At 63.8% G+C, this 54,427-nt stretch carries 60 protein-coding genes and 1 tRNA gene (1 of these 61 cut by a window edge); 35 read left to right on the forward strand and 26 right to left on the reverse strand.

Translation table 11 applies throughout. The annotated features are described in order from the left end of the window. Together RFM41_RS20770 and RFM41_RS20775 are read left to right on the forward strand one after the other, a co-directional pair. The coding region (locus tag RFM41_RS20770; protein WP_320319293.1) for a transposase at positions 1–402 on the forward strand (402 nt) is incomplete at its 5' end. A 174-nt stretch (positions 403–576) separates the two neighbouring features. After that, entirely contained in the window at positions 577–738 is a 162-nt protein-coding gene (locus RFM41_RS20775; RefSeq protein ID WP_320250624.1) for a hypothetical protein, read from the forward strand. 15 nt (positions 739–753) lie between these two features. Here RFM41_RS20775 and RFM41_RS20780 read toward each other — a convergent pair whose 3' ends face one another. The 7 genes from RFM41_RS20780 to tkt form a co-directional block, all read right to left on the reverse strand. Further along, complete coding sequence (locus RFM41_RS20780; protein WP_320250626.1) at positions 754–1,479, reverse strand: SGNH/GDSL hydrolase family protein; 726 nt, start codon at positions 1,477–1,479, stop codon at positions 754–756. Between the two features lie 65 nt (positions 1,480–1,544). Continuing rightward, complete coding sequence (locus RFM41_RS20785) at positions 1,545–2,279, reverse strand: DUF899 domain-containing protein (RefSeq protein WP_320250628.1); 735 nt, start codon at positions 2,277–2,279, stop codon at positions 1,545–1,547. 254 nt (positions 2,280–2,533) lie between these two features. Further along, positions 2,534–3,559, reverse strand: a complete 1,026-nt coding sequence (locus RFM41_RS20790) for a class I fructose-bisphosphate aldolase (RefSeq protein ID WP_320250630.1) — start codon at positions 3,557–3,559, stop codon at positions 2,534–2,536. Positions 3,560–3,777: 218 nt separating this feature from the next. Next, positions 3,778–4,974: a phosphoglycerate kinase gene (locus RFM41_RS20795; protein WP_320250632.1), complete on the reverse strand. Its 1,197-nt coding sequence runs from the start codon at positions 4,972–4,974 to the stop codon at positions 3,778–3,780. 104 nt (positions 4,975–5,078) lie between these two features. Next, the gene (locus tag RFM41_RS20800; protein ID WP_320250634.1) at positions 5,079–6,968 is read right to left on the reverse strand and encodes a potassium/proton antiporter; all 1,890 of its coding nucleotides are present in this window, start codon (positions 6,966–6,968) and stop codon (positions 5,079–5,081) included. A 161-nt stretch (positions 6,969–7,129) separates the two neighbouring features. Then, complete coding sequence (gap, locus tag RFM41_RS20805) at positions 7,130–8,140, reverse strand: type I glyceraldehyde-3-phosphate dehydrogenase (RefSeq protein WP_320250636.1); 1,011 nt, start codon at positions 8,138–8,140, stop codon at positions 7,130–7,132. A 165-nt stretch (positions 8,141–8,305) separates the two neighbouring features. Beyond that, positions 8,306–10,297, reverse strand: coding sequence for a transketolase (gene tkt, locus RFM41_RS20810; RefSeq protein WP_320250638.1), 1,992 nt, complete (start codon positions 10,295–10,297; stop codon positions 8,306–8,308). A gap of 260 nt (positions 10,298–10,557) precedes the next feature. Here tkt and RFM41_RS20815 point away from each other — a divergent pair, with 260 nt between their 5' ends. The 3 genes from RFM41_RS20815 to RFM41_RS20825 all read left to right on the forward strand — a co-directional run bounded on the left by RFM41_RS20815 (position 10,558) and on the right by RFM41_RS20825 (position 12,050). Further along, a complete protein-coding gene (locus RFM41_RS20815) occupies positions 10,558–10,830 on the forward strand; it encodes a DUF4164 domain-containing protein (RefSeq protein ID WP_023763725.1) in 273 nt (90 codons plus the stop codon). Positions 10,831–10,834: 4 nt separating this feature from the next. Continuing rightward, on the forward strand, positions 10,835–11,200 hold the full coding sequence (locus RFM41_RS20820) for a cell division protein ZapA (protein ID WP_320250640.1): 366 nt from the start codon (positions 10,835–10,837) through the stop codon (positions 11,198–11,200). Positions 11,201–11,390: 190 nt separating this feature from the next. Then, positions 11,391–12,050, forward strand: a complete 660-nt coding sequence (locus RFM41_RS20825) for a peroxiredoxin (RefSeq protein WP_320250642.1) — start codon at positions 11,391–11,393, stop codon at positions 12,048–12,050. Between the two features lie 502 nt (positions 12,051–12,552). On the opposite strand, the gene rpoH is transcribed toward RFM41_RS20825, so the two are convergent. Together rpoH and RFM41_RS20835 are read right to left on the reverse strand one after the other, a co-directional pair. Further along, positions 12,553–13,464, reverse strand: a complete 912-nt coding sequence (gene rpoH / locus RFM41_RS20830; protein WP_320250644.1) for an RNA polymerase sigma factor RpoH — start codon at positions 13,462–13,464, stop codon at positions 12,553–12,555. A gap of 214 nt (positions 13,465–13,678) precedes the next feature. Next, positions 13,679–14,743 (reverse strand): RluA family pseudouridine synthase, encoded by a 1,065-nt coding sequence (locus RFM41_RS20835; protein WP_320250646.1) that lies wholly within the window; start codon positions 14,741–14,743, stop codon positions 13,679–13,681. Positions 14,744–14,769: 26 nt separating this feature from the next. Here RFM41_RS20835 and RFM41_RS20840 point away from each other — a divergent pair, with 26 nt between their 5' ends. From RFM41_RS20840 to RFM41_RS20850, 3 genes are all read left to right on the forward strand, one after another. Beyond that, entirely contained in the window at positions 14,770–15,153 is a 384-nt protein-coding gene (locus RFM41_RS20840) for a fimbrial protein (RefSeq protein WP_320250649.1), read from the forward strand. Between the two features lie 11 nt (positions 15,154–15,164). Next, positions 15,165–15,578 carry a VOC family protein gene (locus RFM41_RS20845; RefSeq protein WP_320251039.1) on the forward strand — a complete coding sequence of 138 codons (414 nt, stop codon included), beginning with the start codon at positions 15,165–15,167 and terminating at the stop codon, positions 15,576–15,578. Between the two features lie 85 nt (positions 15,579–15,663). Further along, a tRNA-Glu gene (locus RFM41_RS20850) sits at positions 15,664–15,738 on the forward strand. 42 nt (positions 15,739–15,780) lie between these two features. On the opposite strand, the gene RFM41_RS20855 is transcribed toward RFM41_RS20850, so the two are convergent. The 4 genes from RFM41_RS20855 to RFM41_RS20870 form a co-directional block, all read right to left on the reverse strand. Beyond that, a complete protein-coding gene (locus tag RFM41_RS20855) occupies positions 15,781–16,035 on the reverse strand; it encodes a hypothetical protein (protein WP_320250650.1) in 255 nt (84 codons plus the stop codon). 86 nt (positions 16,036–16,121) lie between these two features. After that, positions 16,122–16,628, reverse strand: a complete 507-nt coding sequence (locus tag RFM41_RS20860) for a Rab family GTPase (protein WP_320250652.1) — start codon at positions 16,626–16,628, stop codon at positions 16,122–16,124. Further along, positions 16,628–18,223, reverse strand: coding sequence for an OmpA family protein (locus RFM41_RS20865; RefSeq protein WP_320250653.1), 1,596 nt, complete (start codon positions 18,221–18,223; stop codon positions 16,628–16,630). The genes RFM41_RS20860 and RFM41_RS20865 overlap by 1 nt, the downstream gene beginning before the upstream one ends. 274 nt (positions 18,224–18,497) lie before the next feature. Next, a complete protein-coding gene (locus RFM41_RS20870) occupies positions 18,498–18,857 on the reverse strand; it encodes a hypothetical protein (RefSeq protein WP_320250654.1) in 360 nt (119 codons plus the stop codon). A gap of 337 nt (positions 18,858–19,194) precedes the next feature. Between RFM41_RS20870 and RFM41_RS20875 the strand changes: the two genes are divergently transcribed. The 4 genes from RFM41_RS20875 to RFM41_RS20890 all read left to right on the forward strand — a co-directional run bounded on the left by RFM41_RS20875 (position 19,195) and on the right by RFM41_RS20890 (position 20,959). Further along, complete coding sequence (locus RFM41_RS20875; protein ID WP_320251040.1) at positions 19,195–19,587, forward strand: YidB family protein; 393 nt, start codon at positions 19,195–19,197, stop codon at positions 19,585–19,587. Positions 19,588–19,690: 103 nt separating this feature from the next. Then, a complete protein-coding gene (locus tag RFM41_RS20880) occupies positions 19,691–20,032 on the forward strand; it encodes a DUF2853 family protein (RefSeq protein WP_320250655.1) in 342 nt (113 codons plus the stop codon). 149 nt (positions 20,033–20,181) lie between these two features. After that, positions 20,182–20,604 (forward strand): large conductance mechanosensitive channel protein MscL, encoded by a 423-nt coding sequence (gene mscL, locus RFM41_RS20885; protein ID WP_320250656.1) that lies wholly within the window; start codon positions 20,182–20,184, stop codon positions 20,602–20,604. 154 nt (positions 20,605–20,758) lie between these two features. Next, a complete protein-coding gene (locus tag RFM41_RS20890; protein WP_320250658.1) occupies positions 20,759–20,959 on the forward strand; it encodes a hypothetical protein in 201 nt (66 codons plus the stop codon). 193 nt (positions 20,960–21,152) lie between these two features. Here RFM41_RS20890 and RFM41_RS20895 read toward each other — a convergent pair whose 3' ends face one another. Both RFM41_RS20895 and RFM41_RS20900 read right to left on the reverse strand, forming a co-directional pair. Beyond that, complete coding sequence (locus RFM41_RS20895) at positions 21,153–21,818, reverse strand: response regulator transcription factor (RefSeq protein ID WP_320250659.1); 666 nt, start codon at positions 21,816–21,818, stop codon at positions 21,153–21,155. 4 nt (positions 21,819–21,822) lie between these two features. After that, on the reverse strand, positions 21,823–22,896 hold the full coding sequence (locus RFM41_RS20900; RefSeq protein WP_320250661.1) for a sensor histidine kinase: 1,074 nt from the start codon (positions 22,894–22,896) through the stop codon (positions 21,823–21,825). A gap of 147 nt (positions 22,897–23,043) precedes the next feature. Between RFM41_RS20900 and RFM41_RS20905 the strand changes: the two genes are divergently transcribed. From RFM41_RS20905 to tolA, 5 genes are all read left to right on the forward strand, one after another. Then, positions 23,044–23,469 (forward strand): helix-turn-helix domain-containing protein, encoded by a 426-nt coding sequence (locus RFM41_RS20905; protein WP_320250662.1) that lies wholly within the window; start codon positions 23,044–23,046, stop codon positions 23,467–23,469. Between the two features lie 227 nt (positions 23,470–23,696). After that, positions 23,697–24,002 (forward strand): hypothetical protein, encoded by a 306-nt coding sequence (locus RFM41_RS20910; protein WP_320250663.1) that lies wholly within the window; start codon positions 23,697–23,699, stop codon positions 24,000–24,002. A gap of 197 nt (positions 24,003–24,199) precedes the next feature. Beyond that, a complete protein-coding gene (locus tag RFM41_RS20915) occupies positions 24,200–24,781 on the forward strand; it encodes a VOC family protein (protein WP_320250664.1) in 582 nt (193 codons plus the stop codon). Positions 24,782–24,803: 22 nt separating this feature from the next. After that, complete coding sequence (locus RFM41_RS20920; protein ID WP_320250666.1) at positions 24,804–25,697, forward strand: glutathione S-transferase family protein; 894 nt, start codon at positions 24,804–24,806, stop codon at positions 25,695–25,697. A 291-nt stretch (positions 25,698–25,988) separates the two neighbouring features. Continuing rightward, the gene (gene tolA, locus RFM41_RS20925; protein WP_320250667.1) at positions 25,989–26,354 is read left to right on the forward strand and encodes a cell envelope integrity protein TolA; all 366 of its coding nucleotides are present in this window, start codon (positions 25,989–25,991) and stop codon (positions 26,352–26,354) included. Positions 26,355–26,448: 94 nt separating this feature from the next. Here the strand turns inward: tolA and RFM41_RS20930 are convergent, their stop codons facing one another. Next, entirely contained in the window at positions 26,449–26,670 is a 222-nt protein-coding gene (locus RFM41_RS20930; protein WP_320250669.1) for a hypothetical protein, read from the reverse strand. A gap of 348 nt (positions 26,671–27,018) precedes the next feature. Between RFM41_RS20930 and RFM41_RS20935 the strand changes: the two genes are divergently transcribed. Continuing rightward, the gene (locus RFM41_RS20935) at positions 27,019–27,879 is read left to right on the forward strand and encodes a DUF2865 domain-containing protein (protein WP_320250670.1); all 861 of its coding nucleotides are present in this window, start codon (positions 27,019–27,021) and stop codon (positions 27,877–27,879) included. A gap of 185 nt (positions 27,880–28,064) precedes the next feature. Here RFM41_RS20935 and RFM41_RS20940 read toward each other — a convergent pair whose 3' ends face one another. Further along, entirely contained in the window at positions 28,065–28,412 is a 348-nt protein-coding gene (locus RFM41_RS20940; protein WP_320250671.1) for a hypothetical protein, read from the reverse strand. A gap of 198 nt (positions 28,413–28,610) precedes the next feature. Here RFM41_RS20940 and RFM41_RS20945 point away from each other — a divergent pair, with 198 nt between their 5' ends. The 7 genes from RFM41_RS20945 (at position 28,611) to phoB (ending at position 37,648) form a co-directional block, all read left to right on the forward strand. After that, entirely contained in the window at positions 28,611–31,952 is a 3,342-nt protein-coding gene (locus tag RFM41_RS20945; protein ID WP_320250672.1) for a response regulator, read from the forward strand. Between the two features lie 492 nt (positions 31,953–32,444). Continuing rightward, positions 32,445–33,503, forward strand: a complete 1,059-nt coding sequence (gene pstS, locus RFM41_RS20950) for a phosphate ABC transporter substrate-binding protein PstS (protein ID WP_320250674.1) — start codon at positions 32,445–32,447, stop codon at positions 33,501–33,503. A 69-nt stretch (positions 33,504–33,572) separates the two neighbouring features. After that, positions 33,573–34,559, forward strand: coding sequence for a phosphate ABC transporter permease subunit PstC (gene pstC, locus RFM41_RS20955; RefSeq protein ID WP_320250676.1), 987 nt, complete (start codon positions 33,573–33,575; stop codon positions 34,557–34,559). A gap of 3 nt (positions 34,560–34,562) precedes the next feature. Continuing rightward, complete coding sequence (pstA, locus tag RFM41_RS20960; protein WP_320250677.1) at positions 34,563–35,414, forward strand: phosphate ABC transporter permease PstA; 852 nt, start codon at positions 34,563–34,565, stop codon at positions 35,412–35,414. Beyond that, positions 35,411–36,214: a phosphate ABC transporter ATP-binding protein PstB gene (gene pstB / locus RFM41_RS20965; RefSeq protein WP_320250678.1), complete on the forward strand. Its 804-nt coding sequence runs from the start codon at positions 35,411–35,413 to the stop codon at positions 36,212–36,214. The genes pstA and pstB overlap by 4 nt, the downstream gene beginning before the upstream one ends. Positions 36,215–36,234: 20 nt before the next feature. Next, complete coding sequence (gene phoU / locus RFM41_RS20970) at positions 36,235–36,942, forward strand: phosphate signaling complex protein PhoU (RefSeq protein ID WP_320250679.1); 708 nt, start codon at positions 36,235–36,237, stop codon at positions 36,940–36,942. A gap of 16 nt (positions 36,943–36,958) precedes the next feature. Beyond that, complete coding sequence (gene phoB / locus RFM41_RS20975; RefSeq protein WP_010911896.1) at positions 36,959–37,648, forward strand: phosphate regulon transcriptional regulator PhoB; 690 nt, start codon at positions 36,959–36,961, stop codon at positions 37,646–37,648. A 415-nt stretch (positions 37,649–38,063) separates the two neighbouring features. On the opposite strand, the gene RFM41_RS20980 is transcribed toward phoB, so the two are convergent. Then, the gene (locus tag RFM41_RS20980) at positions 38,064–39,305 is read right to left on the reverse strand and encodes an ROK family protein (RefSeq protein WP_320250681.1); all 1,242 of its coding nucleotides are present in this window, start codon (positions 39,303–39,305) and stop codon (positions 38,064–38,066) included. Positions 39,306–39,573: 268 nt separating this feature from the next. Between RFM41_RS20980 and xylF the strand changes: the two genes are divergently transcribed. The 4 genes from xylF to RFM41_RS21000 all read left to right on the forward strand — a co-directional run bounded on the left by xylF (position 39,574) and on the right by RFM41_RS21000 (position 44,817). Further along, on the forward strand, positions 39,574–40,614 hold the full coding sequence (xylF, locus tag RFM41_RS20985; protein ID WP_320250683.1) for a D-xylose ABC transporter substrate-binding protein: 1,041 nt from the start codon (positions 39,574–39,576) through the stop codon (positions 40,612–40,614). Between the two features lie 255 nt (positions 40,615–40,869). Further along, positions 40,870–42,222, forward strand: a complete 1,353-nt coding sequence (locus tag RFM41_RS20990; protein WP_320250684.1) for a sugar ABC transporter permease — start codon at positions 40,870–40,872, stop codon at positions 42,220–42,222. 21 nt (positions 42,223–42,243) lie between these two features. Continuing rightward, positions 42,244–43,044 carry an ATP-binding cassette domain-containing protein gene (locus RFM41_RS20995; RefSeq protein ID WP_320250686.1) on the forward strand — a complete coding sequence of 267 codons (801 nt, stop codon included), beginning with the start codon at positions 42,244–42,246 and terminating at the stop codon, positions 43,042–43,044. A gap of 132 nt (positions 43,045–43,176) precedes the next feature. Then, entirely contained in the window at positions 43,177–44,817 is a 1,641-nt protein-coding gene (locus tag RFM41_RS21000) for a CHASE domain-containing protein (RefSeq protein ID WP_320250688.1), read from the forward strand. Between the two features lie 90 nt (positions 44,818–44,907). Here the strand turns inward: RFM41_RS21000 and RFM41_RS21005 are convergent, their stop codons facing one another. The 6 genes from RFM41_RS21005 to RFM41_RS21030 form a co-directional block, all read right to left on the reverse strand. After that, positions 44,908–45,153, reverse strand: a complete 246-nt coding sequence (locus RFM41_RS21005) for a YMGG-like glycine zipper-containing protein (RefSeq protein ID WP_320250690.1) — start codon at positions 45,151–45,153, stop codon at positions 44,908–44,910. An 83-nt stretch (positions 45,154–45,236) separates the two neighbouring features. Next, complete coding sequence (locus RFM41_RS21010) at positions 45,237–45,563, reverse strand: hypothetical protein (RefSeq protein ID WP_320250692.1); 327 nt, start codon at positions 45,561–45,563, stop codon at positions 45,237–45,239. 103 nt (positions 45,564–45,666) lie between these two features. Then, entirely contained in the window at positions 45,667–45,837 is a 171-nt protein-coding gene (locus RFM41_RS21015; protein WP_320250694.1) for a hypothetical protein, read from the reverse strand. A gap of 257 nt (positions 45,838–46,094) precedes the next feature. Beyond that, the gene (locus RFM41_RS21020; protein WP_320250696.1) at positions 46,095–47,126 is read right to left on the reverse strand and encodes a sensor histidine kinase; all 1,032 of its coding nucleotides are present in this window, start codon (positions 47,124–47,126) and stop codon (positions 46,095–46,097) included. Positions 47,127–47,303: 177 nt separating this feature from the next. Then, positions 47,304–47,468, reverse strand: coding sequence for a DUF1328 domain-containing protein (locus RFM41_RS21025; RefSeq protein ID WP_018429836.1), 165 nt, complete (start codon positions 47,466–47,468; stop codon positions 47,304–47,306). Positions 47,469–47,637: 169 nt separating this feature from the next. After that, positions 47,638–48,432, reverse strand: a complete 795-nt coding sequence (locus RFM41_RS21030; protein ID WP_320250697.1) for a response regulator — start codon at positions 48,430–48,432, stop codon at positions 47,638–47,640. 219 nt (positions 48,433–48,651) lie between these two features. On the opposite strand from RFM41_RS21030, the gene RFM41_RS21035 reads away from it, so the two are divergent. Further along, positions 48,652–48,855, forward strand: a complete 204-nt coding sequence (locus tag RFM41_RS21035; RefSeq protein WP_320250699.1) for a NepR family anti-sigma factor — start codon at positions 48,652–48,654, stop codon at positions 48,853–48,855. Positions 48,856–48,858: 3 nt separating this feature from the next. Further along, the gene (locus RFM41_RS21040; protein ID WP_040985057.1) at positions 48,859–49,410 is read left to right on the forward strand and encodes an RNA polymerase sigma factor; all 552 of its coding nucleotides are present in this window, start codon (positions 48,859–48,861) and stop codon (positions 49,408–49,410) included. A 34-nt stretch (positions 49,411–49,444) separates the two neighbouring features. Here the strand turns inward: RFM41_RS21040 and RFM41_RS21045 are convergent, their stop codons facing one another. After that, positions 49,445–49,825, reverse strand: coding sequence for a response regulator (locus RFM41_RS21045; protein WP_320250702.1), 381 nt, complete (start codon positions 49,823–49,825; stop codon positions 49,445–49,447). A 168-nt stretch (positions 49,826–49,993) separates the two neighbouring features. Between RFM41_RS21045 and RFM41_RS21050 the strand changes: the two genes are divergently transcribed. The 3 genes from RFM41_RS21050 to RFM41_RS21060 all read left to right on the forward strand — a co-directional run bounded on the left by RFM41_RS21050 (position 49,994) and on the right by RFM41_RS21060 (position 51,766). Continuing rightward, a complete protein-coding gene (locus RFM41_RS21050; protein ID WP_320250704.1) occupies positions 49,994–50,755 on the forward strand; it encodes a Crp/Fnr family transcriptional regulator in 762 nt (253 codons plus the stop codon). 219 nt (positions 50,756–50,974) lie between these two features. Further along, positions 50,975–51,301, forward strand: a complete 327-nt coding sequence (locus RFM41_RS21055; RefSeq protein ID WP_320250706.1) for an ElaB/YgaM/YqjD family protein — start codon at positions 50,975–50,977, stop codon at positions 51,299–51,301. Positions 51,302–51,307: 6 nt separating this feature from the next. Beyond that, positions 51,308–51,766 carry a phage holin family protein gene (locus RFM41_RS21060; RefSeq protein WP_320250708.1) on the forward strand — a complete coding sequence of 153 codons (459 nt, stop codon included), beginning with the start codon at positions 51,308–51,310 and terminating at the stop codon, positions 51,764–51,766. 277 nt (positions 51,767–52,043) lie between these two features. Here RFM41_RS21060 and RFM41_RS21070 read toward each other — a convergent pair whose 3' ends face one another. After that, positions 52,044–53,045 (reverse strand): diacylglycerol/lipid kinase family protein, encoded by a 1,002-nt coding sequence (locus tag RFM41_RS21070; RefSeq protein WP_320250712.1) that lies wholly within the window; start codon positions 53,043–53,045, stop codon positions 52,044–52,046. Between the two features lie 238 nt (positions 53,046–53,283). On the opposite strand from RFM41_RS21070, the gene RFM41_RS21075 reads away from it, so the two are divergent. After that, positions 53,284–54,427, forward strand: partial view of a PRC-barrel domain-containing protein gene (locus tag RFM41_RS21075; protein ID WP_320250714.1) — the 5' portion only. Its footprint extends 215 nt past the window's final position; only the first 1,144 of its 1,359 coding nucleotides appear in the window; the start codon lies at positions 53,284–53,286; its stop codon lies off the right edge, out of view.

Genomic DNA, 54,427 nt, shown 5'->3' on the forward strand with positions numbered 1-54,427 from the left:
GTCTCGGCCTTCATCGCCACCGCCTTCGCCCAGGAGACGGCAGAGGCCGCAAGCGTGCAATGGCGCGCCGTGGCCGACCAGATCCGGCCCAAGGTGCCGAAGCTCGCCACCATCATGGACGAGGCCGAGCACGACGTGCTCGCGTACATGACTTTCCCGAAAGAACACCGCGTCAAGCTTCACAGCATCAACCCGATCGAGCGTCTCAACGGCGAGATCAAGCGCAGGACCGAGGTCGTCGGCATCTTCCCCAATGACGATGCCATCGTCCGTCTCGTTGGCGCGTTGCTGCTTGAACAAAATGATGAATGGGCCGTGCAGCGGGCGCGCTACATGACACTTGAGACCATCAGCCAGATGAGCGATGATCCGCTCATCAGCCTGCCGGCAGTGGCGCGCTGATCATTCCGGCGCTTGCCGGAGAGCACGGCGACCAATGCCGCCAGCTACACCACATCCCGGGACATGATCCCCCCCGCGCGGTTCGGATGAACCCATTTCTGTCAGGAATGCCCTGCCCAAAGGGTGCCCTCAGAACGGCTTTGACAGCTGCCATCGTTGCTGGTCAAAGGCGGCATGACGAAACTGCTCGCCCTAGTCATCATTGGCATCATGCTGATCCAGGTCATCAAGCCGCTGGGATGGCCGGGCCTGAAGCGGCGCGGCGATTTCTGGAAGCTGGCGCTGCTGGCGATGGGCGCGATCTCGCTTGCCGCCGTATTGGGGCATTGGACTTAGGCTTGGCCGATTTGGCTAGGCTGTTTCACCGCCCAGCACGAAATCCAGCAGATGTTCCGCCCAGGCGCGATAGCCGGCTTCCGAGGCGTGGAAGCCGTCGGACGCGAAGCCGGCTTCGGGATTGGTGATCGGCAGGCGCGCGGCTGCGATGGCGCCGCGCTCGTTGCAGAGCCGCACGCCCATGCGGTTCATTTCCGTGGCGCGGATCTCGAGGATCCTGCCGAGCAATGGCGGCATCGCCGGCGCCCGGGTGAATTCCAGCACCGGCGACCACACCACGCGCGCTTCCGGCCATTTGGCGCGCAGGGCGTAGAGCAGGCCGCCGAACTCCTTCTTGAAGCGCGGCACAGAGTGAAAATTCTTGGTGTCGTTGGTGCCGATGGCAAGCACGATATGTGTCCATGGGTCGGCCGAAAGGTTGGGCAGGACGAAGTCGCGAATCTGGCCGGATGTCGCCGAATTGAAGCCGGCGGCGCGCCAGCGCACGGCGCTGCCGGTGCGCTCGGCGATCAGGCCGGCAAGCTGCGCGGCAAGTCCGTATTCGGATTGCTCGATGCCGACCGACGCGGCGGAAGAGTCACCGAGGACAAGCAATGCGATGGCCGGCGCCTTGCCTGGTATTTCGTGCAGCACCGGGCCGCGCGCCGGCAGCATGCGCGTGGTGCGGCGGCGCACGCCGAGGCCCTGCCAGACATAGACCGGGAAAGCGAGCCAGGTGAGGAGGGCAAGCAGGCGCTGCATGGCGGTTCCGTTACGATGACCCGCAAGCCATTAGCGCATGTTTCGTCCGAGGTGAACGAGGCCGATTACTCGCGGCAGTCCGGCCGGTCTTTGTCCTGGTATTCGTCGTGGAGGCGCACCCAGTCCATCAGGTTGTGATACGGGCCAGTCTCGTCGCGGCCCTTCGGCGTCATGTCGAGATAGTGATAGGCGCCGATCAGCGCGTCGCCGCCTCGGGCACGCGACATGAAGGTGAGGAAGATGTCGCCGCACTCGTTGCGATAGAAGATGCTGGCGCCGGGCAGGTCCTTCGACCGCAACGGGCGCTTCTCGAAATTGTAGGTGGTCTCGCCGGCCGCGATCTGCCTGTCGGTGAAGGAGACCTGCAGGTCGAAGTTGAAATCGGAGGCGTAGGACGACATCCAGTCAAATTTCCACCCCATGCGCTGCTTGTAGGGCAGGATCTCCGCCAGCGGCGCGCGCGAGACGACGACCAGCGAGACGTCGTGGTGTTTCAGATGCTGGTTGGCGCCGTCGATATGGTCGGCGAGGAACGAGCAGCCCTGGCAGCGGTGATCGCAGCCCGGCGCCATCATGAAATGATAGACGATGAGCTGGCTCTTGCCGGCGAACAGCTCGGCCAAGCGTTTCGGCCCTGCCTCGCTCTCGAAGACATAATCCTTGCGCAGCTTGAACCAGGGCAACTGCCGCCGCTCCGCGGCGATAAGGTCTCGGAACCGTGTCAGCTCCTTCTCGCGCTCGAGGTGCTTGCGATGCGCCTCGAACCAGTCTTCGCGCGAAACCACGGCATTGCGTTGCATGACCATCTCCTGTCCTCTCCTGCCAAGGACGTTCGACATCGGCTCAACCCGACATAAAGCGCGTCGCGTAGAACGAATTCAGGCGACGCGCTTTATGTTCTCGTTTTTATGCATGTCGTATTCCCAAAACCGGCGCACACTTTTGGGCGACATGCATCGGCCGCCGCGTTTCGCTGCATCAGGTAGGAATGGGCGTGCAAAAAAACAAAACCCGGGCCAGTGGCCCGGGTTTTCGATGCGCGAGATGAGTAGCGTCAGGCGGCCTTTTCCAGCGCCGGCTGCCATTTCCCGAGCGCCGCCAGATGATTCATATGGGCGCGGTGCGTGAAGGCGGCCTGGCCGGCTGCGACGTTCGCGGCCTTGCCGCTCCACGCCTTCTGCGGCGCGGCCTGCAACGCGCGGCCATAGGAGAAGGTCAGCTTCCAGGGGTGCGGGCCGATGGCGTTGATGGCGTTGAGATTGGCGGTCGCCTCCTCGTCCTCCTGTCCGCCGGAGAGGAAGGCGATGCCGGGCACCGCCGCCGGCACCACTTCGCGGAACAGTTTTATCGTCTTCTCGGCGATTTTCTCGGGGCTGTCGGTCTTGCCCGACTTCTTGCCGGAGATGACCATGTTGGGCTTCAGGATCGAGCCTTCGAGCACGACGCGGGCCGCGTAGAGCTCGTCATAGAGCTTGACCAGCGTCGCCTTCGAGACGTCGTAGCAGGTGTCGATCGAGTGGGCGCCGTCCATCAGCACCTCCGGCTCGACGATCGGCACGATGCCGGCTTCCTGGCAGAGCGCAGCGTAGCGGGCCAAAGCATGGGTGTTGGATGCGATCGAATTGGCCGAAGGCACGCCCTTGCCGGTGTCGATATCGATCACCGCGCGCCATTTGGCGAAGCGGGCGCCGAGCTTGTAATAGTCGGCGAGCCGCTCGCGCAGCCCGTCCAGGCCCTCGGTGATGGTGTCGCCGGGAAAGCCGGCGAGCGGCTTGGCGCCGAGATCGACCTTGATGCCGGGAATGGCGCCGGAGGCCTTGATGATGTCGACCAGCGGCGTGCCGTCGGCGGCCTTCTGGCGGATGGTCTCGTCATAGAGGATGACGCCGGAAATGTATTTGGACATCGCGTCGGAAGCGCGGAACATCATCTCGCGATAGTCGCGCCGGTTGTCGGCGGTCGACTCGACGCCGATGACGTCAAAACGCTTCTTGATGGTGCCGGAACTCTCGTCGGCGGCCAAAAGGCCCTTTCCTCCGCTCACCATCGCGGCGGCGATATCTTCGAGACGTTCGCTCATGGGTGCTCTCCTACGCTGCGTTTGTTCCGCGCTAGAGCAGGATGACGGTTGGTTGAACCGTCATCCTGCTCTAACTCTTTGTTGGAGCATGATCTTTTCCGAAAACCGGTTCCCACTTTTCGGGATCGTGCTCTAGCAGAACACTACCGCCAAAGGAATGACGCCGGAAAGCGTGAATCGATTGAAAGTCTAGGGCGCTTTTGCCGTTCCCGGATTGTTTACCGCTTCAGCACCTCGACGCCGGGCAGCGGCTTGCCTTCCATCCATTCGAGGAAGGCGCCGCCGGCGGTCGAGACATAGGTGAAGTCGTCGGCGACGCCGGCATGGTTGAGCGCGGCCACCGTATCGCCGCCGCCGGCGACCGAGACAAGCTTGCCTTCCTTGGTGCGGGCCGCGGCATGCTTTGCCGCCGCCACAGTGGCACGGTCGAAGGGCTCGATCTCGAAGGCGCCGAGCGGACCGTTCCAGACCAGCGTCGCGGCGCGGTCGATCCAGTCGTTGACGCTCTGCACGGTCTTTGCGCCGACGTCGAGGATCATGCCGTCGGCCGGCACGTCCGCAATGGCGACGGTCTCGCTGGGCGCACCCGCCTTGAATTCCTTGGCGACCACGCCGTCAGCGGGCAGGATGATGGCGCAGCCGGCTTCCGCCGCCTCGATCATGATCTGCTTGGCAGTGCCGGCGAGGTCATGCTCGCAGAGCGACTTGCCGACGTCGGTGCCGCGCGCGGCCAGGAAGGTGTTGGCCATGCCGCCGCCGATCACCAGCGCGTCGACCTTCTTCACCAGGTTCATCAACAGGTCGATCTTGGTCGAGACCTTGGCGCCGCCGACGATGGCAACCACCGGCCGTACCGGATCGCCAAGGCCCTTTTCCAGCGCGTCGAGCTCGGCCTGCATAGTGCGGCCGGCATAGGCCGGCAGCTTATGCGCGAGACCTTCAGTCGAGGCATGCGCGCGATGCGCGGCCGAAAAGGCGTCGTTGACATAGATGTCGCCATTGGCGGCGAGCTTTTCGGTGAAGGCCGACTCGTTCTTCTCCTCGGCCTTGTGGAAGCGGGTGTTCTCAAGCAGCAGCACGTCGCCGTCCTTCATGGCGTCGACGGCCTCGGCAGCCTTGTCGCCAACGCAATCGGCGGCAAAACCGACGGGGCGGCCGAGCACTTCCGCCGTCGCGCGGGCGATCGGCTCCAGCGAGAACTCGGCCGACGGGCCGTCCTTCGGGCGGCCGAAATGCGCGAGCAGGATGACCTTAGCGCCCTTTTTCGAGAGTTCGGCGATGGTCGGCGCGATGCGCTCGATGCGGGTGGCGTCGGTCACCTTGCCGTCGGCGACGGGAACGTTGAGGTCGACGCGCACCAGCACGCGCTTGCCGCTGACGGCGCCGATATCGTCGAGTGTCTTGAAGCCGGCCATGGTCGTTCCCTTTCCGCGAAAAACGCGGCGACCTTACCCGGCGCCGGGGACGATGCAAGCGCCGCGTTGAAGCGGGCGCGCAAAAATGATGTCGGCGTGAGACATCAGCCTTCGCTGGTTGCCTTTTGTCCATCCGGCCCGGGCGCCGCCGCATCGGCCGGCGCGCCCTCGGTAGCATGCTTTTCCGCCGGCTTGCGCCAGTTTCGTATCAGAGCGGCTATGCGGTCGGCGATCTCGCCGGCACTCAGGAAAACCGGCACGCGCGCCACCGGCGCGGTCGGCTCGAAGGACAGGCCAAGCCCGGTGATCCTGCCTTTCTCATCGACATCGCGCACGATCAGCTCGATCGGGCCGATCATCACGCGGTCGGCATATTCGGGATGGCCGCCGAGCCGCTCGGTGACAAGCGCTGCGACGGTGAGCTTCTGCTCGGCCTCGGTCAGGCCCGGCGCATAGGCGGCTTCGAGCTCCGCCGCCGAGCGGGCGGGATCGAGCGCGAAGGCGCCGAAGAAGTCGGCATCCTCGGGATCGACCACGGCGCGGCTGGCAAAAAGCTTGTCGAGTAGGCGCGGGTAGCGGTCCGGCACGAAGATGTAGACCTGATCGCCGGCAGCGAGCCGGCCCATATCCTGGAAGCGCATCGAGCGGCCGTCGCGCAGCACCAGCGAGGGCCTGGCCCAGCGCGGGATGCGCTCGCCGCGCGCCACCGGGCTGCCGGGCGCGACGCGATAGGCAAGCAGCTCATGATGGGCCGAACCCGGCAGTTCGAGCTCCACCTTGTCCAGCGGCCCGAGACGGGCAGGGACGACGAGGCCCAGGCGCCGCGCCAGCGGACCGACCGTCCAGCCCTGCACCACCAGCGACACGAGCACGATGATGAAGGCGGCGTTGAAGATCAGCCGGCCATGCTCGAGCCCGCCGAGCAGCGGCGTGATGGCAAGCAGGATCGAGACCGCGCCGCGCAGGCCGACCCAGGAGACGAAGGCGACCTCGGGGCGCGGCAGGCGGAACGGAATCAGGCAGAGCCAGACGGCCAAAGGCCGCGCCACGAAGATCAGGAACAGCCCAAGCAGGATCGCCGGCACCAGGATCGCCGGAAACTGCGAGGGCGTGGCGAACAGGCCGAGGATCAGGAACATGATGATCTGCGCCAGCCACGACATGCCGTCCTGGAAGCGCTTCAGGATGGTGACGGCGCGGATGTCCGAATTGCCAGCGATCAGACCCGCAAGATAGACGGCGAGGAAGCCCGAGCCGCCGATGGCGCCTGCCGCGGCGAACACCATCAGCGACAGCGTCAGGACGAAGATCGGCAACAGGCCGTGGTCGAGATTGAGCCGCTCGACAAGGCGCACGATGCCGAAGCCGCCGAGCACGCCGATAATGGCGCCGAGCCCCATATTGGCAAGGAAGCCGAGCAAGAGGCTGGTGGCCAGCACATTGGCTTCCGGGTTGGCGTGCGCGGCGATGATCTCGACAAGGGTGATGGTGAGGAAGATGGCGATCGGATCATTGGTGCCGGATTCCACTTCGAGCGTCGAACGCACGCGCTCGCGCAGATGGATTTCGCCGGCGCGCAGCAGGAAGAACACGGCTGCGGCATCGGTGGAGGCGACGGCGGCGCCAAGCAGCGAGGATTCCAGCCAGTTGAGATTGAGAACATAGGAGGCGGCGGCGCTGAAGATGGCCGTGGTCAGGATAACGCCGATCGTGGCCAGCGACAGCGCCGGCCCGGCCGCCTGACGCAGCGCGCTAAGCGGCGTGCCGAAGCCGGAATCGAACAGGATGATCGCCAGCGCCAGTGAGCCGGCAAAATAAGCCACCCGCGCATTGTCAAATGCGATGCCGAGGCCGTCGACGCCGGTGGCAAGGCCGATGCAGAGGAAGAGGAGCAGCAGGGGAGCGCCGAAGCGAAAGGCGATCAGGCTCGAAAACGCGGCGGCGACGATGAGTGCCGTGCCGACCAGCGTCACGAGATAGATCGCATGCTCCATCCGCTATTGCCCCTCCAGAATCCCCATTATTCCCGCTTTACCGGAGAGTGGGGCGAAGACATGACCAGTACAAGGCAACAGCATGTTTTTTGGCTCAGCCGGCCAATAAAAAAACGCCCGGCCAAGCCGGGCGTTTTCAAGACTCCGAAGCGAGCCTTGGATCAGGCGATGGTCTTGCCGAAGGCGACGGCGGTGTCGCCCATGCGGTTCGAGAAGCCCCATTCGTTGTCGTACCAGGAGAGCACCGAAACGAGATTGCCGTCCATCACCTTGGTCTGGTCGAGCGCGACGATCGAGGAATGCGGATCGTGGTTGAAGTCGATCGAGACGTTCGGGTGATGGGTGACCGAGAGCACGCCCTTGAGCTTACCCTTGGAGGCGGCGACCAGCGCTTCGTTGATCTCTTGCGGGGTGGTCGAACGCTTGGCGACGAATTTGAGGTCGACGACAGAGACGTTCGGGGTCGGCACGCGGATCGAGATGCCGTCGAGCTTTCCCTTGAGGTCGGGCAGCACGAGGCCGATCGCTTTGGCGGCACCCGTCGAGGTGGGGATCTGCGACAGCGCCGCGGCGCGGGCGCGGTAGAGGTCCTTGTGCATGGTGTCCAGCGTCGGCTGGTCGCCGGTGTAGGAGTGGATCGTCGTCATCATGCCCTTCTCGATGCCGACGGTCTCGTGCAGCACCGCCGCCAGCGGCGCCAGGCAGTTGGTGGTGCAGGACGCGTTCGAGATGACGATGTGGTCCTTGGTCAGCTTGTCGTGGTTGATGCCGTAGACGACGGTGAGGTCGGCGCCTTCGGCCGGCGCCGAGACGATGACGCGCTTGGCGCCGGCGGTCAGATGCGCGGCGGCCTTGTCGCGGGCGGTGAAGATGCCCGTGCATTCGAGCGCGATGTCGACGCCGAGCTCCTTCCACGGCAGCTGGGTCGGATCCTTGATTGCGGTGACCTTGAACTTCTCCGTGCCGACCGAGATCTGGTCGCCGTCGACGGTCACCTCATGCGGGAAGCGGCCATGCACGCTGTCGTAGCGCAGGAGGTGCGCGTTGGTCTCGACTGGGCCGAGGTCGTTGACGGCGACAACGTCGATGTCCTTGCGGCCGGATTCATGGATGGCGCGCAGGATATTGCGGCCGATGCGGCCAAATCCGTTGATGGCAACTCTGACGGTCATTATTCTCTCCCTTGGGGGCTGGAAAGCGGATAGGTCCGCTGTTTCATAACGGCGGAAGGCGCAAGAATCCAGCCGCAGAAGGTCGCATAGAAGGTCGCATCTAAATCGATTAGGTGGTTCAGCCCGGCAGAGCCGTCAATCGGCGCCGCCGGGCTTGGCCCATCCTTACTTGCCGTGCACGCGGGTTTCGACCGCCTTGGCCGCGGCCTCGGCGGTGATGCCGAAATGCGGATAGAGCTGCTCGATCGAGCCCGAGGCGCCAAAACCGTGCATGCCGACGAAGATGCCGTCGGTGCCGATCAGGTGATCCCAGCCCTGGCGGATGCCGGCCTCGATCGCGACCTTCACCTTGGCGTTGCCAATGGTCTTCTTGCGGTAATCCTCGCTCTGCTGGTCGAACAGCTCGAAGCAGGGCACCGAGACGACGCGGGTCGGATGGCCATGCTTTTCAAGCAGTTCGCGCGCGCCAAGCGCGATCTCAACCTCGGAGCCGGTGGCGAAGATCGTCACCACGGCCTCGCCGCTGGCGGCAGCAAGCTCGTAGGCGCCCTGGCTGGAGAGGTTCTTCGCCGAATGCTCGGTGCGCACGGTCGGCAGGTTCTGGCGGGTCAGCGCCAGGGTCGAGGGCGTCTTTTCGGATTCCAGCGCGATCTGCCAGCATTCGGCGGTTTCGACCGCGTCGGCCGGGCGGAAGACATTGTGGTTCGGGATGGCGCGAAGCGCGGCCAGATGCTCGACCGGCTGGTGGGTCGGGCCGTCCTCGCCAAGGCCGATCGAGTCATGCGTCATGACGAAGATCGAGCGGATGCCCATCAGCGAGGCCAGGCGCATCGACGGGCGGGCATAGTCCGAGAAGCACAGGAAGGTGCCGCCATAGGCGATCAGGCCGCCGTGCAGCGTCAGACCATTGATGGCCGCCGCCATGCCGTGCTCGCGGATGCCGTAGTGGACATAGCGCTGGCCGTAATCGTCGGGCGTGATGTTCTTGGTCTGGCTGGTCTTGGTGTTGTTGGAGCCGGTCAGGTCGGCCGAGCCGCCGATCGTCTCCGGCACCGCGCCGTTGATGACCTCCAGCGCCATTTCCGACGATTTGCGGGTAGCGACCTTCGGCTTGTCAGCCGAGAGCTTCTTCTTGTAGTCGCCGATGACGGCGTCGAAGTTGGAGGGCAGCTTGCCGGCAAGGCGGCGTTCGAACTCGCCCTTGAGCTTGGGCTCGGCCTTGGCCAGACGGCCTTCCCAGTCGGCGCGCGCCTTGGCGCCGCCCTTGCCGATGGCGCGCCATGCGTCGAGGATGTCGGCCGGGATTTCGAAAGGCGGCGACTCCCAGTTGAAGAATTTGCGGGCGCCGGCAATTTCCTCGGCGCCCAGCGGCGAGCCATGCGCCTTGTTGGTGCCGGCCTTGGTCGGAGCGCCGAAGCCGATAGTGGTCTTGCAGGCGATCATCGTCGGCTTGTCGGAATGGCGGGCCGCCTCGATCGCGTAGGCGATCGCTTCCGGATCGGTGCCGTCGATGTGGCTGGCGTTCCATCCGCTAGCCTGGAAGCGGGCGACCTGGTCGGTGTTGTCGGCCAGCGAGACCGGGCCGTCGATCGAGATGTTGTTGTTGTCCCAGAAGACGATCAGCTTGTTGAGCTTCAGATGCCCGGCCAGCGCGATGGCTTCCTGGGAGACCCCTTCCATCAGGCAGCCGTCGCCGGCCAGCACATAGGTGTAGTGGTTGACGAGGTCGTTGCCGAAGGCGGCGTTCATGATGCGCTCGCCGAGCGCGAAGCCGACCGAATTGGCAAGGCCCTGGCCGAGCGGACCGGTGGTGGTCTCGATGCCGGCGGCATGGCCGTATTCGGGATGGCCGGCTGTCTTGGAGCCGAGCTGGCGGAAATTCTTGATCTGGTCGATCGTCATGTCCTCATAGCCGGTGAGGTAGAGGAGCGAATAGAGCAGCATCGAGCCGTGGCCGGCCGACAGGATGAAGCGGTCGCGGTCGGCCCAGTGCGGTGCCTTGGCGTCGAATTTCAGGAAACGGCTGAACAGCACCGTGGCGATGTCGGCGCAGCCCATCGGCAGGCCGGGATGACCGGAGTTCGCCTTCTCGACGGCGTCCATGGAAAGGAAACGGATCGCGTTGGCCATCCGATCATGTTGTTCACGCGAGGTCATGCTTCCTCCGGAAGTGGGTTGGAGCCTGGGGAGAACCCTTGGAAAAGGATGCCGCGACACATAGCAGGCGCGGCCTTTTAGTCAACAAATCGGGACGGATTTTGCCGGGCTTGTGATGGCATCGAGCGCCTTACATTAGCGATAGCGGGGGACAGTCGCGAGAGCTTTGTTGACGCGCCCTTCACCCGGTGCCTAATCTTTCCGAGGTAACGCGTTCTGAACGCGCGCGATTCGGTGATGGGCAGGGCATAGGACGAGCCATGACCGGGGAAACGACCCTCAAGGAAGTCATCGCCAGGCTGGGCAAAGCCATGGAAGGGCTGGAAAACGCCGTGGCGGCGAAGCTCGAGCATGAGCGCGATTATTCGGAAGCCGAGGCCGAGGTGCAGCGCATGAACGCCGACCGTTCGCGCCTGGCGCAGGAGCTCGACAATTCCGAAGCGCGCGCCGAGCGGCTGGAAGATGCCAACAAGGAAGTGTCGCGGCGGCTGGTGACCGCCATGGAAACCATCCGCGCGGTTCTGGACAGGTAAGGCAATGGCACAGGTCACCGTTTCCATCGACGGCAAGCAGTACCGGATGGCCTGCGACGAGGGCCAGGAAGAGCACCTGATCGACCTTGCCGAGCGCTTCGACCGCTATGTCTCGCATCTGAAGGACTCCTTCGGCGAGATCGGCGACCAGAGGCTCACCGTCATGGCCGGCATCATGGTGATGGACGAGCTCTCGGAGCTCACCAAGCGCGTCAAGGGCATGGAGAGCGAGGTGCTGACCTTGCGCAAGACGCGCGACGAGGCGCTGACCAAGGCCGACAAAAGCGATAGCGTGCTCACCACCGCGCTCGGCGCGCTGGCGCAGCGCATGGAAGATCTCAGCGCGACGCTGGCGATAAAGAAAGCCTGAGCGGCTTACTCTCTATCGGAAGTAGAAAATCCTCCCGCGGCTCACCGATGGCGGCGAAAATTTTTGTTCCGCGCGGGTCACGGCCATCGTGTGCGGCGTTTTACCAATGCCATGATAGTGCTAGGGTTCGGAGCCGGCGACGGCCAGCCGCAAGCCGGCTACAATTTTTCAAAAAGGGTAGGGATAGGCCATGAGTCTTCGTATCAACGATATCGCGCCGGATTTCACGGCCGAGACCACGCAGGGCACCATCAAGTTTCACGACTGGATCGGCGACGGCTGGGCGGTGCTGTTCAGCCATCCGAAGAATTTCACCCCGGTCTGCACCACCGAGCTCGGCACCATGGCCGGCCTCGAAGGCGACTTCAAAAAGCGCAACGTCAAGATCATCGGTATCTCGGTCGATCCGGTGTCGAGCCACGACAAGTGGCAGGCCGACATCAAGACCGCCACCGGCCATACGGTGAACTACCCGCTGATCGGCGACAAAGACCTCCATGTCGCAAAGCTCTATGAAATGCTGCCGGCCGGCGCCGGCGAGAGCTCGGAGGGCCGCACGCCGGCCGACAACGCCACCGTGCGCTCGGTCTATGTCATCGGCCCCGACAAGAAGATCAAGCTGGTGCTGACCTATCCGATGACCACGGGCCGCAACTTCGACGAGATCCTGCGCGTTATCGATTCCATCCAGCTGACCGCCAAGCACCAGGTGGCGACGCCGGCCAACTGGAAGCAGGGCGACGACGTCATCATCACCGCCGCGGTCTCCAACGAGGACGCGATCAAGCGCTTCGGGGCGTATGAGACGGTGCTGCCGTATCTGAGGAAGACGAAACAGCCATCGGCGTGAGCTATTCTTTCTCCCGTTCCACGGGGAGAAAGTGCCCGAAGGGCGGATGCGGGGCGGCGCGGCGTTCGATGGTGAGCGCCAAGCTGCTTCGGTGGGCGATTAACCTCGCAACCTCAGTGCTGCCCCTCATTGTCCTGCCCATCCTTCGCTGCAACTGGGTTGCAGCCACGGAGGGCGGACCGGGCATTTCCCCCCGTGAACGGCAGGGCAATCGCCTATGGCAGCGCTGCCCCCTCTCCGTCTCGGCGCTGCGCGCCGAGCCACCTCTCCCCCATGAATGGGGGAGAGGAAACGCCGATCGCCAAAGGCGCAGCCTTCGCAAGCCTGGGCTCCTCGCCCCCGCCAGAGGCGGGGGAGAGGTGGCTCGGCGAAGCCGAGACGGAGAGGGGGAGCGCCATATGCGATTGCCCTGCCGTTCACGGGGAGAAAGGGCTAATCGCTGCCTTCGCCAAACAAAAGGCGGCGCCGAAGCGCCGCCTTTTTCATTCCTACCTTGAGCCGATCAAGCCGCCGGCTGCGCCTCGATGGTGCGCAGCGCCTGCATCTGGCGCTTGGCGGCGGCCTTGACCGCGTCCTGCACCTTCTCGAAGGCGCGCACCTCGATCTGGCGCACGCGCTCGCGGCTGATGTCGAACTCGGCCGAGAGCTCTTCCAGCGTCAGCGGCTCTTCGGCGAGGCGGCGCGCCTCGAAGATGCGCCGCTCGCGATCGTTGAGCACCGAGAGCGCGCCCGACAGCATGGAGCGCCGGTTTTCCAGCTCATCCTGCTCGATCAGCATCTCTTCCTGGCTTTCGTGGTCGTCGACCAGCCAGTCCTGCCATTCGCCGGACTCGCCTTCGCTCGCCCGGATAGGAGCGTTGAGCGAGGCGTCGCCCGACAGGCGGCGGTTCATCGACACCACCTCGGCCTCGGAAACGTTGAGGCGGGTGGCGATCTCGGCGATCTGGTCGGGCTTCAAGTCGCCTTCGTCGAGCGCCTGGATCTTGCCCTTCACCTTGCGCAGGTTGAAGAACAGGCGCTTCTGGTTGGCGGTGGTGCCCATCTTGACCAGGCTCCACGAGCGCAGGATGTATTCCTGGATCGAAGCCTTGATCCACCACATGGCGTATGTGGCGAGCCGGAAGCCGCGCTCCGGTTCGAATTTCTTCACGGCCTGCATGAGGCCGACATTGCCTTCCGAGATCACCTCGCCGATCGGCAGGCCGTAGCCGCGATAGCCCATGGCGATCTTGGCGACGAGCCGCAAATGGCTGGTGACGAGCTTGTGTGCGGCCGAAGTGTCCTGATGCTCTGCGTAGCGTTTCGCGAGCATGTACTCTTCCTGCGGCTGAAGCATCGGAAAGCGGCGGATTTCTTCCAGGTAACGGGCGAGACCGCCTTCACCGGAAACAATACTGGGTAATGATTGGGCCATGATAGCGCCCCCTCTCTCTTTGGAGTGGATGCCCCCGAAGCGGCGGGCATTCGTCACGGATGCCAAAGGCTCATCCGCGACAACCTCTGTATATAGGAACAAAACCAGAAAAGACAGGCATTTGTTCAACGCTAAACAGTCTGTCACGCTGAAGTGAACAACGCCGGTCAGGTTTTTTGATGGCTGGTTTACAGCTTGTTCGTGGCGGGTCGGTTCAAATTTTCCGGAAGTCGCCGACGAGTTCCTCCATGTCTCCCGGTATCGGCGCTTCGAACCTCATCGTTAGATGGGTGGTCGGGTGCCGGAATTCAAGGAGCCAGGCGTGCAGGGCCTGCCGGGGAAAGGCTTTGACCTTGGTTTTCAAGGGTTCCGGCAGCCGGTTCGCCTTGGTGCGGAAGGCCTGCCCGTAATCCGGGTCGCCGACCACCGGGTGGCCGATATGGGCCATGTGGACGCGGATCTGGTGGGTGCGGCCGGTCTCCAGCCGGCATTCGACGAGGCTCGCGGTGGCGAAAGCCTGCTGTCCCTCGCCGAAGCGCTCGACGACGCCGAAATGGGTGACGGCATGGCGGGCATCGTCGCGGCTTTCCGGCACCACCGCGCGGCGGACGCGGTCGGCGGCGCGGCCGAGCGCAGCGTCGATCGTGCCGGTCGGCCGCTGCGGGATGCCCCAGACCAGCGCCAGATAGGCGCGTTCGAGGTCGCCGGTGCGGCCGTGATCGGCAAAGGCCTCCGACAGGGCCTTGTGCGCCCGGTCGGTCTTGGCCACGACCATGACGCCGCTGGTCTCCTTGTCCAGCCGGTGCACGATGCCCGGCCGCCTGACGCCGCCAATGCCGGACAGGCTGTCGCCGCAATGATGGATCAGCGCGTTGACCAGCGTGCCGGTCCAGTTGCCGGCACCGGGGTGGACGACCAGCCCAGCCGGCTTGTTGATGACGATCAGCTCGTCGTCCTCATAGAGGATGTCCAGCGGGATGTCCTCGCCTTGCGGCTCGGCCGGCTCCGGCGCGGGCACCAGGATTTCGATCCGCTCACCGGCAATCAGTTTGCGCTTGGCTTCCAGCACCGCCTTGCCGGCGATGGAGACGGCGCCTTGCCTGATCAGCGCCTGCACGCGGCTGCGCGAGAGCTCCGGCCCGAGCCTGGCGGCGAGCCACTGGTCGAGGCGCTGGCCGGCGGCATCAGTGCCGGCTTCGAGCACGACGGCTGCGCCGGATCCCTCGTCCGCCAATTCGTCCTCTATCAATATCTGGGTCTCTTCGTTATGAGCGCTCATCGAAACCCGTTGCGGATTGTTTAGCCATGGCCCGGCCGATCGCCGAAGAAGATGAGGAAAAGCCGCTCGACCCTGCGGCCGAGAATGTGCGCCGCAAGCTCGTCCGCTTCATGATCGTCAATCTCGGCCTTCTGTTCCTCGCCCTTATGGTGGTGATCGGGGCGCTTGTCTACAAAGCCCGCAATGCGCCGGGGACCGGCCCGGCGCCCGCCGGCGATGTCCAGACTCTGGCCGGCGCGCCGCTCTCGGGCGACATCGTGCTGCCCGTCGGCGCCAAGGTGATCAGCCAGTCGCTCTCCGGCAATCGCTTGTCGATCGATGCCGAGCTGACAGACGGCAGCCATTCGATCTTCGTCTACGACATCGCCGAGCGCCGCGTCATCGGCCAATTCGCAATCCGAAACAAATGAGCCCGCAACAAATGGGCGGCTTTGCCGGAAACCGCAGCGTCGCGACCGTGGCGCTCGTCGTCGCCAGTTACGACGAGGCGGTTCGCTGGTATGTCGAGCGGCTCGGCTTCGTGCTCATCGAGGATGTCGACCTCGGCGGCGGCAAGCGCTGGGTCACCGTCGCGCCGGCGAAGGGCCAGGGCGCGCGGCTGCTGCTGGCGCAGGCGTCTGGCGAAGAGCAGGCAAGCCGCATCGGCAATCAGACCGGCGGCCGGGTCTTCCTCTTCCTCGAGACAGACAATTTTTCCCGCGACCATCAGGCGATGCTCGCCAAGGGCGTCGAGTTCCGCGAGGCGCCGCGCTCTGAGGCCTATGGCACGGTGGCGGTCTTTTCCGATCTCTACGGCAATCTCTGGGACCTGATCGAGCCGAAACGGCAAGGCTGACCTGCCCGCTCGGCAGAGCGCGCGAAAGGATCGAAACCCCAGTTGCTTTTTCCCAGCCGCCAGCCTATGTAGCCGGTTCTTGAGCGCGCCCATCGTCTAGCGGTCAGGACACCGCCCTCTCACGGCGGGAACAGGGGTTCGATTCCCCTTGGGCGTACCAAGCTTCCAAAAAACCGACGTTCGAAAAGATCCAGCAGGCTGGTCATTCCGCAGCCAGCGGGACGGCGGCGGCGAATCCGGCTTCGGTTCTTTCGCGGGATGCTTGCTCCAACAGCCGCGACAGGTGCTGGAGGTGCATCGATTGCGCATCTTCAAGCAATTGCAGAAAGTTGGACGCCTTGCCCCGGGGCAGCCGACTGCGCTTCAGCGCGGCAATGCGCGCGCGCTGGCACTTGATGTGCCGCTCCGCTTGCAGGACGTGGCGTTCCGCCATCTGAATGTCGTCAGCCAGTGCCATTGACGCTAAACGGCCGGGTGGGCCGAGGGTTCCGTACGGGAACCCACCATTCTGAGACACGAATCCCTGACTCGCGGCGGGCCCGGCTACAACTGCCGACGCCGCATTGTTTCGGCGAGTTCGGCAAAGGCTTCCACGATTCCCTCGCCGTTCTTGGCACTCACGAATTTGACGCTCGAGCGCGGCAGTTGGCCGATTTCTTCGGCGCTGCCGGCGGCTTCGGCGAGATCGATCTTGTTCACGAGCGCCCTGTATGGCCTGCCCGGAAATCTTGCCTCGAAGCTACGAACCAGCTCGACCATACGCGTCACCGTTTGCGGGCGCGTCACGTCCGAGACGATGATCGCGGCAGACGCGCCGGTCACATAAACGGTGTCAAAAATACGCGCGCCGAAATCGCCGTCGGTGTCCCACAGAACGAGCCGTGCCGCCTCGCCGCCGCGGACCGGATCGGCGGGAACATCGTAGCTCAGCACCTCGACACCAAGCGTGGATTTGTATTCGCCATCGAAACGATCATGCACGAGGCGGTACATGATCGAGGTCTTGCCCACGCCCATGTCACCCAACAGCATGACCTTTGCGCTGAACATCACTGAAGGCGCTCGGCTTGAAACACGTTTTCGAAGGTGACGCGGCGGTTTCCTTCGCTCGGCACGTCGGAAATCGGCACCGATGACGAACGCGAAACCTCGAACAAGCGCGACGGCTCGATCCCGAGCGAAACCAATTTGCGCACCACCTGATCGGCTCTCTTGCGGGCGACCACGCGGTTGGTCGATTCCGTTCCGGTGTCGTCGGCGTGCCCGACCACACGGATCCTCAAGTCGTTGCCCGCGAGAAGTCCGGCCAGATCGCGGATCTGCTGCTCGGCCTCGGTGTCGTCGGCGAACATGTCGGCCGTGCCGAAGAAGATCGCTGTCGAGGCCATGAAGCGATCAAGCCGCTCGGCGGCGCTGTCGGCGATCGACCGCACCGTCTCGTATTGCTGGCTCCTGGATTTTGTTTCCGCGGCGATCGCCGCGCGTGTTTCGTCGATGTCCGCCTGGAGGCCGGCAAGGGATTGCAGCTCCTCCTGGCTCGGGCCACGCGTCTGATCGATGCGGGCCTGCAGGTCGGCGAGGGACTGCCGTTGACCGGCGAGCGCCTCGCCGGTTTCGCCGGCGGACTTCCGAAGATCGGCGAGAGACTGCTGCAGCTCGGCGATCGCCCGGCGGTTTTCGTCGATGCCCGCCTGGAGGCCGGTCGCCGACTGCCGCAGGGTGTCGATGTCGGCGTGCAGCGCCGCAAACTGTTCCGTGCCCGGAACGACGCCGATCCGGCCGACCACCCGATATGGCGCTGCGGCCTTGGCCAAGGCGCCGATCAGCGGAGCCGTCTCGATCTGGCTGGGCTCGATCCCGGAGACCGAGACGCTGCGGCTGTGATGGTCGAAGTCCAGCCGCAGCGGAAAGCTTTCCAACAGGGGCTGTTTGTCGACCAGTTCCTGGAGCGCGGCGTTCGTACGTCGCTCGAGCATCGTGCGGGTCAAATAGACGCTCGCCAGCCATGCCAGCCCGGCGACGGCGAGAGCCGCGAGCACGAGCAGGACGACCTTTCCGCCCCGACCCGGTTTAGGTTGCGCGGCGGGACCGGCTTCGATCGAGGCGGCCAGCGACGCCAGCGTGGCGGCGTCGCAGTCCTTGCCGCGGTCCATGCTCTCGATCGTGTCGAAGAAAAGCGAATTGATCCTGGCGTCGTCGACCGGGCGAAGGGGGCCGATGCATTCCGCCGCCAGGATGAACCGGGGCGAGGCGCGAAGCACGATCTCGCGTCCGCCGAAATCGAGCTGCTGCAGATTGCCTTCGCCGGCAAGGGCCTGGACGGAAAATTCCAGGATCGCCGCCACCATCGCGCTCAGCAGGTCGGCCCGCTCGTCGGAGGTCTCGTCGCGCTTCCAGTCCGCGACGAGGCGTCCGTTGCCGCGCTCGATCATCAGCAACCGACTGACGCGCGGCGGACTGGCGTTTGCCAGAACGAACTCGCTGATCGGGCGGCCCGTCGCCAGCGACTTGATGCGCCCGATCCACAGCTCCGTGGATGTGAGCGCATTGAGGCGCTGCTCCAGCCGCGTGACGAGTTCCTTGAAGGCGTTCGCCACGGCCGCGCTGACCAGCCGGCCGGTGATCGGGTAGAGCGCATCGACCATGAGGTCGCGTGAGTTCCTGATCTCGCTGCGGATCGCCGAGACCACCGACGGCGCGATGACATTCGCCAGTTCGCGCGGCCGGACGACTTCGGCGCGTTCCAGCGCGGCGACGAGGATGTCGGCCGTTGCCGTTTCCAGCCGGTCGGGGCTGCCGATATATTGCTGAAGCAGAGCAACGTCCGCTCCCAGCGCCTCGAGACGCGCCGCCTCCGTTTGAAAGAGCAGTTTTCTAAGCTGCTCGATCTCACGGTTCTGGCCGGCGGCGGACGTCATGCTACTTTCCCGCGCGGCCGGACCCTAGCCCGCTGATGGTTGCTCCAAGGTCCGAAATCGCGGCGCCGATGTCCCTTTGCGAGGCGAGCCGCTTCTGTTCGGTCTCCCGCTCGAGCTCCAGGACATGTGCCTGCAGGATCGCTAGCTCCTTGGCAAAGTCGGCCTGAAGCTGCTTGATGCTGGCCTGCATCTCCTCGCGCAGGCCGGCAAGGTTGGTCTCGAGCGATCGCTGCGCGCCTCCGAACAGGAGGTTGCGAACCTGATCAATCGTGGCCTCGGGATGGACGGTCGGTTCCGATCCGTTCGCGGATGTGGCTCCATCCTTGGCTTTTCCAGCTTGCTCGGCGCCTTTCATGCTCATTCCCCGGTTTTCCACACTCACTGATACTGTGACGATCGTTATATGAAATCCTAATTCGTGCGACAGGCAACCGACTTGTTGGCCTCGTGCGGCTGTCACGCGTCGGGCGTGGCATTTACGCCGCCCTGTCCATCGTCACCTAACGCAATGACGAGCATCATGCCAGTCGTCCTTCGAACCGGAACGGATCGAGCCCAAGCGCCCCCTATACCGTAAACAGGAGTGCCTGGTTTAAGCGCGATCAGGCTGCTGCCGAAAATGTGACTTTCGTCATCTTCGGTCCTGACCTTCGTCAAGTGTCGCTATCCCGCGAAACGGCATAAACCACACCCGAACGCTGCGCGACGGCGGGCCTGATTTTTCGACGGGAGGTTCCCAGATGGGATTTTTGGACAGTCTGCAAAGCGCCTTGCAAGGCGGGCAGCAGGGCGGAGGCTCGAACCTCCTGGGCGATGCGCTGACCAGCGTCGGCGGTTACCAGGGTGTGGTTGCCATGCTGCAGAAGTCAGGCCTCGGCGATCGCGTCGAGTCGTGGCTGAGCACCAACGCCGCAAATCTTCCAATCGCGCCGGACGAGATCAAGGCGGCGCTTGGCGACCAGCGCCTTCAGCAACTGGCGACCCAGTTCGGAATTCCGCTGGATCAGGTGGCCGGCGTCCTGGCGCAGCATCTGCCGGCCGCCGTCGACAAGGCTAGCCCCGACGGCGTGCTTGCGACGGGCCGCGGCTGACACTTACGGACAGCAAGACAAATCGAGACATGGCTTTGCGGCAACCAGGCCGCGCGGCTCGACGGCAGCATCGCCGTTCGGCCGGAAACGAGAGGGCAAACGTGTGAGCAAGCAAGACGAACTGATCAGCAAATATGCGGCGGACCTGAAGGTGAAGTGCGGCCTTACGGCGGATATGGATCTCCTGACGAAAGTGACGAAGGGCTGCGGCCCGTCGATCTACGACAAGGATGCATCCACCGTCTCGGCCTCGGACAAGGAGGAGTTGGAGCGGGTCAAGAAGAACTTTCTCGTCAAAAGGCTGGGGCTGGCTGAAGACTCGGGCCTGGATGCGGGGCTCGCCAGGGTCATCGACCAGTACGGCCGGACCAATCGCAACAAACATCGCGCGGTCTTCTACTATCTGCTCGTCAAGCATTTCAGGCGCGAAAACGCCTTCGCCTGACGACGGAAGTGGCGGTGGCCTTGGAGCAGTTCGGCGTTTGATGGGATCATAGAATCGCCGACCTGCTCCAAGTATTTGTTTTTACGCAATTCCGGACGGAAAACCGCTTGGCACTTTTCCTGGAATTGCTCTCTCTAGAGGAGATGGGGATGCTGAAAGAATTCCAGGAATTCATTTCCAAGGGCAATGTGATGGACTTGGCCGTCGGCGTCATCATCGGCGCCGCCTTCTCCAAGATCGTCGATTCGCTCGTCAACGACATCATCATGCCGATCATCGGCGCGATCTTCGGCGGGCTGGACTTCAACAATTACTTCTTCGGGCTGTCCTCGAACGTCCATTCGGCCACGTTGGCCGAGGCCAAGAAAGAGGGCGCCGTCTTCGCCTATGGCTCATTCATCACGGTCGTGCTGAACTTCCTGATCCTTGCCTTCATCATCTTCCTGATGGTCAAGGCGGTGAACAATATGCGCAAGCGGCTTGAGGGCGAGAAGCCCGCGCCTGCCGCCGCGCCGCCGCCGGCCGATGTGCAGCTCTTGACCGAGATTCGCGACCTGCTCGCGAGGAAATAACGGGATCCGTTCGATGGGGCCGGGCGCCGGCCCGGCCCCATCGCCTATGCCTCATTTTTCGGTCCGCAAGCCTTCGCTGCCGACCGGCGGAAATCCTCGGCACAGCATCCGCCTTCAACAAGGTCGCCCGCGAACCATGGGCAAGGCTTCGGACATGACGATCGTTGTGGAATTGCTCGCGAAGCTCGACGAGACCATGCGGACCGTGAAAGGCCATCTGGCCGAAATGGATACCGAGCAGCTCAACGCACTTGTAGGCCTGCTTGCGCCTCGACCGTCGATCGGCAGCGCCGAAATGGTTCTGACCATGTTGGCGTTCCGTGAAATCGAAGCTCGCGATGGGGCAAGGAAATAGCCGTTGAGGGGCCGCAGCGAGGCACCGGCTGCCGTCTTCCCCGACCTGCCGCCAAGAGCAGGAACTCAGGTAACAAGACTGCCCGTGGCTTCCCCCTAAACCCCGAGCCGCGGGCCTTTCTGAGCGATCGACGGCGCTGCCGTTGCCGTGCCGGCCCATGGCTTCCGGAACGCGCGTCAACCCGCAAGATCATTCAGCCTATCGTCTTTATGGCCAGCTCGGTCCTGTTCTTGGCACCGCACTTCTCCAGGATCGTGCTGACGTAATTCTTTATCGTACCCTCGGCCAGATGCAGCTGCGCGCCGATCTCGGCATTGCTCTTGCCTTCGACGATCAGTTTCAGGATCTCGTTCTCACGCGCGGTCAGGTCGTTGCGGATCGACGTGCTCGCCGGGGCGTGCCGCGGACGCAACCGCTTGAATTCTTGGAGAATTTTCGCGGCAACACCAGGTGAAAGCGCGGATTGGCCGTTCGCCACGGTTCGGATCGTCGCCGCGATCTCGTCGATCCTGGAGTCCTTCAACAGATATGCCTTGGCTCCGGCGCTGACAGCCTCGAAAATCAGGTCGTTGGTCTCGAAAGTGGTCAGGACCACGATGCCGGTGCCTGGAAATTCGCGCAGGATACGCTGGGTCGCCGTGACGCCGTCGGCGCGCGGCATCTGCAGATCCATCAGGACGACGTCCGGACGGTAGCGCCGCGCGAACTCGATCGCCTGCTCGCCGTCGGCGGCGGCGCCGACGATTTCGAAATCGTCGTTCTGCTGGGCAAGGAGCGTGACGAGGCCTTCCCGGATCAATGTCTGATCCTCGGCGATCAACACGCGTATCCTTTCGGGTCGCGGGCTCGGATCGGTCATCGTTCTACACTCCAGCCGCGCTGGACCGGTCGTTCGTCGCCGACACGGTCAGGGGAAGGGATGTCCGGACCAGCGTGCCCGCTCCCGGCGCGCTTTCCACGGTGCATTGTCCCCCCGCGAGCTCGGCAAATTCAGCCATGCCAATCAGCCCGAAATGGCCTTGCTTGGAGATGGTCCGGTCAAAGCCGCGTCCGTCGTCGCGGATATCGACGACAAGCCTTCGGCCAACTTCCGTTTTCTCCACAGCCGCGTCGAATCGGACCTGTCGCGCCTTCGCGTGCGCCTCGACGTTGCGCAACGCCTCACCGACAATGCGCCGAATCGTCGTCTCGTGATCCTGCAACCCGGGGCGGGCTCCATCATCGATCCGCGTCGAGACCTCGATGCCGGTCTGTTGCGCGAAGTCCGACAGCATCTCTTCGACATCCGAACCCGGTTCGAGGTCGTCGGGCATCCTGAGCCGGGCGATGGCGTCGCGCGCCCGCGCCAGGCCGGTTATCGCGGCCTCCTCGGCAATCGCGAGCCCGTCCGAGACGCGAGCGGGATCGGTCGCCAGAAAGTGCCGCGTCAGCCGGATCTGGGTCAGCAATGCGATGATCGAATGCACGAGCGTGTCGTGGAGGTCGCGCGCCAGGCGGAGCCGTGTGCGGGCGAGCGAGGCGAAGCGCACCTCGGAGTTGGCGGCTTCGAGCTGCTGTTCCATCAAGCGTCGGGCGCGCCGCTCGCTTTCGAACATGATCTCGGCCTGGCGCGCCGTGAAATCAGGCATCGCGATCACGACATAGTGCGATCGATCGCCGTTCCACAAGATGACGGCGGTAACGGGGCGGTCCAGCCCCGGCAATTCGGCCCGCACGCCCGACAAGGCGATCAGATCGCGGCGTCCTTCGGACAAGGCCGCCATCTCGGCCTCCATCCCGACCAGCAGCGTGCACAGGCAACTGTCCGCTCCAAGGGCCGGCAGCCACTCGACCAGGCGCCCCACCTTTTGCTGAACGGTCCTGTCGGCCTGCAAAACAGCAAGCCCGATGACTTCCGCTTGCGCGGCCGGCAGTAATTCGGTGCCGATATCGATCATTCATTCTCACAAAAACAGCCGAAGGGCGCGGCAGTCCACTTTGACGTAAGCCTGAACCGGCCGCAAACGAATATGACTTTCGTCATCATCGCTTCTGACTTTCGCCAGATGTCCCTTCCCGGCCAAAGGAGTTAGGTCGAGGGTGCCATGAAGCTAAACGTCCAATTCATCAAGCACCCAGGCTCGAAGGAACGCATGGTCGTGCTGCCGGAATCCCAGTTCCGCATCCTCAAGCGGACGGCGATGGCGGGTGTGAGCGACCTTGACGAGGCTGCTCCCAACAGCCCCTTGCCCAAGCGCGTCCTCGACAGGATCGCCGCCGGCGAGAACCCGGTTCGTGCGGTCAGGATCCTGCGCGGCCTGAGTGGAAGGCAGCTTGCCGCCCAAGCCGGGATAACCCCCAGCATGCTGTCGCAGATAGAGCGCTCCGGCAAGACCGCCTCCACCAAGACCCTCAGGGCGATCGCGCATATTCTGGAAGTGCCGCTGGGTGCCATTTCGCCTCATCTGTCCGCCGGTATCGGCGGTGTTCCGGCCGATACCGGCAGGACCGTGGCGTGGATCCTGACCTGAGGGACCGAGACGCCTGCGACGGCGCTGGCTTCGGCCACCGTCGGTCATGACCTTCGCCGGATGGCCCGCCTTTGTGGGCCAGGATGGGACGTGCTCCGAGCCGACTGTCGACGGCGCGTGCAACAGGCCTTCGCGCGCTTCGACATCGGCAAGTAAAGCGTGGATTGAGTGAGATGAGTGCAACGGACAGCCGCTCCTCGCGGCCACCGGCGGGGTTCTCAGGGTGGATGGCCACGCATCCGGTGGCGACCGCCGCCCTGATCGCATCCGGCTGCTGCCTGATCCTCATTGTGGTCGGCTCGGTATCGGGCCTCGCCCTCCCTTCAACCATGCATGATCCGGACTTGCTTGTCGTGAACACCACCGACAAAGGCCCGCGCATCATTCCCGGGTCAGGGATCGATTCCGCCTGCAGGGGGCAGAACTGGGGTCATGAATCGAGAGCGTGCCTGGCCGCTATCCGAATCCAAGCCGGACAGCGGCGATCGATCCGCATCATCGCCGACGGCGGCGATGGCTCGCAAGCGCAGTGAAGGCCGCGCGGCTTCTGGCGTAACGTCTCGGATTGAATTAGCATCCCGTCATCAAACGCTCCGGCCGCGATCCGAAGAGATGTGGCAGGCGGAGCGACGAGAACCGGGCGACGGTCGCGTGCCCAGGGCCGATCCACGCGGCCAGGCACCTGGGAACCCGCCAGCCGGCAAGGCGCAAGCGCAGGCGGGAGGAGCCAATGCGGAAGCTGCAGTCGCAAGGCGTTCATCACATCACGCTGGTCGGCGCCGGGCGCCAGACTTCGATCGACTTCTGGGAGGGCGTGCTCGGCATGCCTTTCATCTTCGAGCAGCCCAATCTCGACAAGGCGAGCGAAAGCCATCTCTATTTCGATCCGGGCGACGGGCGGCTGATCACCGTCTTCACCGACGAGAGCCGCACCCCGGTCAAGCGGCGGACGCCGACCGATATCGGCTGCGTCCACCACATCGCGTTCTCGGTGTCGCGGGTCACCTTCCTGCAGGCGGTCGCGCGGCTCGACGAGCGCGGCATCAAGCATAGCGGCGTCAAGGACCGCGGCTTCATGGACTCGATTTATTTCGAGGACCCGCTGGGACTGCTGATCGAGCTTGCTTCCTACCGCTTCGAGCCGCCGGCCGGCTTCACCCACGCCGACGTGCTGATGGAAGCGCACAAGATCCGTGTGGCGCGCGGCGACTACAACATCGCCGAACTGCATCTGGCCGATGCCATCCAGGCGCTGGTCGAGCGGTCACGCGAAACCCTGTCGGAAAACAGGGCGGCAAAAAATCCATATTAACCGGGTCAGAGGGAGGACCGACATGGCAAAGGCTGCAACGAAGAGCGCGAAGAAACCCACTACCAGGGCCGCGGCAAAGACGGCCGCGAAGGTGAATACGAAAGCCGCATCCAAGATGACAGCAAAGGCTACGCCCAAGGCGACGGCGAAGGCCGCGCCTAAAGCGAAGGCGAAGGCTGCGCCCAAAGCGACGGCAAAGGCCGCGCCCAAGGCCAAAGCGAAGCCCGGCGTGAAGCTCAGCATGCTGAGGCCGAGCGTCAACAACATGACGGTGCGGGTGTTCGCGCGCGCGGCCGGACTAGATCATGCGGAGACCGATGCCTGGGGCCATACGCGTTCGCCCGAGTTCCTGGCGCGCAATCCGGCGCATCTGACGCCGATGATCGAGGACAAGGGCCTGCCGCGCGGCGTGCTTTGGGAAAGCTGCGCCATCATGCAGTATCTCGCCAACAAGCACGGGCTGGATAAGTTCTATCCGAAGGCGCCGGCAAAGCGGGCGATGATCGACAGCGCCATGTTCTACCTTGTCGGCACGCTTTATCCCTATGTCGCGCGCGCGACCTATCCGGCGCTCGGCTTCCCGCAATATGCCGGCGAGGTCGGCCATAGCGATGCCCATCCCGACAAGAAGTCGGAAGCGCAGAAGGCGGCGATGGCCGCGATCGCCGAGCCGCTCGAGGTGTTTCACTCCTTCTTTCGCGACGGCAAGCCGTTCATCGGCGGCAACAATCCGTCGATCGCCGATATAAGGCTGGCGGCTACGCTCGAATTCCTGGCGGTCATCGACTATGCGCTGCCCAACTGGGCGAAGGAATACATGGCGGCGCTGGAGAAGAAGCTCGGCAAGGCCTATTCGGAGCCGGCAGGCGACGTGCGCGGCTACATCGCGCATGTGAGATCTCAGGCCAGGGCATAGCCGGCCCTCGCGAAACCGGTTCCCACTTTCGGGAGATAGGCGTTAAGGTTTCGTTTACCCAAGACCTGTCTACTGGTTCCAGTCCTCGCCGCGACCACGGATGTACTGGCGCCATGACGAGGCAAGGGAAAGGTCGGCTGCGTGCCGGCCTTTTGCTTTTTCGCCGCCATCGCGCGGAAATCACGACAGTATGATTGCCTCGCCGAGGGGCGGACTGAAATCCTATTGTCATCCTCGTCATGGACCCTACGATACCGTCAGGGGGCGCAACGACCGCGACGAGGACCTGCGATGAACACGGCAAGATTTCTGATGATAGCGGGCGCGCTTTCGATTGTGTCCTTTCCATCGGCCGCCGCATCGCTCAACAGCATGAACGAGGTCGGCGCCGCCCTGCTCGCCTGCTGGACGCCGCCGGCCAATTCCGACAATTCCTCGGTCACGCTCAGCTTCAGCTTCAAACGCGACGGCACGCTGATCGGGCCGCCGAAAACAACAGCTGTTCATGTCGGCGGCGACGACAAGGCGCGCAAAGCCTATGTCGATGCGGCGACCAAGGCCATGCAGGACTGCCTGCCGCTCAGCTTCTCGCCCTCGCTGGCGCAAGGTGTCGCCGGAAACGTTTTCACGCTGCAATTCAACTCGCCGAAGAAGTAGGCGGCAGGCCCGACTGTTTGTTTGACGCAATTCCGGACGGAAGGCTACCGCGAAGCCGCCGAGCTTAACCGCTCACACTTTTCCTGGAATTGCTTCAGGTCAAACCGCGTGTGCGCCTGACCTCGGCGTGCTTTTCCAGTTCTGGCATCTCGAAGACATAGTCGCTCCAGGCGGAGTCCGGGATCTGCCCGGCCAGATAGCAATCCAGCAGAAGGCTTTGTTCGGGAGTGAGGGGTCTCGGCGCCTGCTCATGATCCAGCCCAAGCGAATGGATCAGATTCCTGGTCAGGCCAGAGACGGTGAAGTGAATGGACATCTTTCAGTCTCCTCTGCACCGCGCGGATCACATCAACGCCAACAACGTCCATCGCTGGTCAAAGGTTTCATCAGCGATCCGTGATCACGCCGCGGCCCGGCCATGGCCAGATGGTTTTCGGTTACTGCCTCAATCTTGAGGTGAAAGCGTAATATTTGTTTCACAATATTGAGTATATCACCTAGATAGTATAGAGGAGTCTCGCTGGCTAACCTTTATATACATGAGTATTTTCTCAATTAGCTGGCGTCGATCAAGTCGAACTCGTTTTTCGCATAGGGGTGGCACCCGATGACGAGGTTGCGGTTTCTTAAGATGCCATTTCTGGTGGTCATGACGATCTTGGCGATGACGCAGGTTTCTTACGCCGATTCTTGCTCGACGCTGAGAAGGCAGATGCTGTCCGGCCACGCGGCGAGCCCCGAGCTTGCGCAACTGCGTCGCCAGTTTGCCGCGATCCAAGCGCTGGAGAGGCAGCGCAAATGCACCGCCAGCAGCGCTGTCGGGGGCTTCTTCAATCCCTGCGCGGATCTCATCCGGAGCCGGACCGAGGTGCAGCGCCGGATCGCCAGCATCGGCAATTCCGGCCGCGACTCCTCCGGGTTGCAGGCGAGATACGCCGCCCTCGGTTGTCAGGCTGCTCCCAAGCGGCAGCAGGCCCCCCAGCAGCAGGCATCCAGCACGGAGGCGTCCGGCGGGAACGCGATGCTGTTTTGCGTTCGCCTCTCGGACGGCTATTTCTTCCCCGCGCCGAACTCGCAATTCGCGCGGGCCGGGGATCTCAAGGATACTGTCGATCAATGCCGCTACATCTGCGACGATGCGGGCGTCGATCTCTATACGCTGAGCGACCCTAGCCTCGAGACCGACCAGATGGTGGCGGTCGAGACGCGCAAGCCCTATACCGAGCTGCCAACAGCCTTCCGCTATCGCGATGACGCCGAGTTCAAGGCCTGCGACCTCAAGCGCTACTCCCAACGTGTGGCCGAGCTCAGGGCGCGCACGGTGACGCCGCGCAACATGGAAAACGCCATCATTCCCTTGCCGACATCAAGACCGGACCTCACCACAGTCTCGGATATTCCGTCGAGCAGCGCTCAGGGCACGGGAGCGAATGCCACCAGTTCGATCGCGCAGCCCAAGCCGGTTGCTCCGGCAGGCGCAAAGCCGGTGCGCATCGTTGGCCCGGCCTTCTTCCCGGCGAACTGATCCGGCCGCCGTTCCCGGCTTTGAGGCATCCGTGCCGAGGCAAGCCGCCGAGCCGGCATCGGCCGGCGGATTTAAAGCATGCCTCCTAAACGTGGGAACCGGTTTCGGGATAGAGACATGCGTAAAATCAAAAACCTAAAACGCATGGAGCGAATCTGAAAGATCGCGACGCGCTTTAAGGCAAGTCACTCGCAGACGACGCGGTAGCGCTTGCCGCTTTCGCCGACATTCCTGCAGGTGAGGGGGTTCTGTCCGTCGGAAGACTGATCGGGCAGATCCTGGTTGTAGGAGGGTCTCGCCGGAGCGGACCTGGAATGGCGCCGCACAACGGGGCTCTGCGGCAGGCTCGGCGGCAGGGGAAACACGTCCGACGCGATCTGCCGCGACGCGGTTGTTCCCGGCGGCGCCTCGTCCCAGACACGCCTGACATCCATCCGGCTCGGAACGATCACCGTGCCATCGTCGCTGCGCGCGCAGCCGCCCGCCGCAAGCAGCGCCGGGCACAGGATGAAAGCCGCGAATCGATCAAACATTAGCAACACCTCAGACACCTTATATGCGTCGTTGCCTTGATCGCCAACGGGCGGATTAGCGCAGCCGGTGCCGCGATCGCAATCTGCCTCAACGGCACCGGACGGCAGGCGGTTGCAATCATTATGGTTAGCGGATCGTTAATGCTTGTCGGGCACATTCCGCCGACGAACCGGCATGGTTCGGCCTTGGGGGTAGGAATGGCGGATACGGACGGAACTGTCGGGGCGGACAGCGGCGGGCCAGACCTCGACGAGGGGCACGGTAACGGGGTGTTGCCGGGCCAGGATGCAGCCGCGACTTCGATGGCGCTCGCCAATCTCGGGATGATGGTCGATTCGATGCCGATTGGCGTCATTGTCCTCGATGACGAGTTGCGCGCCGAGGTGATCAACCGCGCCTTCTACGATTTCTGGGGGATCAAGCCGGGTAGCGCTCCGGTGGGCAGCAGCTTCCGCCACGTTATGGAGGCCAGTCGTGGCGGCGATCCATTTGGCGCCGACGAGGCGACTTGGCAGCGTCACGTCGCCCAGCGAGAGGCTGAAATTATTGTTGGCATGACCAGTTCCAGACAGTTGCCGCGCAAGGGCGGCCGCACGCTGGCCGCCTCGCTGGCGCCTCTTCCCGGCGGCAAGCGGCTGATTTCCTATGTCGACATCACCGACGTGAAACAGCGCGAGACCGAGGCCGAGGCCGCAAGGCGGAACCTCGCCACCGTGCTGGAGTCGCTGCCGGCCGGCGTCATTATCTACGATCCTGACGACCGCTTCGTCTTCGCCAACCGCAAGCTGCAGGACACGCTGCCGGCGCTGAAGCCGGCCTGGCAGCCGGGCCGCACGTTCCGCGAGGCGTTGGCTCTCGGCCATTCGGTCGGCTATTTCCGCTCGAGCGGCGACGCCGGGATCGACGATCTGTATGGCGTCGACACCGAGCGCTGGCTCGACGCCATGCTCAAGCGGTACCGCTTGCCGAACTCTTTCTACGAGCGCCTCAATCCGGATGGGCGTTGGTACCAGGTCTATGACATGCGCACCGACGATGGCGCGTTCATCGGCGTGCGCGTCGACATCACCGACATCAAGGTCCGCGAGAGGGCGCTGCGCGACTCCATGCGCCAGATCGACCTCTACCGGCACGTCATGGACGAGCTGCCCGTGGCCGCCTTCATCAAGGCCGACGATCTCAGCATCGAATTCGTCAACAAGGCCTGGTGCGCGCTGACCGGCCTCGCCAAGGACGAGGTGCTCGGCAAGACGGATCGCGCGCTTTTCGCGACGGAAGAGGCGGACGGTTTCAGCAATGACGACACCGAAGTCGTCACGACCGGCCTGGGGCGCGAGGTCGAGGAAGCCGTCACTCACCGCGACGGCACGGTGCGGCAGCTGATGACGCGCAAGAGCCGGCTGGTGGCGACCGACGGGTCGGTGCATCTGGTCGGCTCCAGCACCGACATCACCGATGTCAAGGCGCGCGAGCAGGCGCTCAAGGCAAGCATGAGCGAGAACGAGGTGTTCCGCAGCCTTATCGACAATGTGCCGGTGTCGATCTACGCCAAGCGCTCGGACCTCAGGCAATTCTACGTCAACAAGGGCTGGTGCGATCTCACCGGCTTCAGCAAGGAAGAAGCGGTCGGCAAGACCGACGTCGAGATATTCGGCGCGGACGGCGAAGCTTTCGTCGCTGGCGACCTTGCCGTGCTGCGCACCGGCGAAACGCAGGAGATCGAGGAGACGGTGACGATGCCGGACGGCAGCGTCAGGCACCAGTTCGCGCGCAAGGGCGCGATGATAGCCTCGGACGGCTCGCTCTACCTGATCGGCTCCACCACCGACATCACCGAGCTCAAGCAGCGCGAGGCCGAGCTGAGCGAAGCGCAGCGGCGTGCCGTGCTCGCCGACCGGGCCAAGTCCGAATTCCTCGCCAATATGAGCCACGAGATACGCACGCCGATGAACGGGGTTCTTGGAATGGCGGAACTGCTGGCAAAGTCGGATCTCGATCCGAAGCAGAAGACGTTCACCGACATCATCGTCAAGTCCGGCAACGCGCTGCTCACCATCATCAACGACATCCTCGACTTCTCCAAGATCGACGCCGGCCAGATGGTGCTCGATCCGGCGCCCTTCAATCTCGCCGAGGCGATCGAGGACGTGGCAACGCTGGTATCGACGCGCGCCAAGGAGAAGGATCTCGAGCTCATCGTCCGCGTCCAGCCTGGGCTCGACGGTCAGTTCATCGGCGATGTCGGCCGCGTCAGGCAGATCGTCACCAACCTGCTCGGCAACGCCGTGAAATTCACCGACGAAGGGCATGTGCTGGTCGACGTCATGGGCGAGCGGGTTCCGGCGGGAACAAGGCTCACCATCTCGGTCACCGACACCGGCATCGGCATTCCGGAAGAGAAGCTGAAGCTGGTCTTCGAAAAATTCAGCCAGGTCGATACGTCCTCGACCAGGCGGCACGAAGGTACAGGGCTCGGCCTTGCCATCACCTCGCGGCTGGTCGAGATGATGGGTGGCGAGATCGGCGTCGACAGCGCCGAGGGCAAGGGCTCGACCTTCTGGTTCACGGTCACCCTGCCCAGGGCCGAGCAGGGCGGGCAACGCATCATGCCGGTCGACGTCACCGGCGCGCGCGTGCTCATCGTCGACGACAACGCCGTCAACCGTTCGATCCTGAGCGAGCAGATGGCGTCGTGGACGTTCGATTCCTGCGCGGCCGAAAGCGGCGCCGAGGGGTTGAAGGTGCTTATCGCCGCCGCCGCCTATGGCGTGCCGGTCGACTGCGTGGTGCTCGACTACCAGATGCCCGGCATGACCGGCGCCGAGATGGCGCGCATCGTGCGCAGCACGGCGGGCCTGGCGCATACGCCCATCATCATGCTGACCTCGGTCGACCAGTCGCTTGCCAACACGGCCTATCGCGACCTCGGCATCGATGCGCAGCTTATCAAGCCGGCGCGCTCCTCCATCCTCCTGGAAACGCTGGTGGCGACCATCCAGCGTCATCGCCACAGCAGCGCCGCGGCGCAACCCGCCGCTGGCAACAGCCCGCCGCAAGCCGCGCCGGCGCAGGCGGCGGCATCGGACCGCGCCATGCTGCAGCCACCGCCGGCGCGGGCGCGCCCAACCGATGCGGAGCGCGGGCTCGACATCCTCGTCGCCGAGGACAATGAGGTGAACCAGCTGGTGTTCACCCAGATCCTTGGCGAGACCGGTTACCGCTTCGAGATCGTCGGCAACGGCCGCAAGGCGCTCGACGCCTTCGGCAGGCTCAATCCGCGCATGATCCTGATGGATGTATCGATGCCGGAAATGAACGGGCTGGAGGCTACGGGCGCCATCCGCCGGCTCGAGGAGGACATGGGCACGCATGTGCCGATCGTCGGCGTCACGGCGCATGCGCTGAAGGGCGACCGCGAACGCTGCCTGGAGGCCGGTATGGACGACTACCTGCCGAAGCCGATCAGTCCGCGGGCGCTGCTCGAAAAGCTCGAGCGCTGGCTGGGATCGGACGTCGAGACCCGGCGCAACGCCGGTTAGAACGAATTTGGCGGGCAGGATGGAGGCAACAGACTGACGCATGCGTATGGTGCGATCGCACCATACCAAAGCATGAGCCAAGTTCGGACAATGTAGTCATTGATTCCGCCTTTCAGTTACGGGCGGGAGCAGCGACCGCCAACAAGAAACAGCGTCGACTCTACCCCAACGGGCCCTGTTTTCGGCGACGGCCATGCCATGATCCGCTCTGGCTTTCAGGCAACGCACTCTCGTCCGGATTTTATTTCCCGGCGGCCGTGACCCGGCCGCCGGGATAATTTTTGATTCAAAAGTCAGACAAGTTACTGATTCCCGCGGCAAACTCCGGCCGGTCCTTCGAGGTCGCTCGGACCTCTCCAGATATCCCCTTTTCAGGCGTTACTGGGCTGACACGAAACTGTCATGCGACTGTAATAATCGAGGGCTATTGCGCTCACCGGGCGCCGATAGAACGGGTGCCGAAAGACCATCTTCCGAACAGGAGCAGGCCACATGAGACATTTCATCCGCTCGGCGGCCGTTGCGATTGCAATGGCTGCGGCATCAACCCTTAGCATCACCGCCGCGATGGCTGCCGACATTTCCGGCGCCGGCGCCACCTTCCCCTATCCGATCTATGCGAAGTGGGCCGACGCCTACAAGAAGGAGACCGGCATCGGCCTTAACTACCAGTCGATCGGCTCCGGCGGCGGCATCAAGCAGATCAAGGCCAAGACCGTGACCTTCGGCGCTTCCGACGCGCCGCTGAAGGGCGAGGATCTCAACTCCACCGGGCTCGCTCAGTTCCCGATGGTGATGGGCGGCATCGTTCCGGTCGTCAACCTCGAAGGCGTCAAGCCGGGCGAGCTGGTGCTCGACGGTCCGACGCTGGCCGACATCTTCGCTGGCAAGATCACCAACTGGAATGACGAAGCGATCAAGAAGCTCAACCCCTCCGTCAAGCTGCCCGACCAGGCGATCGCGGTCGTCCACCGTTCTGACGGCTCCGGCACCACGTTCAACTTCAGCTACTACCTGGCCGACGTCAGCGCCGACTGGAAGTCGAAAGTCGGTGTCAACACCGCGCTCGAGTGGCCGGTGGGCATCGGCGCCAAGGGCAATGAAGGCGTCGCCAACAACGTCTCGCAGACCGGCGGCGCGATCGGCTATGTCGAATATGCCTATGCCAAGCAGAACAAGCTCACCTATGCCGACATGGTGAACAAGGACGGCAAGAAGGTCGAGCCGACCGCCGCTGCCTTCTCCGCCGCCGCGGCCAATGCCGACTGGAGCTCGCAGCCGGGCTACGGCGTCATCCTGGCCAACCAGCCGGGCGCTGAATCCTGGCCGATGACGTCGGCCACCTGGATCCTCGTCTACAAGAAGCCGGACGACGCGGCGGCCACGACCGAAGCGCTCAAATTCTTCGCCTGGTCCTATGCCAAGGGCGACGACCTGGCCTCCAGCCTGGACTACGTCCCGATGCCCGACGCCGTCGTGAAGAGCGTCGAGCAAATGTGGGGCAAGGACATCGTCGACGCGAGCGGCAAGCCGCTCTACTCCGGCATGTAATATAATACCTGCGGAATAAGGAGGGCGTCTTTGGCGCCCTCCTGTCTCTTTCGAAATGCGAGGGGCTCAATGACAGCCGTTTCCGAAGCCGCGACATCGTCCGCCCTGCGGACCAGAGAAGCGACAGTGCGCCGCTTCGCCTTCACCGACATGGCCTTCCGGACGGCCACGCGCCTTTCCGCCATCCTCGTGCTGGTTCTCCTCGGCGGCGTCGCGATCTCGCTGATCGCCGGCTCGTGGGAGGCGCTGTCGAAGTTCGGCTTCTCCTTCCTGACCACCGAATCCTGGAACCCGGTCACCGAGAATTTCGGCGCGCTCGCGCCCATCTACGGCACCATCGTCACCTCGGCCATCGCCATACTCATCGCCGTGCCGATCGGCATCGGCATCGCCGTCTTCCTGACCGAGCTTTGCCCGCGCCCGCTCCGGCGCCCGATCGGCATCGCGGTCGAACTGCTCGCCGGCATTCCCTCGATCATCTACGGCATCTGGGGCCTGTTCGTCTTCGCGCCGTTCCTGCAGACGACGGTGCAGCCCTTCATCATCAACATCTTCCACGGCATACCGGGCCTCTCCAGCCTGTTCGCCGGTCCGCCCTACGGCATCGGCCTGCTGACCTCGTCGCTGATCCTCGCCATCATGGTGCTGCCCTTCATCACCTCGATCACCAAGGACGTGTTCGACACGGTGCCGGCGGTGCTGAAGGAATCGGCCTACGGCATCGGCTGCACGACCTGGGAAGTGACCCGGCGCGTGACCATCCCCTATACCCGCGTCGGCATCATGGGTGGCGTCATGCTCGGCCTCGGCCGCGCGCTCGGCGAGACGATGGCCGTCACCTTCGTCATCGGCAACGCGCACCGCATCAGCGCTTCGCTGTTCGCGCCGGGCACGACGATCTCGGCGACCATCGCCAACGAATTCACCGAAGCCGACGGCGCTCTCTACACGTCCTCGCTGGTGTCGCTCGGCCTGATCCTGTTCATCATCACCTTCATCATCCTCGCGCTCGCACGCTACATGCTGTTGCGCATCGATAGCCGCACGGGAGCCTGACCGATGTCGACTGCCCAATCGCTTCACCAAAGCCGCAAACGCAAGAATGCGGTGATGATGGCGCTGTGCGTCGTCGCGGCGGGCATCGGCCTCGCCTGGCTGGCGCTGATCCTCGGCGCCCTGCTCTACAAGGGGCTCTCCGGGTTGAACCTCGCCGTCTTCACGCAAATGACGCCGCCGCCCGGCGATGCCGGCGGCCTGCTCAACGCCATCTACGGCAGCATCGTGATGACGATCATCGGTATCGTCGTCGGCACGCCGATCGGTGTGCTGGCCGGCACCTACATGGCCGAATACGGGCGCTTCTCGCGGCTTACGACGATCGTGCGCTTCATCAACGACATCCTTTTGTCGGCGCCGTCGATCATCATCGGCCTGTTCGTCTATGAGCTGCTGGTACGGCCGATGGGGCATTTCTCGGCGATTGCCGGCGCCGTCGCGCTGTCGATCCTGGTGATCCCCGTGGTGGTGCGCACCACCGAGGACATGCTGAACCTCGTGCCCAACGCGCTGCGCGAGGCAGGCACCGCCATCGGCGCGCCGCGCTGGGTGGTGATCCGCTCCGTCGCCTACCGCGCGGCGCTGTCCGGCATCGTCACCGGTATCCTTTTGGCGATCGCCCGCATCTCCGGCGAGACGGCGCCGCTTCTCTTCACCGCGCTCAACAACCAGTTCTGGTCGAGCAATCTCAATGCCCCGATGGCCAGCCTGCCGGTGACCATCTTCCAGTTCGCTCTCAGCCCTTATGAGGAATGGCAGCAGCTGGCCTGGACGGGCGCACTCATAATCACCCTGACGGTTCTCGGGCTGAGCATCTTCGCCCGCAGCCTAACCGGACGCAGAGAGGACAGATGAAACCGATGTTGTCCACCGACCTGAACGCACCCGACACGACCGTCGAGAAGGCCAAGATCGAGGTCAAGAACCTCAACTTCTACTATGGCCAGTCGAAGGCGCTGAAGGACATCAACCTGTCCCTACCCGAGCGCAGCGTGACGGCCTTCATCGGCCCGTCGGGCTGCGGGAAGTCGACGCTGCTGCGCGTTTTGAACCGCATCTACGAGCTCTATCCGAAGCAGAGCGCCGAGGGCCAGGTGCTGCTCGACGGCAAGAACATCCTCGACCGCTCGCAGGACCTCAACCTGCTCAGGACCAAGATCGGCATGGTGTTCCAGAAGCCGACGCCGTTCCCGATGTCGATCTATGAAAACATCGCCTTCGGCGTCAGGCTCTATGAGAAGATCAGCAAGGCGGAGATGGACAACCGCGTTGAGTCGGCGCTGAAGCGCGCCGCGCTCTGGAACGAGGTCAAGGACAAGCTCAACGCCAGCGGCCAGAGCCTGTCGGGCGGCCAGCAGCAGCGCCTGTGCATCGCCCGCACCGTGGCGGTGAAGCCCGAGGTCATCCTGCTCGACGAGCCGGCCTCGGCGCTGGATCCGCTGTCGACGGCCAAGATCGAGGAACTGATCGACGAATTGCAGGCCGACTACACGATCGTCATCGTCACCCACAACATGCAGCAGGCGGCGCGCGTCTCGCGGCAGACGGCATTCATGTATCTGGGCGAGCTGGTCGAGTTCGACCGGACCGAGAAGATCTTCACCTCGCCCCGCGAGAAGCGCACGCAGGACTACATCACCGGCCGCTTCGGCTGAAGACATACGAGGACATCATCATGGCCGAACATACCGTCGCCTCTTTCGACGAGGACTTGAGGCAGATTAGCCGGCTCATCAACGACATGGGCGACCTCGCCGGCTCGATGGTCGGCGCCTCGACCAGGGCGCTGCTTGAAAGCGACAATGCGCTGGCGCAGCGCGTCGTCTCCGACGATGCCATCATGGACGCGCGTCAGCGCGAGCTCGACGACCGCGCCATCACGCTGATCGCCAAGCGCCAGCCGATGGCGGACGATCTTCGAAACGTGGTCGGCTCGATCCGCATGGCGGGCGACCTCGAGCGCATCGGCGATCTCGCCAAGAACATCGCCAAGCGCGTCGGCTCGGTCGGCGTCAGCGCCGCGCCGCGCGACCTCACGCATTCGATCGATTCCATGGCGCAGCTGGTGCTGATCCAGGTCCAGGGCGTGATCCAGGAATACACAGTGGGCGACGCCACGGCGCTGGCCAAGCTTCGCAACGACGACGAGCGCATCGACGTCAAATACACCTCCGTCTTCCGCGAGCTTTTGACCTACATGATGGAGGACCCACGCAACATCACCGCTTGCACGCATCTTCTGTTCTGCGCCAAGAATCTCGAGCGCATCGGCGACCATGTGACCAACATCGCCGAGAACGCCTATTATGTGTTGACCGGCACGCAATTGCCCGCCAACCGTCCGAAGCAGGACGAGACGGCAATGTCGGCGCCGGCGGCCTGACGAGAAGGTTACCCCGATGATCGCGCCACGCATCATGGTGGTGGAGGACGAGGAGCCGCTGGGGGTGCTGCTCCGCTACAATCTCGAATCCGAAGGTTACCAGGTGGAAGTGGTGACCCGCGGCGACGAGGCCGAAATCCGCCTTCAGGAAAACGTTCCCGACCTGCTCGTGCTCGACTGGATGGTGCCTGCGGTGTCCGGCATCGAGCTCTGCCGGCGTCTCAGGATGCGGCCCGAGACCGAGCGGCTGCCGATCATCATGCTGACGGCGCGGGGAGAAGAAAGCGACCGCGTGCGCGGCCTTTCGACCGGCGCCGACGATTATCTGGTCAAGCCGTTCTCGACGCCGGAGTTCATGGCCCGCGTCAAGGCGCTGCTGCGCCGCGCCAAGCCGGAGGTGCTGTCCAGCGTGCTCAAGGTCGGCGACATCGTGCTCGACCGCGAATCGCACCGCGTCTATCGTAAGAAGAGCGAGATCAGGCTCGGCCCGACCGAGTTCCGCCTGCTCGAGTTCATGATGCGTCATCCCGGCCGCGTGTTCTCGCGCAGCCAACTGCTCGACAATGTCTGGGGCGAGACGATCTATATCGACGAGCGTACCGTGGACGTCCATGTCGGCCGCCTGCGCAAGGCGGTCAACAACGGCCGCATGCCGGACGTCATCCGCACCATCCGCGGGGCGGGGTACGCGATCCGCGAGGATTAGGGGTAGGGTGCGAAGACGCTGACCGTTCTGTGTCAGCGGATCGCATGCGTCGGCGATTAGCCGAGACGCTCATGCTTCGTCATCCACGGGCGGAGCAAGGAGCGTAGCGACGCAGCGCAGACCCGAGGATCCATTCCGTGACTTCGAGGCGCCGGGGCGGTGCAGAATTCTGCTCCGCTGCGCCTGCGATCGAGGTAACGGCATGGATTCCAGGGTCTACGCGACGGAGCTTCGCTCCTGCTCCGCCCTGGAATGACGAAGCTGCGGGGTCTTCGCTAACTTCCAGCGCCTAAAGCGCTTCGCTTCATGCGCTTAGGCTTTTGATTTTACGCATGTCTTCGTCCCGAAACCGGCTTCCACTTTCGGGAGACATGCTCTAGCAGGACATGGAAACCGACGATCACTTCAAGGCTGATCAGGCGACGTTCTTCCCCGCGCCGCTTCTCGCCTGGCCTCCCGGCGCGAAAATCTCCTGGTCGACGAAGGTCAGCGCGCGCATGGCGCAGCCTTCGCGGATCAGCGGCAATTCGTTCGGCTCGGTGTCGAAGGAGATCGATTCGGAGTGCTGGCCGCCGGCGGTCTGGGCGATCGCCTCCCTTAGCGCCGGCTCGATCAGGTCGAATGCGGCCGCGCTGACACCGACCATGGCGACCGGCGCCGGGTCGATGAGGGCGAAAAGGCTGCCGAGACCGAAGCCCAGCGCCTCGCCTGCCCGGCGATAGGCCTCTCGCTCGGGGCCGTCCTCCTGCCGGGCCTTCGCGGCCAGCGCGCGCATGTCGGCATCGCCGACGTCGGTCGGCGCGGCATCCTCGCTTATTCCCATGGCGCTGCGCCAGATCGCGTAATTGCCGGCATAGGCCTCGACGCAGCCGCGCCTGCCGCAGCGGCAAAGCGCGCCGCCCGGACGGTGGATCATGTGCCCGAACTCGCCGCCCGAGGAATGCGTGCCCGTGAACAGCGCGCCCTTCAGCACCAAACCCATGCCGATGCCGTGCGACAAGAGGATGGCGATGAAGTCGTTGCGATAGCGATCGGGATCGCGCCATTGCAGCGCCACCGCCATCATGTTGCAGTCGTTCTCCATGGTGGCGGGAATGCCGAATTCCTTCTCGAGGAGGTCGGCGAACGGAATGTCGGTCAGCGGCGTGATCGGCGACCACAGCATGGCGCGTGAGTGGGAATCGGTGATGCCCTGGATCCCCATGGCGATGCGCGCGACGCTGCCCAGGTCGAGGTCGGGATCCTGCAGCCGGCGCCGGACGATCGCCATGCATTGGCCGATCAGCTCGTCGCGGGGCATGACAAGGGTGTCCAGGCGCTGCTGCTCCTCGGCAACCACCTGGCCGGCATAGTCGATCACGGCAACCGACAGGAAGTTGAGCGACAACACCACGGTCAGCACCGCCGCGGCTTCGGGGTTCAGCGCCAGGCCGATCTGCGGCCGGCCGCGTTTCAACGCCGTCGGCTCACTGGCCTTGCTTTCGCTGAGGATGCCTTCCTGGATCAGATCGGCGGAGATCGCCGAAATGGTCGAGTGGCTGAGCCCGGTGGTGGCGGCAATCTCCGTGCGCGAGGGCTGGCCGGCGCGGCGCACCGCCGAAATCACCATGGCGCGGTTGCGCCGGCGCAAATCGTCGTGGCGGATTCCGACCGACATTATCTCGCACATCCTCCCGGGTCATCGCGGCCTTGTGATGATGCATGGCCTGTCGCTGACATGCTAGGGATTGTGGCAGAAGCCAAGGTCCATGTCATTATTTATTGCGGATGCCGAAAAAAATGCTCGGACCCATCAAAACCCATCAGAATCGCAGTTGACAGCATCGTTTTGCTGGATCACTATTTTTTTGAGGCTCGAAAAAAAGCCTCTGTGCCGGCCTTCGGGCCAGTCTGGGTCGCGCCGCACGGGGCGCAGGGAGGATATCATGAAGAAATTCGCAGCCGCCATCCTGGCGGGCGTTGCCATGTCGCTGACGCTGATGTCGGTCGCCGAGGCGAAGGGCAAGGTGATCGGCGTTTCATGGTCGAATTTCCAGGAAGAGCGCTGGAAGACGGACGAAGCGGCGATGAAGAAGGCCATCGAGGCCGCCGGCGACAAGTATATCTCGGCCGACGCGCAGTCCAATCCGGGCAAGCAGCTGACCGACGTCGAAAGCCTGATCTCGCAGGGCGCCAACGCGCTGATCATCCTGGCGCAGGATGCCTCGGCGATCGGCCCGGCGGTGCAGAAGGCGCTCGATGAGGGCATCCCGGTCGTCGGCTATGACCGGTTGATCGAGAACAAGGACGTCTTCTACCTGACCTTCGACAACAAGGAAGTCGGCCGCATGCAGGCCCGCGAAGTGTTCAAGGTGAAGCCCGAAGGCAACTACGTCTTCATCAAGGGCTCGGGCGCCGATCCGAACGCCGACTTCCTGTTCTCGGGCTCCATGGAAGTCCTGAAGGAAGCCATCGACAGCGGCAAGATCAAGAATGTCGGCGAGGCCTATACCGACGGCTGGCTGCCCGCCAACGCGCAGAAGAACATGGAGCAGTTCCTGACCGCCAACGACAACAAGGTCGACGCGGTCGTGGCGGCCAATGACGGCACCGCTGGCGGCGTCGTCGCGGCGCTGACGGCTCAAGGTCTGGCCGGGACCGTTCCGGTCTCCGGCCAGGATGGCGACCACGCGGCGCTCAACCGCATCGCGCTCGGCACGCAGACCGTGTCAGTTTGGAAGGACGCGCGCGAGCTCGGCAAGAACGCCGCCGAGATCGCCTCGCAGCTCGCCGACGGCAAGAAGATGGGCGACATCGCCGGCGCCAAGGACTTCACGACGCCCGGCGGCAACACCGTCAAGTCGCTGTTCCTGACCCCGATCGCGATCACCAAGGACAATCTCAACGTCGTCATCGACGCCGGCTGGATCAAGAAGGACGAAGTCTGCGCGGGCGTTGCCGCCGGCAGCGTCAAGGTCTGCAACTGAGCCTTGCCGACGTTCGATCGAAATACCTGCGCCGCGGGCAGGAGCGGTTCAATGAACCGCTCCTGTCCTTTGCGTTCGCAATCCCGGACGGAAGGCTACGGCGAAGTCGCCGAGCCCAACCGCTACGCACTTTTCCTGGGATTGCTTTGAAGCCGCGGCGTTTTCTCAAAAAGATTTGTGTTTCCGCCCCGCGCGGATAGTTTTTAAGCTCGATTTCGGCATCCGCGTAAGACGGCAGGCCGGCGGGAGGAAATCATGACCGACACGACGTCCACGCAACCGGCGGACACCGCGCGCGCGTCGGAACTCGGCGCTGTCGCCCGGTTCCTGAAGGCGACCGAGCTCGACACCCGCATGCTCGGCATGATCGGCGCGCTGCTCTTGATCTGGGTCGGGCTGCATGTGATCTCCAGCCTGCGGCTTGGCGTCAATCCGCTCGACTTCGACAGCCGCACCTTCCTCACGCCGCGCAATCTCTGGAACCTGTCGGTGCAGACTTCGGCTGTGGCGATCATGGCCTCCGGCATGGTGCTGGTCATCGTCATGCGTAACATCGACCTTTCCGTCGGATCGGCCGAAGGGGTGATCGGAATGGTCATGGGCTTTGCCCAGGTGCATTTCCTGGTCCGCTTCGTCGGGCTTGAGCTCGGCAACCCGTGGATCTGGGTCCTGGCATTGCTGATCGGCCTTGCGCTCGGCCTCATCATCGGCGCCTTCCAGGGCTTCATCATCGCCTATCTGGAAGTGCCGGCCTTCATCGTCACGCTCGGCGGATTGCTGGTGTGGCGGGGTGCTGCCTGGTGGGTCACCAGCGGCCAGACGGTGGCGCCGCTCGACGCCACCTTCCAGCTCATGGGCGGCGGCCCTGCGGGCGCGATCGGCGCCAAATGGAGCTGGGTCGTCGGCGTCGTCGCCTGCCTGGCGGTCATTTTCATGCATTTCAACGGCCGTGTGCAGCGCAAGCGCTTCCGCTTCCCGCTGCGCCCGGTCTGGGCCGAGACGCTGCTTGCCACGGTCACCTGCGCGATCATCCTGGGCGCGGTGTGGCTCGCCAACTCCTATCCGTGGCCGGTCGGCATCGTGAACCGCTACGCCGCCGCCAACAACATCACCGTGCCCGAAGGCGGGCTGTTCATCGCGCATGGCATCGCCATCCCGGTGCTGATGGCGGTCGCGGTCGGCCTGATCATGACCTTCGTCACCAAGCGCACGCGCTTCGGCCGCTATGTCTTTGCCATCGGCGGCAATCCGGAAGCGGCGAACCTTGCCGGCATCAACACACGCTGGATCACCATGAAGGTGTTCATGATCATGGGCGTGCTGGCGACGATCGCGGCGGCGATCTCGTCGGCCAGGCAGAACTCGTCCACCAATGTGCTCGGAACGCTGGACGAGCTGCTGGTCATCGCCGCGGCCGTCATCGGCGGCACCTCGCTCGCCGGCGGTTCCGGAACCGTGCTCGGCGCCATGCTCGGCGCGCTTCTGATGCAGTCGCTGCAATCCGGCATGGTGCTGCTCGGCGTCGACTCGCCGCTGCAGAGCATCGTCGTCGGCGCCGTGCTGGTCGTCGCGGTGTGGCTCGACACCCTCTATCGCAAGCGCGTTTGAGCAATAGGGAGGAAAAGGATCATGGCTGACAAGACCGCTCCCGCCGGCGTTCCGCTGGTCGACATGCGCAACATCTCGATCGCCTTCGGCGGCATCCGCGCCGTCGACGATGCGTCGGTCGATCTCTTCCCCGGCGAAGTGATGGCGTTGCTCGGCCACAACGGCGCCGGCAAGTCGACGCTGATCAAGATCCTGTCCGGCGCCTACAAGCGCGACAGCGGACAGATCTTCATCAATGGCGAGGAGGCTTCGATCTCCAATCCGCGCGACGCCAAGAAATACGGTGTCGAGACGATCTACCAGACGCTGGCGCTGGCCGACAATGTCGATGCCGCCGCCAATCTCTTCCTCGGCCGCGAGCTGATGACCGGCTGGGGCACGCTGGACGACGTCGCCATGGAAGCCGAGGCGCGCAAGGTGATGGGCCGGCTCAATCCACGTTTCCAGCGCTTCAAGGAACCGGTCATCAAGCTGTCGGGTGGGCAGCGGCAGTCGGTGGCGATCGCGCGCGCGATCCTGTTCAACGCCCGTATCCTGATCATGGACGAGCCGACGGCCGCGCTCGGCCCGCAGGAGACAGCGCAGGTCGGCGAACTGGTCAAGCAGCTCAAGGCCGACGGCATCGGCATCTTCCTGATCAGCCACGACATCCACGACGTGTTCGATCTCGCCGACCGGGTCTGCGTGATGAAGAACGGCCAGGTGGTTGGCACCGCGCGCACGACCGACGTCACTCAGGACGAGGTGCTCGGCATGATCATTTTGGGTAAATGCCCGCCAGGCGCCATTCCGGGTCCAGGCGCGCTGAAAATCGCGGCATGAAGCCGAATGGATAGCCGGCTAATTAACGGCTGCGTGATGTGCCAGCTGCAGTGATGGTTTGACCGCGCCATTGTGTTGACGCGGAGACTTGCCCATAAAGGTCGTCGACCGTCCACGGGCCGCATCCTTGATTTGAAGAAGCTCTTTCCGATCGTTGCCTTTGTCGCCGTCGCGCTGATCAGCCTGACCATGGCAGGGTTTGCCTATTTCGCGACGCAGGAGGCGGCGCGGATCAAGTTCGAGGGCGTCGCCGACGATGCGCTGAGCCGTATCCAGAGCCGCATCGACCTGCATCTGTCGCTGCTGCGTTCTACGCAGGCGCTGTTCGATGCGCGCAACGGCGACATCACGCGGGGCGAATTCAAGGCCTTCTTCACCGCGCTCGATATCGACGACAATTTCGCGGGGCTGCGCGGTATCGGCTTCCTGAGGCTCGCCAAGACCGGCGACGAGGCGGCGGTCGAGCGCGATATCCTGCACGACCTTGGGTCGGCGCACCCGATCTACCCCGCGACGACCCAGCAATGGCGCACGCCGATCGTGCTGTTCGAGCCGCTCGATACGTCCAACCAGTCGATCATCGGCTTCGACATGTTCAGCGAGCCAGTACGGCGTGCGGCGATCGAAAAGGCGATGGCCGACGACCAGCAGCATGCGAGCGGCATGGTCCAGCTCGGCCAGGGCGCCGGCGTGGCGCAGACCTTCACCGGATTCCTGGTTTTCGTGCGGCTGAACGTCGAAACCGCGCCCGAGGTGATCAACGCAAGCCGCTCCTCGACAGCCGGTTTTCTCTACGCTGCCTTCCGCGCGCAGGACCTGTTCCAGGTCGCGCTCAGCCATTCGCCGCTGCTGCCGGTCAATGTCGAGGTCTATGACGGCAAGCCTGAGGCTGGCAATCTTTTGTTCCGTTCGGAGGCGCCGCCGGCGGAACGCATCGGGGCGAAGCTTCTGGCGCGTCGCGATATCGTCGTGGCCGGCCAGCCGTGGACCTTGTTGTTTCGGCCGACAAGCGCCTTCGAGCCGCCGTCCTCGCGCGCCATTCCGGTCATGCTCGGGCTGTTCGGCCTGTTGCTCGCGGGCGCCATCGCACTGGTGGCGCGCTACCAGGAGCGCGCCTATGACGCGAAATCGGCGCTGCACGAGGCGACCGAGAAGAGCCTGCTGGAAAAGGATCTGATCCTGCAGGAAATGAAGCACCGCATCAAGAATTCGATCACCCGCGTGCTGGCGATCGCGCGGCAGACAGCCTCGCAAGCCACCGACGTCAAGGAGTTCTCAGCTTCGTTCGCGGCGCGCCTCCAGGCCATGGCGGCATCGCAGGATATGCTGACGCGCTCGCGCTGGCAGAAGGCCGATCTCAGCGACCTGCTGCGCATCGAGCTCGGGCAGGTGTTCGGCAAGGATCTTCCCGAAGGGGTGCTGTCGGGGCCGGAGGTGCTGCTCGACGAGACGACGACGCAAGCGCTCGGGCTGACCTTCCACGAACTCGCCACCAACGCGCTGAAATATGGCGAAGCCGGCAGTTCGGCCAATTCAATCAAGGGAAACTGGGCCCTCAAGGTCGACTGGAGCGTCGAAGGGCGCGGTCGCGAGCGGACGCTGCTCTTGAACTGGCGCGAAACGGGTCAGAAGGATCTCGAAGCGCCGGCCAAGACCGGCTTCGGCACCAAGCTGATAGACCTCAATGTCACGCGCGAATTGCACGGCACGATCGCGCGCGACTACCGCGACGATGGACTGAAGGTGGAAATCAGGATCCCGCTGGCCGCGTGAGCGGGCCAAAAGTCTTTGGCTGGCGAATCAGCAATTTGAGTCCGAGGAGAACCGGAGGCCGGCAGCCGGGCCTCCGGTTTCGGCACTGAACTAGTTGCAGCGGGCCCGGTAGGTCGTGCCGTCACGGTGGCGATATATGCACCAGCCGTTGCGCAGATTGCGAACCAGGAGGCCCGATCCGGCGCCGACGGCCGCGCCGATCAGCGCGCCCTTGCCGCCGCCGACCAGGCCGCCGATGCCGGCGCCGATCAGACCGCCGCCGACGACGTCCTGCTCGGTGGTGGTGCAGCCGCTGACGGCGACCACGGCAACCATGGCAATGATCATCTTCCGCATAGAATTGCTCCTCACTTTTGTCCTCACTTTCGGCAGTACCGACAGGCATTTAGCATGAAAAAGCGGCCTTTGCCTGCCTGATCTTACTGTTGTTTAAAATAGTCTTTTTGCGGGCGCTCGGCATTCGACGCGACAAGCATGCCGGAAACCTCCAGGGATGCGACCAGCGTGCCGTCGGGCCGCACGTTCCAGGCAATCTGGTCGTAATCGTCCTCCAGCGCCGGATCGACGGCGAGGCATTTGCCGATGATGTGGGGAGCCTGGCCCTGCAGGTCGCCGAGGGCGAACGGCCTCTCGACGATGCAGGCCTGTTCGGTCTCAAAGACGCTGACCGGCACTTCGAGTTCCCGGCAATCGGTCATCGTGCTCGAACAGCCGACGACGAAGAGCAATGCGGCGATGTGTTCCATGACGCCAAACCTCTCGCCGCAAACAACGATTCTCGGCGAACGAAAGTTCCGGGCCTGGATTTCAAGGCGTCGCGTCAAAGTTGTGTCTTGATCCCCGCGCGGGTCAGAACAATTGCCAGGCCGCGGTCAAGGCCGTGACGGCCAGAAGCGCGATCGCGCCCAGGCGGAGCGGAAGATGCGACGATCGCCGCGCCGGCGGCGGCTCGGCATCCTGGAAACCGCTCATCGAGACGCGGGCGGCCTGCTCCAGCCTGTTCATTTCGGCAGCCATCATGTCAGTCTCCCAGGTCGCGCGCGGGGGCGCGGATGGGTTTCCGGCGCATAGTTAGCCGGGAACACAGAATCAGACTTTATGGTGAACAGCCGGTTAAAGCCTCTCGTAGGCAAAGCTTTTCCTGGAATTGCTCTCGCGCCATCGGCGGCACGACTGAAGCGCGTCGCGATCTTTCAGATTCGCTCCGTGCGCTTTAGGTTTTTGATCTTGCGCATGTCTTGATCCCGAAACCGGTTCCCACTTTCGGGAGACATGCTTTAATCCGTCTCGAAATTCCCGTGCGGGACGGTGAGGCGGTATTCCATGCGGCCCTTGCCGATCTCCAGCGTCGCGGAGCCATTCAGCGACATCGGCACGACGCGTTCCAGCGCCACGCTGCCGAAGCGCTTCTCGTTGCGCGGCGCGTCGCCGACCGCCTCGGTCCAGGTCAGCAAAAGGTTGGGCTCGCTTCCGTTTTCGGGTTCGAGCCTGGCGCGCACCTCGACATGGCCCTCCGGCCGGGACAATGCGCCATAGCTTACGGAATTCACGGCCAGCTCATGCATCGCCAGGCCGATATGCAGGGCGGCGTTGGGATTGAGATAAGGATTTTCACCCGTGAACCGCAGGCTTTTAGCCAGATCGGCGCTATAGCGGCCGACCTGGCCGGATACGAGCTCCTGCAGCGCGGCCCCTCGCCAGTTGGAGGATGTCACCAGGTCCTGCGAGGATGCGAGCGACTGCAGCCGGCCGCGGAACCGCGCCAGGAACTCACTGAGCGTCTCCGTATAGCGTCCGGTCTGGGTGGCGATGCTCTGGATGATGGCCAGGAGATTTTTCGATCGATGGCTGACTTCGCGCAGCAATGCCTTCAGCGTCTGCTCGCGGCGTTTCTGCTCCGTCGTCTCCACCATCGTCGTGACGACGCCGAGGACGTCGCCGGCTTCCCCACGGTCGGCATCGATCCAAAGCTGGAACCAGCGGACGCCCTGGCTTCCCGGAATGCTGAGCTCGAGCTGATCCGCGTTGCCGGATTCGATCACCCCAAGCTTGGCGGCATGTATGCGCTCGGCCTGCGCCTGCGAAAGCAGATCCTTGCCGTCTGCCGTTTCGGACGCCCAGGGCGCGCTCATGTTGCGCGCCCAGACCGTCTTCATCTGTCGGTCCTGGTAGAGAACAGAGATCCCGGCATTGTGCAGGGCATGAAGCAGGGCCCGCCCCAACTGCATCCCGCTCTCCGAGGGATGCATCGCGATCACGTCGCCGTTCTGCTTTTTACCCCTGTCTTTCGTGGGACCCTCGGAAGGCATTGGAAATTATATCCCCGCGCTCGGTCCTTGAACGGATCAATCCGCAACTGGTTCCGCGCGCCACCGCCCCCGCGACCGCAGGGCCCTCCAAAAACGGTCCGCCGGACGGTGCTCTTTCGAGGTGCCGCCCGGCGGTGGCTGGAAACCGTTTGAGGGGTGCGGCTTCCAGTGTTGCGGTCAGGCTCTCCTGAAGAGGCCTGCGATGAGCGAAATCACCAGGAAGGCGAGGAAGATGAAGAACAGAATCTGCGCGATGCCCGCCGATGTGCCGGCGATGCCGCCGAACCCAAGCGCGCCGGCGATAATCGCAACTACGAGAAATACGAGCGCCCAGTACAGCATGATGCGTCTCCTTCTTCTGTCCGGAAAAGAACGTGGCTCGGTGTCGTTTGTTCCACCATTTGCCGAAAAAGACGATCCCCTTGAAGGGCTTTTCAAATCACAAACGGGCAAGCGTCACGCGCGACAAAAAAGCCTCGCATGGCGCTCCAAAAGCTTGGCCTCGGCAGGCTCAGGCGGCGGCTTTAGCCTGGCGGTCGAAGAACAGGGCCTGGCTGATCAGAGCCTTGACCATGTCGGGATTGAAAGGCTTGGTGACCAGGAAGGCCGGTTCTGGGCGCTCGCCGGTCAGCAGGCGTTCCGGAAAGGCGGTGATGAAGATCACCGGCACCGGCGTCGAGGACAAAATCTCGTTGACGGCTTCGATGCCCGAGCTGCCGTCGGCGAGCTGGATGTCGGCCAGGACCATTTTCGGCCGCGTCTTGCCGAACAAGGCCACCGCCTCGGCATGCGTGCGCGCCGTGCCCACCACGCGGTGGCCGAGACTTTCGACCATTTCCTCGATATCCATGGCGATCAGAGGCTCGTCCTCGATGATCAGCACGTCGGTCGCCACCTGACGGGAAATCTCGTTGCTCGCCTGGGCCAGCAGCTCTGAGAATTCTTCCTCCTCGACGTCGAGGATTTCCGCTGCCTCGTCCTCGCTGAAGCCCTCGACGGCAACCAGCAGGAAAGCCTGCCGCGGACGGGGCGCGAGCGCATTCAGATTGGCCGCGGCCCGCTGCTCCCAGGCGGTCTGAGCCTGCTCCTGCGGCACGCGGATGGCCACGGAGGTGAACAGCCTGGCGAAAACCTTGTAGAGCGCGATGCGGTCGCTCGAGGCTTCGGGGAAGATATTGGTGTCGGCGATGATGGCTTCCAGCATCGCGGCGACCAGCGCGTCACCGCTCTCCTGCGATCCCGATACCGCCCGCGAGAAGCGGCGCAGGAACGGAAGATGCGGAGCGATGGTAGCTGACAAACTCATTATCGACGTCTCCCTCAGATGACGTTGCACGTTCAAGGCCACGCTGATTGCAAGCCCCAAAAATCAAACGCCGGCTTCAAGAAAAAGTTCCGCCGGCCGTGGAACTAAATTAGGAAGCGGGCGTTTCGGGGTTTCGGGATGGGCAACCAGACGAGGGTTCCGCTTTGCGTTGTGGTTTGAAGTCGAAGAGCGGTTCGGGTGCTGGAAATTAGGGCGACTATGAAAGAAATGTCAAAAAAGCAGATGGCTGGTGCCGCAAGCAGGCATCGGAACGGGGATGGCAACCCGCTGGGGGCGAACTCCGAAATCGCGCGCAAGCTCAAGCAATATTATGACGAGCTGGTCTCGGACCATGTGCCGGATCGCTTCGCTCAGTTGCTCAGCCAGCTGGAACAGGCCGAACCTGCCCAGAAAAAGGACTGAGGCATGGCGGCGGTATCCCAGAGCTTCAAGACCGAGCTGCTCGGCGCGATCCCGAGCCTGCGGGCTTTCGCCGTGTCGTTGACGCAAAATGCCGACCGGGCCGACGACCTCGTCCAGGAAACGCTGGTCAAGGCGTGGGACAAGCATGAGAGTTTCCAGCCGGGCACCAATCTCAAGGCATGGCTGTTCACCATCCTGCGCAACGAATTCTATTCGCAGATGCGCAAGCGTGGCCGCGAGGTGCAGGACAGCGACGGCATCATGACCGCCAGGCTTGCCGTCCACCCGGCCCAGCACGGCCAGCTCGACCTCAAGGATTTCCGCGGCGCGCTCGAGCAACTGCCCGAGGACCAGCGCGAAGCCATCATCCTGATCGGCGCTTCAGGCTTCTCCTATGAGGAAGCCGCCGAGATCTGCGGCTGCGCGGTCGGCACGATCAAAAGCCGCGTCAGCCGGGCGCGCGCCAGGCTGCAGGAGATCCTCAAGATCTCCGGAGAGGACGAGTTCGGGCCCGACGCTATTTCGGCGCAGGTCACAGGTTCGAACGCGGCTTGAGCTGACTGTTACCATTCGGATTGCAGGGACGGCGTCAGGCCGCCTTCGCGCGCCCGCAGGCCATGGCCACAGCTTCGACCAGATCGTCGCCCGAGTAGGGCTTGGTGACCAGCCGGATGTCCGGGAACGCGTCCTTGACCTCATCCGGATCCGAATAGCCGGAGGCAAATACGAACGGTATGCCCTCGTTGCGCAGCCGGGCGGCGAAATCCAGGGTCGAAACGTCGCCGAGCATCAGGTCGACCACCGCCGCGTCGAAACGCGCGGGCAGCGCCCGCCCGTCGATGTCGTCAAGCTTGCGCGCGATCGTGACATCCGCCGCGCCGTGGTCGCGGCAAAGCTGCTCGACGTCCATCGCGATCAGGAACTCGTCTTCCAGAACGAGGATACGCAGTCCGTCAAGCAGTGCTGGCACTTATCAGTGTCTCCTCGGCAGGGACGCACTCATGCGCGGAATTCGCCGCCATGTCATTTAAAAAAGACGTGGCTAAAGGAGACAGGGGGCCCAGCCTCGCGGAACCCCTGACGGTCTCAAGCGTTTCTTTGCGCCCATAAGGGCAGGGATTTCGAAGAGGGGATCGAAATGTCCGGCCAAAGCGCACGTCCGGCTGCGAGTCGTCAATATCCTTGCGAAGAGTGCCCATTGCGGCCGTTGCCCGCCTTTCGCGCGTTCGAAAAGCAGGAGCTGGCGTTCGTGAGCGCTTTCAAGCGCGGCGAGCTCGCCGTCGACAAGGGGGCGACGGTCCTGGTCGAAGGCAGCCACAGCGCGCATCTCTACACCGTTCTGTCGGGCTGGGCGTTCCGCTACAAGCTGTTGCCCGACGGGCGCCGGCAGATCCTCAATTATTCCATGCCTGGCGACCTCATCGGCTTGCAGGGGAGCCTGATGGGCGAGATGCAGCATTCCGTCGAGGCCTTGTCGCCGATGCTGCTGTGCGTCTTCGAGCGCGACCAGCTGCAGGAACTCTATCGCAACCATCCCGGCCTTGCCTATGACATCACCTGGATCGCGTCGCGCGAGGAACGCATGCTGGACGAGAACCTGCTCAGCATCGGCCGCCGCACCGCGCTCGAACGAGCGGCCTACCTCATCGCCTTCATCGCCGACCGGGCGCGCAGCGCCGGACTGAACGGCAAGAAGCCGCTGCGGATCCCGATCACGCAACAGCACATCGCCGACACGCTCGGCCTTTCGCTGGTCCACACCAACAAGACGATACGCAAGCTGATGGACCGCAAGCTCGTCCTGTGGCGCGACGGTGGCTGCGAGGTGATCGATTATGACGGACTGAAGAAGCTTGCCCGCTGGGCTGGGCTCGGCGAGGAGCGCCGGCCGCTGATCTAGGCAGGTTCCGCAAAAGTGTGCCACGGTTTCGCGGTCAAAACCTGGGAGAAACCAGGAAATTCCGGTTTGGGCGCTTCGCGCCCGTCTTCGATCCGACTCGGCCTGACTTGAATTCCAACACGCTCTATAGTGCCCCTATAGTGCGTGCTTGAGCGGCCAAGCCCGGAACTTTGGCCTGGAACGGACGTTGAAACCGACGCAAACCCAAGGAGTTAGAGAATGGCAACCGCAGCCGGCAAATCCGCGACGGACGAAGCGACCACCGCCGAACTGGAGGCGGATATCGAGCAGCTGAAAGCGGATATCCGGAAGCTAACGGAGCAACTCTCCAAGACCGGTCAACACGGCTATGGCGCGGCCCGTCGCGCCGCCGCGGACAGCGTCGAACAATTGCGCGCGCAAGGCGAAGCTGCCTTCGAGAGCATGCGGGGCAGCGCCGAGGACATCGAAGCGCAGCTGATCGCCAAAGTGCGCGAGAAGCCGGTGACGTCGCTGGCGATCGCCGCGGGTGTCGGCTTCCTCCTCGCCCTGCTTTCCCGCCGCTAGCCGCAGATGGGGACGCTTGTCTCGCTGATCTCGGCCCTTGCCTCGGGCGAGGCGATGGCCGCTTTGCAAAGAGCGCGGACGACGGCAATCCTTTACGGGCTTGCCGCCGTTCTTGCCCTGTGCGGTGTCGGCTTCCTCATCGGCGCCGCCTACATCTGGCTGGCGGCGCGCTATGGACCGCTGGCGACCAGCCTCGGCTTCGGCATAGGCTTCCTGGTGCTTGCCGGGCTCATCCTTCTCATTCACAAGCTGACGACGAGCATGCGCAGCAGGCGGCTCGCGCGGCGGCGGCAGGCCGACATGACCGCGCTGGGCGTTACCGCGGCGCTTGCCTTGCTTCCAGCCCTTGCCAAGAGCAAGGCCGGTTTAGGAGCCGTCATCGCGCCGGCCCTCGCGGTTGTCGCCTATGCCATCTATCGCGAGAACGCCAAGCCACCAAAGCAAGGTCCGGAAGACATGCCCTAGCGGCGGATCAGGATAGAACCAAGCGCGCAAACGGTCGCCGCATGCTTGCTTGAACGTCCTCCCCGACGCGGAACCTTCCCGTACAGGACCCGTTACCGACCATGTCACAGCTGAAGCGCCCGCCGCCGCGCAGCATGGAGGTCAATCGTGACCAAGATCGTACCTGAAGACAAAGCACGCCAGGGACACTGGGGCTGGCATGCGCTTAGAATCCTCGTCGCCGGGCTCCTGCTCGCCTTCATCGCGTGGGCGGCAGTCGAGATTTATGGCGAACTGATCAAGTCGCCGACGACGCAGCAGAGCGTGCCGGAAGCGCCGCCCGCGGCACAGAAATCCGTCCAGGGCGGTTGATCCCTGCGTCAGCCGCCTTTGCCCGCGCGTTGCCTGACGGAACGAGTACCTTCAGCGCGCCCGGGTGGATTTCGATCGTGGTTTCGCGCTTCAGCCCGATCAACTCGCCATCCACGACCGCGCTGAACTTCCTGGCGGGCGAGTGGATTTTCAGCACCGCCCTGCCAGCCTGATGAACTTCGACATGCGCGCTCTGGCGCCATCTGCCGCGCAGCATGTCCAGCAAAAGCTTTGCCAGATGATGACGGCGGCGCGCGACGCTGACATAGATGCCGAGCACGCCGCCGGCCGGATTGTCGGCATAAGGCAGGTGGCCTTCGCCGAACAGGTTGTTGGAAATGCCAATGCCGGTCGTGCGGGTGACGATCTCGGCATTGCCGACGCTCAGGCTCACTTTAAGCGCCGGCGGGTTCTTGATCGCCTCCCATGCCGCGCGGACGGAAGCCTGCATCTTTCCAAGGCGCGAGCCGAAATCCATTGTTTCGCGCAGCTGAACCATGCTCGCATGCATGCCGACCGAGAACTGGTGCACGAAAGGCCGGCCGTTGGCGCTGGCCATGTCGACGGCGATCACCTTGCCATCGGCAAAGGACTGCAGCGCCGCTCCCAGCGTCTGCGGAATGCCCAAGCCGCGCGCGAAGAGGTTCATCGTGCCGGCGGGCAAGATGGCTAGGGCCTTCTTCTTATTCATGAGCAGGGACGCCGCGGTGGAAATCGTGCCGTCGCCGCCTCCGGCAAGAACGACATCGATATTGCGCCTGGCGATTGCCTTTTCCAGCGCCGCGGCGACGTCGCGGCCGGCGACGATGTCGATCTCGACCGAATGTCCCGCTGCTTCGAGTGTCTGACGCAGCTGTTCGGAAAATGCTTCTACGTCGATGGCGCGGAGCGTGCCGCCATCCTGGTTCAACACCGCAGCAAACCGCATTCCCGCTCCGTATCTTTCCGAGCTGGGCGAACGACGCCTCAATCGCAGCCAAACGAAAGAGCCGGCGCAAAGGTTCCCCCTGGTCGGGTATCAGGGGGCGGGTGCGGAGGCCGCCTTTTTGGAACAAGGTCACGGTCACAACGTTGTGATCCTGTCGATACTGCCGCTCCCTGCCCGCCGTTCAGAGGCTGGCCGCGGGAGCGTCACGTACACAGATCAGGCACGAGGAGAGACCATGATGATCCGCACTCTTTTTGCGACCACCGCGCTCGCAACGCTGCTAGCAACCGGTGCCTTTGCACAGATGGCGCCCGCCCCCGCCTCACAGGCCCCGGCAGCCGAAAACCCGGCTCCGGTCATACGCTCGGAGGGCGCGATCATGACCAACATCATCGGCGAGTCTGTCTATAACGGTACCGGCGACGACGCGCAGCAGATCGGCAAGGTCGATGATGTGGTCTTCGATTCCGGCGGCAATGCCAAATCCGCCATTATCGGGGTCGGCGGGTTCCTTGGCGTCGGCGCGAAGGACGTCGCTTTCGACTACAGCAAGCTTGAATGGGCCGAGAAGAACGGCGACCGCTGGCTGGTGGCCAAGACCAGCAAGGATGAGCTGAACGCCCTGCCGGCGTTCGACCGCAAACCTTACGATCCGGCGCCGGCGCAGTCGGCCGACGCGACACAGCCCGCCAACAACACGACGACGGCTCCGGCGGCCGTGCCGGCCGAGCCGGTGAAGAAGGCGGAGGGGAACCTCGCCACCAACATCATGGGCGGGTCCGTCTACAACGGCACCGCGGACGACGCCCAGAAGATCGGCGACGTGAAGGACATCGTGCTTGCCAAGGACGGCAAGGCCGAGTCGCTGGTGATCGGCGTCGGCGGCTTCCTCGGCATCGGCACGAAGAATGTCACCTATGACTTCGCCAAGGCCAAGTGGGCGGAAAAGAACGGCAAGCGCTGGCTGGTGGCCGAGACGACGAAGGAGGAGCTGCAGGCCCTGCCCGACTTCAACCGCAAGGCCTATGATCCGGCGCCCGGCTCGACCGCGGCCGCGAGCAATGCGCCGGCCACCACCACGCCCGCGGTGGTGTCTTCGGATACGACCTCCGACAAGGGCGCCAAGCCGGCCGAGCCCGTCAAGTCGACGGCCGAGAACAAGCCTGCGACGCCACCCGCTTCGAGCACGGCCGAGAACAAGCCCGCCGATAACGGCGCCGCCGCAACCGACCAGACCAAGACCGCTTCCATCGACAAGTCGACGCTGACCGAGATGCCGATGGGCAACATGCGCGGCGACGACCTCAAGGGCACCACCGTCTATGGCGCCAACGATATCGAGATCGGTTCGATCGGCGACGTCGTGCTGACGCCGGACAACA

Source organism: Mesorhizobium vachelliae (assembly GCF_033977325.1).
GTDB classification, from domain to species: Bacteria; Pseudomonadota; Alphaproteobacteria; order Rhizobiales; family Rhizobiaceae; genus Mesorhizobium; species Mesorhizobium vachelliae.

What these genes read in the sequence shown, in the direction of transcription:
- RFM41_RS20775 (WP_320250624.1), top strand. Translation starts at nt 577, where the DNA reads ATGACGAAACTGCTCGCCCTAGTCATCATTGGCATCATGCTGATCCAG.
- RFM41_RS20780 (WP_320250626.1), bottom strand. Translation starts at nt 1,479, where the DNA reads ATGCAGCGCCTGCTTGCCCTCCTCACCTGGCTCGCTTTCCCGGTCTAT.
- RFM41_RS20785 (WP_320250628.1), bottom strand. Translation starts at nt 2,279, where the DNA reads ATGCAACGCAATGCCGTGGTTTCGCGCGAAGACTGGTTCGAGGCGCAT.
- RFM41_RS20790 (WP_320250630.1), bottom strand. Translation starts at nt 3,559, where the DNA reads ATGAGCGAACGTCTCGAAGATATCGCCGCCGCGATGGTGAGCGGAGGA.
- RFM41_RS20795 (WP_320250632.1), bottom strand. Translation starts at nt 4,974, where the DNA reads ATGGCCGGCTTCAAGACACTCGACGATATCGGCGCCGTCAGCGGCAAG.
- RFM41_RS20800 (WP_320250634.1), bottom strand. Translation starts at nt 6,968, where the DNA reads ATGGAGCATGCGATCTATCTCGTGACGCTGGTCGGCACGGCACTCATC.
- gap (WP_320250636.1), bottom strand. Translation starts at nt 8,140, where the DNA reads ATGACCGTCAGAGTTGCCATCAACGGATTTGGCCGCATCGGCCGCAAT.
- tkt (WP_320250638.1), bottom strand. Translation starts at nt 10,297, where the DNA reads ATGACCTCGCGTGAACAACATGATCGGATGGCCAACGCGATCCGTTTC.
- RFM41_RS20815 (WP_023763725.1), top strand. Translation starts at nt 10,558, where the DNA reads ATGACCGGGGAAACGACCCTCAAGGAAGTCATCGCCAGGCTGGGCAAA.
- RFM41_RS20820 (WP_320250640.1), top strand. Translation starts at nt 10,835, where the DNA reads ATGGCACAGGTCACCGTTTCCATCGACGGCAAGCAGTACCGGATGGCC.
- RFM41_RS20825 (WP_320250642.1), top strand. Translation starts at nt 11,391, where the DNA reads ATGAGTCTTCGTATCAACGATATCGCGCCGGATTTCACGGCCGAGACC.
- rpoH (WP_320250644.1), bottom strand. Translation starts at nt 13,464, where the DNA reads ATGGCCCAATCATTACCCAGTATTGTTTCCGGTGAAGGCGGTCTCGCC.
- RFM41_RS20835 (WP_320250646.1), bottom strand. Translation starts at nt 14,743, where the DNA reads ATGAGCGCTCATAACGAAGAGACCCAGATATTGATAGAGGACGAATTG.
- RFM41_RS20840 (WP_320250649.1), top strand. Translation starts at nt 14,770, where the DNA reads ATGGCCCGGCCGATCGCCGAAGAAGATGAGGAAAAGCCGCTCGACCCT.
- RFM41_RS20845 (WP_320251039.1), top strand. Translation starts at nt 15,165, where the DNA reads ATGGGCGGCTTTGCCGGAAACCGCAGCGTCGCGACCGTGGCGCTCGTC.
- RFM41_RS20855 (WP_320250650.1), bottom strand. Translation starts at nt 16,035, where the DNA reads ATGGCACTGGCTGACGACATTCAGATGGCGGAACGCCACGTCCTGCAA.
- RFM41_RS20860 (WP_320250652.1), bottom strand. Translation starts at nt 16,628, where the DNA reads ATGTTCAGCGCAAAGGTCATGCTGTTGGGTGACATGGGCGTGGGCAAG.
- RFM41_RS20865 (WP_320250653.1), bottom strand. Translation starts at nt 18,223, where the DNA reads ATGGTCGATGCGCTCTACCCGATCACCGGCCGGCTGGTCAGCGCGGCC.
- RFM41_RS20870 (WP_320250654.1), bottom strand. Translation starts at nt 18,857, where the DNA reads ATGAGCATGAAAGGCGCCGAGCAAGCTGGAAAAGCCAAGGATGGAGCC.
- mscL (WP_320250656.1), top strand. Translation starts at nt 20,182, where the DNA reads ATGCTGAAAGAATTCCAGGAATTCATTTCCAAGGGCAATGTGATGGAC.
- RFM41_RS20890 (WP_320250658.1), top strand. Translation starts at nt 20,759, where the DNA reads ATGACGATCGTTGTGGAATTGCTCGCGAAGCTCGACGAGACCATGCGG.
- RFM41_RS20895 (WP_320250659.1), bottom strand. Translation starts at nt 21,818, where the DNA reads ATGACCGATCCGAGCCCGCGACCCGAAAGGATACGCGTGTTGATCGCC.
- RFM41_RS20900 (WP_320250661.1), bottom strand. Translation starts at nt 22,896, where the DNA reads ATGATCGATATCGGCACCGAATTACTGCCGGCCGCGCAAGCGGAAGTC.
- RFM41_RS20905 (WP_320250662.1), top strand. Translation starts at nt 23,044, where the DNA reads ATGAAGCTAAACGTCCAATTCATCAAGCACCCAGGCTCGAAGGAACGC.
- RFM41_RS20910 (WP_320250663.1), top strand. Translation starts at nt 23,697, where the DNA reads ATGGCCACGCATCCGGTGGCGACCGCCGCCCTGATCGCATCCGGCTGC.
- RFM41_RS20915 (WP_320250664.1), top strand. Translation starts at nt 24,200, where the DNA reads ATGCGGAAGCTGCAGTCGCAAGGCGTTCATCACATCACGCTGGTCGGC.
- RFM41_RS20920 (WP_320250666.1), top strand. Translation starts at nt 24,804, where the DNA reads ATGGCAAAGGCTGCAACGAAGAGCGCGAAGAAACCCACTACCAGGGCC.
- tolA (WP_320250667.1), top strand. Translation starts at nt 25,989, where the DNA reads ATGAACACGGCAAGATTTCTGATGATAGCGGGCGCGCTTTCGATTGTG.
- RFM41_RS20930 (WP_320250669.1), bottom strand. Translation starts at nt 26,670, where the DNA reads ATGTCCATTCACTTCACCGTCTCTGGCCTGACCAGGAATCTGATCCAT.
- RFM41_RS20935 (WP_320250670.1), top strand. Translation starts at nt 27,019, where the DNA reads ATGACGCAGGTTTCTTACGCCGATTCTTGCTCGACGCTGAGAAGGCAG.
- RFM41_RS20940 (WP_320250671.1), bottom strand. Translation starts at nt 28,412, where the DNA reads ATGTTTGATCGATTCGCGGCTTTCATCCTGTGCCCGGCGCTGCTTGCG.
- RFM41_RS20945 (WP_320250672.1), top strand. Translation starts at nt 28,611, where the DNA reads ATGGCGGATACGGACGGAACTGTCGGGGCGGACAGCGGCGGGCCAGAC.
- pstS (WP_320250674.1), top strand. Translation starts at nt 32,445, where the DNA reads ATGAGACATTTCATCCGCTCGGCGGCCGTTGCGATTGCAATGGCTGCG.
- pstC (WP_320250676.1), top strand. Translation starts at nt 33,573, where the DNA reads ATGACAGCCGTTTCCGAAGCCGCGACATCGTCCGCCCTGCGGACCAGA.
- pstA (WP_320250677.1), top strand. Translation starts at nt 34,563, where the DNA reads ATGTCGACTGCCCAATCGCTTCACCAAAGCCGCAAACGCAAGAATGCG.
- pstB (WP_320250678.1), top strand. Translation starts at nt 35,411, where the DNA reads ATGAAACCGATGTTGTCCACCGACCTGAACGCACCCGACACGACCGTC.
- phoU (WP_320250679.1), top strand. Translation starts at nt 36,235, where the DNA reads ATGGCCGAACATACCGTCGCCTCTTTCGACGAGGACTTGAGGCAGATT.
- phoB (WP_010911896.1), top strand. Translation starts at nt 36,959, where the DNA reads ATGATCGCGCCACGCATCATGGTGGTGGAGGACGAGGAGCCGCTGGGG.
- RFM41_RS20980 (WP_320250681.1), bottom strand. Translation starts at nt 39,305, where the DNA reads ATGTCGGTCGGAATCCGCCACGACGATTTGCGCCGGCGCAACCGCGCC.
- xylF (WP_320250683.1), top strand. Translation starts at nt 39,574, where the DNA reads ATGAAGAAATTCGCAGCCGCCATCCTGGCGGGCGTTGCCATGTCGCTG.
- RFM41_RS20990 (WP_320250684.1), top strand. Translation starts at nt 40,870, where the DNA reads ATGACCGACACGACGTCCACGCAACCGGCGGACACCGCGCGCGCGTCG.
- RFM41_RS20995 (WP_320250686.1), top strand. Translation starts at nt 42,244, where the DNA reads ATGGCTGACAAGACCGCTCCCGCCGGCGTTCCGCTGGTCGACATGCGC.
- RFM41_RS21005 (WP_320250690.1), bottom strand. Translation starts at nt 45,153, where the DNA reads ATGCGGAAGATGATCATTGCCATGGTTGCCGTGGTCGCCGTCAGCGGC.
- RFM41_RS21010 (WP_320250692.1), bottom strand. Translation starts at nt 45,563, where the DNA reads ATGGAACACATCGCCGCATTGCTCTTCGTCGTCGGCTGTTCGAGCACG.
- RFM41_RS21015 (WP_320250694.1), bottom strand. Translation starts at nt 45,837, where the DNA reads ATGATGGCTGCCGAAATGAACAGGCTGGAGCAGGCCGCCCGCGTCTCG.
- RFM41_RS21020 (WP_320250696.1), bottom strand. Translation starts at nt 47,126, where the DNA reads ATGCCTTCCGAGGGTCCCACGAAAGACAGGGGTAAAAAGCAGAACGGC.
- RFM41_RS21025 (WP_018429836.1), bottom strand. Translation starts at nt 47,468, where the DNA reads ATGCTGTACTGGGCGCTCGTATTTCTCGTAGTTGCGATTATCGCCGGC.
- RFM41_RS21030 (WP_320250697.1), bottom strand. Translation starts at nt 48,432, where the DNA reads ATGAGTTTGTCAGCTACCATCGCTCCGCATCTTCCGTTCCTGCGCCGC.
- RFM41_RS21035 (WP_320250699.1), top strand. Translation starts at nt 48,652, where the DNA reads ATGAAAGAAATGTCAAAAAAGCAGATGGCTGGTGCCGCAAGCAGGCAT.
- RFM41_RS21040 (WP_040985057.1), top strand. Translation starts at nt 48,859, where the DNA reads ATGGCGGCGGTATCCCAGAGCTTCAAGACCGAGCTGCTCGGCGCGATC.
- RFM41_RS21050 (WP_320250704.1), top strand. Translation starts at nt 49,994, where the DNA reads ATGTCCGGCCAAAGCGCACGTCCGGCTGCGAGTCGTCAATATCCTTGC.
- RFM41_RS21055 (WP_320250706.1), top strand. Translation starts at nt 50,975, where the DNA reads ATGGCAACCGCAGCCGGCAAATCCGCGACGGACGAAGCGACCACCGCC.
- RFM41_RS21060 (WP_320250708.1), top strand. Translation starts at nt 51,308, where the DNA reads ATGGGGACGCTTGTCTCGCTGATCTCGGCCCTTGCCTCGGGCGAGGCG.
- RFM41_RS21070 (WP_320250712.1), bottom strand. Translation starts at nt 53,045, where the DNA reads ATGCGGTTTGCTGCGGTGTTGAACCAGGATGGCGGCACGCTCCGCGCC.